A 57,671-nucleotide genomic window follows, 5' to 3' on the forward strand; every position below is an offset into this window, starting at 1 on the left:
GTCAGCGCGGTGGAGCAGTATCCGAAGGATGCGTTTCCCACCGACAAGGTCTACGGAGACATCGACCACCCAGGCTTGCGCTTGATCACCTGTGGCGGCCAATTCGACTCGGATATCTCCAGTTACGACGACAACATCGTCGTGTACGCCGATCGCGTCTGAGCGAGCTCTCTCGCTCACAGCAAGTTCGCAGGCTGCTCCCAGCCCGGCCGACGGTCCATCGCACATTCTCGTAGTCGACAACTTCGACGAACAGGATCTGCGATGACTGCCCAACTCGACCGACCGGCCGCGATGCCTCCGTCGCACGCCCGCCAGCCGTCCTGGCAGGACAGGTGGTGGTATCGCCGCCGGCACCTGCTCGGGCTGCTGGTTCTGCTCGCGGCCACGGCAACGCTGTACCTGTGGAACCTGACGGCAAGTGGCTACGCGAACACCTTCTACGCCGCTGCGGTGCAGGCAGGAACCAAGGACTGGACGGCGTGGTTCTTCGGATCGCTCGATTCCGAGAACTTCATCACCGTGGACAAGCCGCCGGCCGCACTGTGGGTGATGGGACTGTCGGCTCGGGTCTTCGGATTCTCGAGCTTCAGCCTGCTTCTTCCCCAGGCGCTGATGGGTGTTGCCTCGGTGGCGACGGTGTATGCCGCGGTCAAACGCGTCGCGAACCCCACGGCTGGTTTGCTCGCCGGCTTCGCCTTGGCGTCTGTTCCTGCGGCGGCGTTGATGTTCGACTTCGACAATCCCGACGCGCTGCTCGTCCTTCTCATGACACTCGGCGGCTACTTCGTCGTGCGGTCTCTGCAGACTTCGGCCGGGCGTCGGGCTGCGATGTGGCTCGCGTTGGCCGGTGTGGCGCTCGGGTTCGCGTTCCTCACCAAGATGTTGCAGGGATTGTTGGTGCTGCCCGCGTTCGGGTTCACGTATCTCGTTGCGGGACAGGCGCAGTTGCGGGCCCGGTTGCTGCATCTCGTCGGCGCGTTCGCAGCGCTGATCGTCGCTGCGGGGTGGTGGGTGTTGACGGTTCAGTTGTGGCCGGAGAGTGCCCGACCGTACATCGGCGGATCCACCGACAACACCGTGATGGATCTGGTGCTCGGGTACAACGGGCTTGGCCGAATCTTCGGTAACACCGGCGGTGGCGGGATGGAGGCTCCGGCCGGAATGAGTGCCGGGGCAGCCGGGTCCAGCTTCGGCGGCTCGACCGGTCTGGACCGACTGTTCGGCAGCGAGATGGGAATCCAGATCTCCTGGCTCATCCCGGCGGCCCTGGTGGCGCTGGTCTTCGGGTTGATCGCTCGTGGCCGAGCGCAACGTACCGACCTTCTCCGTGCCTCGCTGATTCTGTGGGGCGGCTGGTTCCTGGTGACAGCGCTGATCTTCAGCTTCATGTCCGGAACGATCCACCCGTACTACACCGTCGCGCTCGCCCCTGCACTCGCGGGCATGATCGGAACCGGCGGCTACGCGCTGTGGCTTCGACGCGAATCGATGTGGGGCAGAGCCGGTATGGCCACCATGATGGTTGCGGCCGGCGCCTGGAGCTGGGTGTTGTTGCACAGCAACGCGGACTGGCTGCCGGCACTGAAATGGATGCTGTTGGTGGGAACAATCGTCGCTGCTGTGATGATTCTGTTCGCTGGGCGGTACCGAAAGCTCACCGCCGCTGCGTTGATCATCGGAGCCGTGGCCGGTCTCGGCGGCGGCGCGTCGTATGCCATCGCTACGACGACGAACGCGCACAGTGGTTCCATCCCCACTGCAGGTCCGACCGGTGCAGTCAGCGACGGAGGCCTGGGTGGAATGCCGGGCGGCGGTATGCCTGGTGGTGGGATTCCGGGCGGTGCCATGCCGAGTGGTGGAATGCCGACGGGAGCGATGCCGGGTGATGCTGCTCCGAATGACGCTGTGCCCAATGACGCTGTGCCGAATGATGCTGTGCTGGGCGGTGATGCGGCCATGCCTGCCGATGCGGCCGATCTTCCGGCCGGCTTCGCCACCGGTGACGGCGGCACAGGCGGCATGCCCAGCATGGGCGGTGAGACCGACGAGGAGTTGACGGCTCTGCTCGAATCCACGACCACGAGGTGGTCCGCTGCGGTGAACGGTTCGATGTCCGCAGCCGGATACGAGTTGTCGTCCGATACGGCCGTCATGGCCATCGGCGGATGGAGCGGTGATCCTGCGCCGTCGCTCGACGAGTTCATCGAGTACGTCTCCAACCACGAGGTGACGTACTACGTGTCCGGAGGCATGGGTGGCGGTATGGCTCGTGGAGGAATGGGCGGCGGCTCGGAGAGTACGTCCTCACAGATCCAGGAGTGGGTCGAGGCGAACTTCACGGCGACCACGGTCGGCAGCGCGACGGTGTACGACCTGAGTACCTACGCAGGCTGACACCCACGAACGACCACGCACAGTTGTTCCGCCGCAGACATATTCGACTGCGGCGGACCACCTGTGTGCACTCCCGGGCCCGGTCAGAAGGGCGGTGGCTCGTCGTCGGGTGCCGAGGCGGGCATCGGGGTCGGTTGTGGATTCGTCGGCCTCCGAGCCGACGAATCGCGCTGAGGTGCCGACCCTCGCGGCTTCGAGTGGATCTTCGGTAGGTGGCTGAAGTCCGCCAGTTGTGTCGTGCCGGGAACCGTGATCGCGTTGGTGCCGGCGTTCGAGAGCCAGAACTCGACACCGTCGGCGAGCATGACGGGAGTCCACACACCCATTGTCTTGAGGCTGTGGTGATAGCGGCACAGGCAGTGCAGGTTGGTATCGATGGTCCATCCTCCCGTCGAGGGGTCGCGATGGAGATACGGCACGACGTGGTCGATCTCGCATTGCTGGGCCGGGACATCGCAGCCCGGGTGTCGACAGGTGCGGTCGCGGTACCGAATACGTTCTGCGAGTGCAATAGTGGGCCGATAGTCGAGCGCTCCGGGTGGTGGCAGCACCAGGCCGCCGTGCCCGTCCGGGTGCAGCGCGACCCCGAGGGTGGGTTCTGCTGCGATTGCCGCTTCGAGTTCGGCAACGAACGTGTAGGTGCCGCGATACGGGGTTGCGACACAGCTGTTTCGCGGTGATTGTGCGGACTTCGGGGCTTGCGGGGGCCGAGGAACAGAACCGCCGACCCGACGACGACCGCGCCCCAGCGGATGGAACACCACATGCGACCTGCTGCCCTCGGACCGGCTGTTCTTTGTCCTACGTGCCGTCGATCCTCGGGGCTTCTTTCGGCCACCTCCCGATCCGCAGTGGTTCTTCCCACCGCTGCCGCTGTCGACCCTGTTGTCGACAGCCTTGTCTTCCTTACCTGCGTCATTCTCGGTGTCGGTGTCGGTGTCGGTGTCGGTGTCGGTGTCGGTCTCGAGATCGATGAGTGATTCCAGGTCGTCGCCGTAGCCGAGTTTCTCGGCGAGGTTGCGTGCCTCGGTGAGGAGGATCTGCCAGTGCGCGTTGTCGGCGAGTTCTCGGGCGTATTCGGCATCGATGGTGCCGTGCCCGGACAGGTGCGCTGGATTGGACAGCAGACCGGCGAGCGTGGCGAGGTCGACCGTGATCACGGTCAGCGGCGCACGCCGATCCGGGCGTGAGGTGTCGGCCGTGCACGGATTGTCCTCGTCGGGCTCGCACAAGCATGCTATCGACGACTCCTGATGCAGCAGAGCAACATACGCGGCTGCGCGCTTCTGCCCTCTGTTTCGCGGATCGCGTCGGCAGACGGTAGCGGCCATCTCGTTGATGAGTTGCCAGGCCGCGGCGGCGTCCGCCGCGGTGAGGTCGGCCTTCAGCGTCGACAGCACATCTTTGTCGGTGTATGTGACGTTGGTGTGCCGTTCCAAGTCCTTGCGTAGAGCGGCAGCCTGTTCGGGTGCGATTCGAAACATGATCGACCAGATTTCCGTCGCCAGAGGACCGGGTGACAGGCGTCGGGCGGCGTACAGGACCTCGCTTTGGACGGCCGTCGCCGCATCCTGAGTCAGGTTGTGGGTGCAGCGGTATATCGCGCGGACGCGGGGTAGGTCGAGTTCGCCGGCCTCGAATGCTGCGGCGACGGCGGGAAGCCGGAGTCGAAGGTCCATTCCGACCTCGGCGTATGTGTTCGCAACGGTCTTCGAGCAACCCAGGACGTGCGCAATTTCGGAAGCCGCGTAGTTGCCCGCGTCCTGAATGACATCACCGACGAGGACGTTCTGATGAATGCATGTGTCCCAGATGGCTGCGGCCAGAGCGACCTTGCGAGCGCACGCCTGATTTTCCAGAATCGCGACATCTCGAATCTCGGCCAACGAAGCAGGCTCGATGTACGGCTTCGATTGCGGCCCGAGATAGGCCGCGAACCGACTGCGCGTCGATGTGGTCACTGTGTCATCGCCCCCCGGCAAGTGTTCTCAAACAGTGTAGAACGTGTGTTCGACTGTAATGGAACGTGGCTCGTCCGTCAACGCCAATATCGTTGCAGCGAAACGGAATCGACGTATGAGTGCCCATACACCAACCCACCGACATGTTGCACGTCCAAGTGCGGCGCTCGGAGAGTCAGGGCGAGTCGTGCATCAGCGCGGCGACGTAGAGCAGCACCGAATCGCTTCCGGGCAAGGTCGTGAATCCGGTGAGCTTGTCGATCTTGACTAGCCGGTAGGTGAGAGTGTTTCGGTGCAGGTGAAGTCTTTCCGCCGTCTTGCTTGCGTTGAATCCGCATTCGCCCCACGTCATCAGGGTTCGCTTCAGTACTTCCCAGTCCGGGGCGTGAACGATGTCGCCCAGCACCGTGTCGACCAATCGGCGACGGGTGCTGTCGGGAACGGCCCGAACGGCGTGCAACAGACGCATCCGGTCGATGTCGTGGATGTGTCGTTCGGGAAAGACCTGCCGCCCGAGCTCGAGTGCGTCACGTGCGTCCTGGGCCGACGCGTTCAATCGAGCGACGCCGGACGCGCTCGGCCCCACCCCGACCGAAATCGACCATGCGTTGGCCTTGCCCCGCTCGACGAGAGTCTGCCAGCGACGGCCGTCGTCGGTGTCGGTTCCCACCGGAGGCATCACGGCGACGATGTTTCGGGAAAGTCTGCCGGCAATTTCCTGCGGAGTTTCGGCTGTGTGTCGAATCCATTCCAGCACAACGGTAGTGGGGTCGACGTCTGCGCGCTTGCCGACCTCTGTTGCCGGTGAGGTGTTGTCGGTCTCGACCAGAAACACACGGCGCGGAATGCCGATGTCGAAGGACAGTGCAGCAGCTCGATTCTCGACACTCTGCATGGACACGTCACTGCGGTGCCAGTCGAAGACGTCACGCAGAAAGTCTTCGACGGCGCGCTGGCGGGAGACCCTGGTTCCGATACGGCTGGCCTCGCTCATGAGGATTTCCGTCTGACGCTTGACTATCTGCCCGAATTGCTCGACCAGCTCGGGAGCTCCGGACAGACCTACGGTGCCGACCACTCGACCATCGAGGGTCAACGGAAGTGTGGTGCCGGGGAGGCTGCCCTGCAGGCTTCGTACGTCGGCGCTCGAGTGACTGCGTGTGCTGTTGGTTTCTATGACCACGATCGACGCCTCGTGGAATTGGCCGACGCGCCCCCGCTCGCCGCTGCCGAGGACGATCCCGGTGGCGTCGGTGATCAGCACGTTGTGCCCGATGATCTCGGTGATGTCCACTGCGATCTGCTGCGCCAGCTCGGTACTGAGCACGACGAACTCCCGTCCGATTGACTTCGACGTGACGCCGAAGCTGGGGCATGTGTGCAACTTGCCCAAGAATATAGACGTACGGGAGCTGATGCTGGGCTTTTTGATGAAGACCCGAATGCGGTCTCCGTCATACGATTTTTCCATCGCCGACAGAGGAGAAGTCATGCAAGTATTGGATTGGATTGCGGTAGCCGGGTATTTCCTAGTGCTGATCGTGGTCGGTGTGCAGACCATGAAAAAGGTCTCGAATGCCGATGATTTCGCGGTTGCCGGCAATCGTATTGTCTGGCCGGTCTTCTTCGGCAGCCTCGCTGCTGCCTTTCTCGGCGGCGGCGCATCGTTGGGTGTCGCCGGGGCGACGATGCGCGACGGGTACGTCTACATGTTCGCCTTCTGCGCCTTCGGAATACAGACCGTACTGGTGGGACTCTTCGTCGCACCCAAGCTCAAACGCTACCGGGGTGCACACACGCTCGGTGACGTGATGCATTCGCACTACGGCAAGCCTGCACGCGTCATCACGGGTGGATTGTCGATCGTGTTGTGCACCGGAATTCTGGGCGCACAGGCATTGGCGATCGGTACCGTTGTCAACGCAACGCTCGATGTGCCGCCGACACTGGCGATCGTTCTGGGTATGGGCGTGACCGTCCTCTATTCCGCGTTCGGCGGAGCCTGGGCCGTCATTCAGACCGACCTTCTCCAGTTCGTGTTCCTCGGCGTCCTCATCCCCGTGACGTTGCTCATCGGATTGCATGCAGTGGGAGGGCCTTCGGCTCTCGTCGACGCCCTTCCATCCGATCACCTGACACTGATGGGTGACTACAGCGTCATGAAGTTCGTCGGTTTGTTCGCGGCCCTGCTGCTCGGTGAGACGTTGGTTCCTCCCTATGCGCAACGCACCTTCTCGACGCCCGACTCCTCGCACGCCCGTAAGGGATTCGTCACGGCCGGTATCTTCTCGTTCTTCTTCTTCTTCATCTCGGCGTCGATCGGAGCCGTTGCATTCGTCCTCTACCCCGACATCGAGCCGGATTCGGCACTCCCGACGGTCGTGACGAACCTGATGCCGATCGGCCTGCTCGGCTTGTTGGTTGCGGCGCTCCTCGCAGTCGTGATGTCGACGGCGTCGAGCTACATCAACTCCAGCGCAGTGGTGTTCACCGACGACCTCTACCGGCCACTGGCCAAGCGTGAGGCCTCGCAGCGTAAGAGGCTGAACATCGAACGAACCCTCAGCGTGGTCGTCGGCGCCGGTGCCACCATCTTCGCGCTCACCGTTCCGTCCATCGTGGACGCCCTGCTCTACAGCTACACACTCTGGGCACCGACGATGATCGTGCCACTGTTCGGAGCAGTGCTGTTCGGTGTTCGTTCCGCGCCGGCCGCGCTGTGGGGTATCTCTGCGGGTGCTGCGGTCACGGTCGTGTGGCAATGGGTACTGATGAGCCCGTTCGGTCTGGACGGTCTTCTCCCCGGGGTCGCTGCGAACTCGATTGCCTACACCGTGGCGGCGGTAGCGACGAGCAAGAAGTATCCACGACGAACTCAAACCTCGAACGAACCGATCCTCGACAACACCGGAGCGCACTGATGTTGGAAATACTTTTCTACGGAGCGCCGATTGTCGCAATTTCTGTCACTGCCTGGTGCGGCTTTCTCGGGTGGCGATTCTATTTCCAAGAAGTTCTGAAGAAAGAGGAATGACATGACCCTCGTATCCGCAAATCTCGCAGGCATCGCCGACGAGACCACGAATTACCCCGCGTATGTGCAAGATGGACGAAACATCCATGTTTCGGGTCAGGTGTCGTTCGACGACGGCGGCTCGATCGTGGGCGAGGGTGATCCGGCGAAGCAGACCGAGATCGCGATCGATCGTCTCGAACGAGTACTGCACGCCGCCGGGTCGGATCTGAACCACGTCGTCTCGACGACCGTCTACCTGACGTCGGCGGCGTACGCCGCCGAGATGAACCGGGTATGGCGCGAGCGGTTCGGGCGGCACCGTCCGGCCAGGGCCACGGTCGTCGCCGGCCTACTCGACGAGAGATTGTTGGTCGAGATCACCGCCGTGGCTGTGCATTCCGGCGCGGGTGCCGAATGAGAATCGCAATTCTCGGTGGCGGCATCATCGGTGTCACGAGCGCGTTCTATCTGGCGCGCGATGGCCACGAGGTGGTGGTCTACGACGAGCGCGATCGCGTCGCAGACGACACCACCGCCTCGACGGCAGGGTTGATAGCGCCCGGACATTCGTATGCGTGGGCGTCTCCGCAAGCACCGAAAATGTTGCTTCGATCGCTGGTCGGAGGACAAACCTCCATTCGGGTGAAGCCGCGCCTGGATCCAGCGTTGATTCGTTGGGGCCTGGCGTTCGTGCGGGAATGCACGCCCGCACGCAGCCTGAAGAACACCCTCGCCAAGTACGAGCTCGCCTCCTACAGTCAGACCTTGCTCGAGAAGCTCACGGTGGAGGAGTCGCTCGAGTATCACCGGACCGACGGAGGGATCCTGTACCTCTACCGGGACGCAGCCGCCCTCAACGAGGCCAGCAGCAAAGCCGAGCTGATGCGCCGGCAGGGGAGATCGCAACGTCTGCTCACCCGGGAGCAGGCGTTCGAGGTCGACCCTGCTCTCGCCAACAGCACCGTCGACTTCGCTGGAGCTGTTCACGACGAGGACGACGGCACCGGTGACCCGGCGCTGTTCACCGTGGGATTGGCGGCGGCAGCCGAACGCCTCGGTGTCCGGTTCGAGCTGAACACGAGAATCGAGTCACTCGAGTCCGACGGCACCTCGATCGTCAGGGCTCGTACCGCTCGGGGCAGCGATATCGATGCCGACTGCTACGTGTTGGCCCTCGGGAGTGCGTCGAGCGACCTCGCTCGCACCGCAGGGTTGCGCGTTCCGGTATATCCGGCGAAGGGATACAGCCTTTCGGTAGCGATACGAGACCGGTCGCGGGCGCCGCACACAGGCGGTATCGACGAACGATCTCTGGTTGCATGGTCACCGTTCGGGTCGACGCTCCGGATGTCGGCCGTCGCCGAGTTCGCCGGTTACGACAAAACCCACGCGCCCTCGAATTTCGCCGAGATACGCGCTGCCGGCGACGAGCTCTTTCCCGGGGCACTGGACTGGAGTTCGGTCGAGTATCGCTCGGGATTGCGCCCGATGACTCCGGACGGGCCTCCCATCATCGGAGCGACGCCACGCGACAACCTGTTCGTCAACACCGGACACGGTCATGTGGGTTGGACGATGGCCTGTGGTTCGGCCGCACTGCTTACGGCAGAGCTCGGTCGACGTCCAGCCGAGATCGATGCCACACCGTATCGGTTCGACAGGTTCTCACGCCGCACTCGGAAGTCGGCGACTCGGTCGGTCCGAACCAGGTGAACGGCGACCGGTGGACGTTGCGCTCGACAAGCGTCCACCGGTGGTCGTCGGAAAGGGAAAGCCGCTCATGCGCTACCACCGACAGATATCCGGAACGAGCTGTACGTTCTCCTCGCTGGTCGAAGTCATGGCGAAGGCATCGCCTGTGCGATCCGGTGACGAGCTGGCGGGATGCGCGGCTCACTCGGATGCCGAACGTGCTGCTGCTCGAACAATTTCACCAGCGAACTCGCTGGTTCGGAGAACTACACGATCGAGCGCGAGACGTCCTCGCGTCCCGCGACAGTCGAGTGATGTCGCCTGATCTGCCTCCGCCGCATGTCGGTCATTGGGAGTGGCAATTGGCTGCCCGGTGTCGCTCGATGCCATCCACCGTCTTCTTCCCTCCGGAAGGATTACGTGGTCCGACACTGCGGTTAAGCGAACAGACGGCCAAGGCCGTCTGCGGTCTGTGTCCCGCGTTGACCGAGTGTCGGCAATACGCCATCGACGTGCAGGAGCCACATGGCATCTGGGGCGGACTGACACCTGCCGAGCGCTCCGCACTGGCGTGAACCCGCAGGCACGAAGCAGTTCCTCGATCCCGAGGCCGCCACCCGGCCTCATTCCGATACGAGTGCGAACCGCTCCAGTACCACCTGGGTGTCGTCGTTCACGGTGAAGTGTGGATCGCCCAGTTCCTCGCGGACCTCCGCCGACTGCCAGAACTTCTCGTGCCCGGCTCGCCACTGCGCGACGTCGATATATCCTTCGCCCTCGTCGAGCGCGTGTTGCAGCGAAACATCGCTCAGCGCAACGATATCGACGCGCGTCGTCTCGATGACTCCGACCACGACGCCGGCCGAATCCACCACCGCGCCGCGTTCGCCGACTCTCGGCAGCTCCTCGTCGGCGTACTGCACCAACAGGCTTGCTGTACTGGTCTTCTCGCCGGAGAGAACGGCCGCGACCAGGGCATCCCGCAGGGGGCCGGGATAGGCGAATTCGACAATCGGTAGATCGATCACGCACCCATCATATTTCGAGGTCGGCCCACACCAGCCGATGGTCCGAGGGATGCTCGGCCTGATTCGGCCAGTACACCTGCGAATCGATGACCGTCAGGTCGTCCGAGGGCAACACGTAGTCCACCCGCAGGTCACCCGGCGTCGGATCGGCGAAATCTGCTGTGTCCGTGCCATGGTCGGCCGACGTGGGTGCCGGATCCTGAACCCGCGGAAGGTCGAGAACCTGCGCGATGGCACCGGCAACCGAATCACCGTCGACCGGATCGCTGTTCTGATCACCCAGCATGACGAACGACGCTCCGTCCTCGAGCCCGCCGCGCACACCGTTGTCGTCGTAGAGGTAGTCCGCACCCGAGATGTAGTCGGCACTGAGCCTGATCTCGTCGTGGTTGCGCTTGCCGTTGCGGTCCTCGGGTCCGTCGAAGGACGGGGGAGTGGGGTGCGACGCCAGCACGTGCAGCGTCTTCCCGTCCACGTCGATCGGCACGTCCCAGTGCGATTTGCTGGACAGTCGAAGCCGGTCGGACACGTCGCCGTAGTAGTCGCGCGGCAACAGCGAATCCGGCATGTCCTTCCACAAGAAATTCTGGAACGTGCGTACCGAATCGGTCGCGATCGGATATTTCGAGTACACGACCATCCCGTACTGGCCCGGGAACTGACCGAACCCCCAGGCGTCACCCGGTCCGCCGAGTTCGCCATCCCGGTCCAGGTCGAGCCCCGAATCGACGCCGGTGTTCACGGGCGCGGTGAAGGAGTGCGGGTACTGCCCGTCGAGATAGTTGTCGTTGAACAGGGCCACTGCGTCGTCGCCCGAATAGTCGAACTCGTTGACCAGCAACACATCCGGTGATTTCGCGGCGATCACATCGGCTGCCGCGCGAGCCTGAGCGTTCTCGCCCTGCAGGTCGGTCATCAGCTGCCCGGCTGCGGATCGATTGAGGCTGGCGTTGAACGTCGCCACCCGGATGCTCGACGGTTCGTCGGTGGCGGTGTCCGCAGAGGAGCAACCGGCAGCCATGAAGGTCAGGGTAACGGCGACGGCCGCGAGTCTCGACATTTTCACGTTCCGCACCGTAAAGACGGCAAGCGAACGTAAGGTTACGAATTAACAAGCAAGCGTGCTTGCTTTTTTCAGGACCTCCTGTGAAGCTGGGCTCATGGCAGACCTCGACCCTCTCGTCGACGACCTACGCGCCGAGGGCAACGACCTCGACGCACTCGTGGCCGAACTGACTCCGGAGCAATGGGCGGCATCGACACCGGCCGCGGGCTGGACCGTCGCGCATCAGATCGCACATCTTTCCTGGACCGATCACGTCGCGGAGCGAACTACGTCCGCAGCGTCCGGCGATATCGAGGCCAAGGAGGAGTTCGCTCTCACCCTGAAGAAGGCATGGGAGAACCCCACCGGCTTCGTCGACGAGGCCGCCGAGGGAGAATCTCGTAACCCGAACCTCCTGAACGAATGGCGAACCCGACGCATCGCCATGGCGGACGCACTGATGCAGGTGCCGTCGGGGACCAAGATCGACTGGTTCGGCCCCCCGATGAGCGCCGCGTCGATGGCCACAGCACGGTTGATGGAGACCTGGGCGCACGGTCAGGATGTCGCCGACGCACTGGGCGTCACCCGCGTCGCCACCGACAGAATTCGCGGCGTCGCGCACATTGGCGTCCGCACAAGGGATTTCGCCTACGCCGTCAACGATCAGGCTCCGCCCACCGAACCGTTTCGCATCGAGCTCACCGCACCGTCGGGTGAGCTCTGGACGTGGGGGCCCGAGAACGCTGCCCAACGCGTGAGCGGACCGGCCCTCGACTTCTGCCTCCTCGTCACCCAGCGCGCCCACCGCGACGACCTCGACATCCGCGCCGAGGGAACCGACGCCGCGCACTGGATCACCATCGCCCAAGCCTTCGCAGGCCCTCCCGGGGCCGGACGGCCACAGTCAGGACGAGAGACAGCATGACCGTACGAATCGGCAACTGTTCGGGCTTCTACGGAGACCGGCTGTCCGCGATGCGCGAGATGCTCGAGGGCGGCGAACTCGATTACCTCACGGGCGACTACCTCGCCGAGCTGACGATGCTCATTCTCGGCCGCGATCGGATGAAGGACGCGACCCGGGGCTACGCCAAAACCTTTCTGCGCCAGGCAGAGGACTGCCTCGGATTGGCACTGGACAAGGGTGTCAAGATCGTTGCCAACGCAGGCGGACTCAACCCCCGCGGCCTGGCCGAGGCATTGGAGAAGCTGGACTCCGGCGCGAAGATCGCCTACGTCGACGGCGACGACCTCCTCGGCAGAGCGGCCGAACTCGGCCTCGGCAGCCCGCTGACCGCAAATGCCTACCTCGGCGCGTGGGGCATCGTGGAATGCCTCAACTCCGGGGCGGACGTCGTCGTCACCGGGCGCGTCACCGACGCCAGTGTCATCGTCGGGCCTGCGGCGGCTCACTTCGGCTGGACTGCAACCGATTACGACGCATTGGCCGGGGCCGTCGTCGCCGGGCACGTCATCGAATGCGGAACACAGGCGACGGGCGGCAACTACTCCTTCTTCACCGAGATCGCCGACATGTCCCGTCCCGGCTTCCCCATCGCCGAGATCGAGTCCGACGGATCGTCCGTCATCACCAAGCACGAGGGCACGGGCGGTGCTGTCAGCGTCGGCACCGTGACTGCCCAGTTGCTGTACGAAATCACCGGCGGCCGTTACGCGAACCCTGACGTCACCGCACGGATCGACTCAGCGATCCTGACGCAGGAATCCAGCGATCGGGTGTCCATCACCGGTGTGACCGGCGAAGCGCCGCCGCCCACCTACAAGGTCTCGCTCAATGCGCTCGGCGGCTTCCGCAACGAATTCACCATGGTGCTCACCGGACTGGACATCGAAGCCAAAGCCGCACTGGCACAGCATCAGTTCGAGTCCTGGCTCACGGCGCGGCCGACCGAGCTGGACTGGACGCTCGTACGCACCGACAAGCCCGATGCCGAGACGGAGGAGACGGCCAGTGCTCTGCTGCGCTGCGTCGCCCGTGACAGCAACCCCGACGCCGTCGGACGTCAGTTCTCCGCGGTGGCAGTCGAACTCGCACTGGCGAGCTATCCGGGGTTCTCGGTCACCGCGCCACCCGGGAACGGAGCCCCGTACGGAGTCTTCACCGCAGGCTTCGTCGACGCAGCCGAGGTACCGCACGTCGCGCACCTGGCCGACGGCACCGAGCGCGCCGTCGCACCGTCGACCGAGACGCGGGCACTCGAGCCCCTCGCAGAACCGGCGCTACCGGCACCGCGAGCGGACGAGGCGACCATCCGGCTCCCACTCGGCACCGTCGCCGCGGCCCGAAGCGGAGACAAGGGCGGCAACGCCAACGTCGGAGTCTGGGTGCGCACCGACGACGAATTCGTCTGGCTCGTCCATGCATTGACGGTCGAAACCCTGAAGCAGATGCTTCTCGAGGCAGAACCGCTCACCGTCACCCGGCACGTACTGCCGAATCTGCGGGCCGTCAACTTCGTCATCGAGGGCATCCTCGGACAGGGCGTGGCATCGCAGGCCCGATTCGATCCACAGGCCAAGGGACTGGGCGAGTGGCTGCGGTCGCGGTACATCGACATCCCCGAAACCCTGGCATTCAAAGGAGACTTCACATGAGTATCTGGACGACGCCGGAGCGTCAGCAGCTTCGAAAGACCGTCCGCAGTTTCGTCGAGCAGGACATCGCTCCGCACATGAACCAGTGGGAGGCCGACGGCGAGATACCGCGTGAGCTGCACAAGAAGGCGGCCGCTCTGGGGTTGATCGGCGCAGGTTTCCCCGAGGAGGTCGGCGGCGACGGTGGAGATCTGGCCGACGCGGTCGTGATCTGCGAGGAGATGCATCAGGCCGGAGCGTCGGGTGGCCTGTTCGCGTCGTTGTTCACCAGCGGAATCGCGTTGCCGCACTTGGTTGCAGCGGGTGACGCCGACCAGATCGAGAAGTGGGTGCGGCCCACGCTGGCGGGGGAGAAGATCGGCTCGCTCGCGATCACCGAGCCGGGTGGCGGCTCCGACGTCGGCCACCTCAGGACGAGGGCGGTCAAGGACGGCGAGCACTACGTCGTCAACGGATCCAAGACCTACATCACCTCGGGATGCCGAGCAGACTTCGTCGTCACCGCGGTCCGCACCGGAGGGGACGGTGCAGCCGGTGTCTCGTTGCTCGTCATCGAGAAGGGCACACCCGGGTTCGAGGTCACCGGCAAGCTCGACAAGATGGGGTGGCGCGCATCGGACACCGCTGAGCTGTCGTTCGTCGACGCCCGTGTTCCCGTCGCCAACCTCGTCGGTGCCGAGAACAGTGGTTTCGCGCAGATCGCGCAGGCGTTTCTCACCGAGCGCATTGCGCTCGCGGCCCAGGCCTACGCCAGCGCCCAGCGGTGTCTCGATCTGACGCTGCAGTGGGTTCGTGATCGCGAGACCTTCGGAAAGCCGCTCATCGCACGGCAATCGGTGCAGAACACCGTCACCGAGATGGCGCGCAAGATCGACATCGCACGTGTCTACACCCGATCCCTCGTCGAGCGGTCCCTGCAGGAGAACCAGGACTTCATCGCCGAGGTGTGCTTCGCGAAGAACACCGCCGTCGAGTCGGGAGAGTGGGTCGCCAATCAGGCAGTGCAGCTTTTCGGAGGGTTGGGCTACATGCGCGAGAGCGAGGTCGAGCGGCAGTACCGCGACATGCGCATCCTCGGCATCGGCGGCGGCACCACCGAGATTCTCACCGGACTGGCAGCAAAACGATTGGGGTATCAGGCATGAGCGTGCTGAAGTCCACGCTGGACACGGCCTCGGAGCAGTTCTCCGGGAATGTCGACGCGATGAACACCAAGCTCGACGAGATCGACGCCGAGCACTCGAAGGCTCTGCTCGGCGGCGGTGAGAAGTACATCGAGCGCCACAAGAAGCGTGGCAAGCTCCTCGCCCGCGAACGCATCGAGCTGCTGATCGACGAGGACTCGGCATTTCTCGAACTGTGCCCACTCGCGGCCTGGGGCAGCGACTTTCCCGTCGGAGCCAGCACCGTCATGGGCATCGGCGTCGTCTGCGGGGTCGAGTGCCTCATCGTCGCCAACGATCCGACGGTCCGCGGCGGAGCCAGCAACCCGTGGACGCTGAAAAAGGGTTTCCGCGGCAACGACATCGCCACGCAGAACCGGCTCCCGGTGATCTCGTTGGTCGAATCCGGTGGAGCCGATCTACCGACGCAGAAGGAGGTGTTCATCCCCGGCGGTCGCATGTTCCGTGATCTGACGCAGCTCTCGGCGGCGGGCATCCCCACGATCGCGTTGGTGTTCGGTAACTCCACCGCAGGCGGGGCGTACATCCCCGGCATGTCCGATCACGTCGTCATGGTCAAGGAACGTTCCAAGGTCTTCCTCGCCGGACCGCCGCTGGTGAAGATGGCCACCGGCGAGGACTCGGACGACGAGTCGCTCGGCGGGGCCGAGATGCACGCCCGAAAGTCCGGTCTCGCAGACTACTTCGCCGTCGACGAGCAGGACGCCATCCGCATCGGACGCAGCATCGTCTCCCGATTGAACTGGAAGAAGAAGGGCCCCGAACCGCGCGCCGAGGTCATCGAGCCGCTGGCCGACCCAGAAGATCTGCTCGGCATCGTTCCCACGGATCTGAAGATCCCGTTCGACCCGCGCGAGGTCATCGCCCGCATCGTCGACGGTTCCGATTTCGACGAGTTCAAGCCCATGTACGGCGGATCGCTGGTCACCGGATGGGCCGAGCTGCACGGATATCCGATCGGCATTCTGGCCAACGCCCGCGGTGTGCTCTTCAGTGAAGAATCGCAGAAGGCGACGCAGTTCATCCAGCTGGCCAATCGGTCGAACACCCCACTGCTGTTCCTGCACAACACCACCGGCTACATGGTCGGCAAGGAGTACGAGGAGGGCGGGATGATCAAGCACGGAGCGATGATGATCAACGCCGTGTCCAACTCCACGGTGCCGCACATCTCCGTTCTGCTCGGTGCGTCGTACGGTGCCGGTCACTACGGCATGTGCGGACGGGCCTTCGATCCGCGGTTCCTTTTCGCGTGGCCGTCGAGCAAGTCGGCCGTCATGGGCGGCGCGCAACTCGCAGGTGTCATCTCGATCGTCGGACGCGCTGCCGCCGAGGCCCGAGGCCAAGCCTTCGATGCCGAGGCCGATGCCGGAATGCGCGCGATGATCGAAGGCCAGATCGAGGCCGAGTCGATGCCGATGTTCCTCTCCGGACGCCTCTACGACGACGGCGTCATCGACCCCCGTGATACCCGCACGGTGGTGGGAATGTGCCTGTCGGCCATCGCCACCGCCCCGATCGAAGGCACCGCCAACTTCGGTGTCTTCCGGATGTGAAGCCATGACCATAACGTCCGTTCTAGTAGCGAACCGCGGCGAAATCGCCCGACGCGTCTTCACCACCTGCCGCGCCGAGGGCATCGACACGGTCGCGGTCTTCTCCGACGCCGACGCGAATGCCCCGCACGTGCGGGAGGCCGATGTGGCCGTCCGTCTGCCCGGCAACAGTTCGGCGGAGACCTACCTGCGCGGCGAGCTCGTCATCGCCGCCGCGGTACACGCCGGAGCCGACGCCGTGCACCCGGGATACGGATTCCTCTCCGAGAACGCCGATTTCGCACAGCAGGTGCAGAACGCCGGCCTGACGTGGATCGGGCCGCCGGTCAAGGCGATCGAATTGATGGGTTCGAAGGTCGAGTCCAAGAAGATGATGGCCGACGCCGGAGTGCCGGTGCTGACCCAGCTCGATCCCGAGTCGGTCACCGAGAACGAACTGCCTGTGCTGATCAAGGCCTCCGCAGGCGGAGGCGGGCGCGGCATGCGCATCGTGCGCGACCTCGAGAACCTGGACTCGGAGCTCGAAGCGGCCGGGCGCGAGGCACTCTCGGCATTCGGCGACGGAACGGTGTTCGTGGAGCGGTACATCGAGACCGGCCGACACATCGAAGTGCAGGTCATGGCGGACCGATTCGGCACGGTGTGGACGGTGGGCGAGCGTGAGTGCTCGATCCAGCGCAGGCATCAGAAGGTCGTCGAGGAGGCACCGTCGCCGCTCGTCGAACGTATCGACGGCATGCGCGAGAAGCTGTTCCATGCGGCGACCTTGGCCACCGAGGCCATCGGCTACGAGGGTGCAGGCACCGTCGAATTCCTCGCCGACGAGAAGGGCAACTTCTTCTTCCTGGAGATGAACACGCGTCTGCAGGTGGAGCATCCGGTCACCGAGTGCACGACCGGACTCGACCTGGTGGCCTTGCAGATCGGGGTCGCCGCGGGGGAGCGGTTGCCCGCCGAGCAGCCGGAGACCCGCGGACATTCCATCGAAGTTCGCCTCTACGCGGAGGATCCGGCTCATGACTGGCAGCCGCAGAGCGGTGCCGTGCACCGATTCGAGATCCCCGGTGCGCAGTTCGAGGTGCTGGACAAGTCTGGCATCAGAGTGGACTCCGGCGTCGAAACCGGCAGTGTGGTGGGAACTCATTACGACCCGATGCTCGCGAAGGTCATTTCGTTCGCGCCGACGCGGGATCAGGCTGCGAACTTGTTGGCGAAAGCGTTGCAGAAGGCCACCGTTCACGGTCTGAAGACCAATCGCGATCTACTGGTCAACATCCTGCGACACCCGGCGTTCCTGGCCGGGGACACCGACACCGCGTTCTTCGACACGCACGGGCTCGATGTCCTGGCTCGGCCGATCGCACAGGGCCGCGCCCAGGAGTTGTCCGCACTCGCAGCGGCATTGGCCGATGCCGCGAGCAACGTCCGGAACGCCCGCGTGAATCGCGGATTGCCAGGCGGCTGGCGCAATCTCCGGTCCCAACCGCAGCGCAAGACGTACAACGACATCACCGTCGAATATTCGATCGGACGCAGCGGACTCACCTCCTCGGTGGGAGGCGTCGAACTCGATGGCGTCGAACTGGTCGAGTACACGCCGACCTCGGTGACACTCGACGACAACGGAATCCGTCGCATCTTTCAGGTGAGCAGCTACCGATCGGACGTGTTCGTCGATTCCGCACTGGGCCCGGTCGGGTTGATCAAGGCCCCGCGGTTCACCGATCCGACCGACGAGGTCGCGGCCGGTTCCTTGCTCGCACCGATGCCGGGCAGTGTCATCAGAATCGCTGCTGCGCAGGGCGATACAGTCACGGCCGGGCAGCCGATCCTGTGGCTCGAGGCGATGAAGATGGAACACACGGTGACCGCACCCGCGGACGGTGTGCTCACCGAACTGAACGTCACAGAAGGTCAACAGGTCGAAGTCGGCGCAGTGCTGGCCGTGGTAACCGAAGGAGCAGAACAATCATGAGTTTCATCGAGACCGAAGAGCAGAAGGGACTGCGTAACGCAGTCTCGTCACTGGGCAAGCGCTACAACTACATCGACTACGTTCTGCCCAAGGCGCGCAAGGGTGAGCCGCTGACCGAACTGTGGAACGAGGCGGGCAAGCTCGGTTTCCTCGGCGTCAATCTGCCCGAGGAGTACGGCGGCGGTGGCGCAGGCATCTACGAGCTCGCGCTCGTGCAGGAAGAACTGGCCGCGCACGGTGCCGGTCTGCTGCTGGTCGTGGTCAGCCCGGCAATCTGCGGCACCATCATCGGCAAGTACGGCACGCCCGATCAGAAGCAGGAGTGGCTCACCGCCCTCGCCGACGGGTCCAAGATCATGGTCTTCGGCATCACCGAACCCGACGCTGGATCCAACTCGCACCAGATCACCACCACGGCGCGTCGCGACGGCGACGAGTGGTTGTTGAGGGGCAACAAGATCTACATCTCCGGTGTCGATCAGGCCGACGCGGTCCTCATCGTCGCGCGGACCGAAGATTCCAAGACCGGCAAGCTCAAGCCGGCCCTGTTCATCGTGCCCACCGACGCTCCGGGGCTGCAGAAGACGCAGATGGAGATGGACATCGTCGAGCCCGATCATCAGTTCGTGCTGTTCCTCGACGACGTTCGGCTTCCCGCCGAGGCACTCGTCGGTGAGCCCGACGCCGCCCTGATGCAGTTGTTCGCTGGACTGAACCCCGAGCGCATTCTCGGTGCCGCGATGGCTGTCGGTATGGGTCGGTACGCAATCGACGCGGCAGTCAAGTACGCAAACGAGCGCACCGTCTGGAAGACGCCGATCGGAGCGCATCAGGGTCTCGCTCATCCGTTGGCGCAGTGCAAGATCGAACTCGAACTCGCCAAGCTGATGATGCAGAAGGCCGCGGTGCTCTACGACTCCGGCGACGACTTCGGCGCTGCCGAGGCGGCGAACATGGCGAAATACGCTGCGGCCGAGGCCAGTATCAAGGCGCTGGATCAGGCGATCCAGACCCACGGTGGCGCGGGCCTGAGCAGTGAGTACGGGTTGGCTGCGATGCTCGGGGCCGCCCGCATCGCCCGTGTCGCGCCGGTGAGTCGGGAGATGATCCTCAACTTCGTGAGCCAGCACTCGCTCGGACTGCCGAGAAGCTACTGATGGCCGTTCTCGTCGAATCGAGCAAGGACACGGCGTATTTGACGTTGGATTCGCCGCAGAATCGGAATGCGCTGTCGTCGGTGTTGGTAGAGGAGCTGAGGGCGGGACTCATCGCTGCGGCGCACGACGACGACGTCAGAACGATCGTGCTCGGCCACACCGGTGCCACGTTCTGCGCCGGAGCCGACCTCCGAGAGGCCGGCTCGTCGCCGGAACTGCGCACCAGGCAGATGCTGGACCTGATGCGGTTGATCATCGACACCCCGAAACCCGTCGTCGTGCAGATCGACGGACATGTGCGGGCCGGCGGGATGGGGCTGGTCGCGGCGTGCGATATCGCGGTGGCCGGACCCCAGAGTTCGTTCGCGCTGACGGAGGTTCGCCTCGGCCTGGCCGCATCGGTGATCTCGGTGGCCGTGCTGCCGCGACTGAGCTCCCGGGCAGCGAGTCGCTACTTTCTCACCGGGGAGACGTTCGACGGTGCCACTGCCGAGGCGATCGGTCTGGTCACCGTGGCCGACGCCGTTCCCGCGGCAGCGGTGGCCGACTACATGATCATGTTTCGGAAGTGTTCGCCGCAGGGCCTGGCCGAGTCGAAGCTCCTCACCACGGCCGCGATCCGGCGCGAGATCGACGAACGCGGGTCGGCCGTCGCCGAGCAATCGGCCAGGTTGTTTGCGTCCGACGAGGCCCGAGAGGGGATGATGTCCTTTCTGGAGAAGAGGCCACCGTCCTGGGCGGCCGAAAAGTAGAGCGGCCGAGAAGTAGGTCGGCCGAGCGTCGGTAGGAGGGAGTACGGCGATGGTGATGGCGCGCGAACCCAAGCAGGACCGCAGCAGGGTCACGCGTCAGCGACTGCTCGAGGCGACGATCGATTCGCTCGCGGAGCAGGGCTGGGGTGCAACGACGGTCGGCGTGGTCGCCGAACGTGCCGGCGTGTCCCGCGGCGCGACCCAACACCACTTCCCGACGCGTGAGGACCTGATCACCGGAGCACTCGAGTACATGTTCGACACTCGGATGGACAGTGCTCGCCGCGAGGCGCAGGAGATTCCGGCTGGCCCCGGCAGGACGAAACTGGTGGTGGAGCGGCTCGTGGAGTACTACACCGGACCGATGTTCAAAGCGGCACTTCAGGTCTGGACGGCGGCATCGGCCGACCCCGAGTTGCGCGATCGGATCGTCCCTCTCGAAGAGCGGTTCGGTCGCCGTGCCCACCAGATGGCCGTCGAGAACCTCGGTGTCGACGACAACGATCCCGTCTCGCACCGTCTCGTCCAGGCGACCCTCGACCTCGCGCGTGGATTGGGTCTGGCCGATGTCCTGACCGACGACGCGCGACGACGAGCCGAAGTGGTGCGCTCGTGGGCAGAGGTACTGGATGCGTCGTTGAACGCTCGGCTGTCCGCAGCTCCGGCGGGAGCGCTCTAGACCCACACGGTCTGCAGCACTGCGCAACCTGTGCTTGAGTCTGGCGGGTGACTTCCGAAATCGCACGCGTGTACCGCGGCCATATTTTTCACGTCGCAGGCTCGCCCACGGTGACGGACGCGGCAGCCGCGTTGGTGTCGATTCCCGACGGTGCGCTCGTGGTGTCGGGTGAGGGGACGATCGAGTTCTGCGGCGAGTTCGATTCTCTCCCAACCGGATTCGCGCAGGTCCCGGTGGTCGATCGCCGACCGGGGTTCCTGCTGCCCGGTTTCGTCGACACTCACATTCACTTTCCGCAGACCTACGCCGGAGATTCCTACGGCGGCGGGCAACTGCTCGAATGGTTGAACACCTGCATCTTCCCGTCGGAGTCCCGCTTCGCCGATCCGGAGTTCGCTGCCGCTGCGGCCCGAGACTTCTGCGCCGCGCGCATCCGAGCCGGAACGACGCAGGCGATGGTGTTCGGATCGGCGTTCCCGCACGCGCAGGATTCGCTGTTCGCCGAGACGCTCGAGCACGGACTGCGGATCGTCAGTGGACGCGGGGTCCAGACCACCGGACCGGCGTCGGCGCAGGCCTTGATCACCGGCGAGGACGAGGCCATCCGGCTGGTGTCCGAGGAGATCGAGAAATGGCACGCAGCCGACACCGGCGACGTCGACACGGCGATGCTGCACGTGGCCGTCGTACCGCGGTTCTCGCTGTCGGTGACGACGGAGACGCTGAAGAACCTCGGTGAGCTCTACGATTCCGTCCGCGCGCGCGGTGTCTACTTCCACACACATCTGAACGAGAACAACCGGCCGGGAACCGGAGAGATCGACGCCACCAAGAACGCCTACGGTGTGGCCACGTACCTCGATACCTACGACGGCAAGTTTCTGCCGGGCTCGCAGGTCGGCGGAAAGAGCTTCCTGGGTCGGCGCACCATCCTGGCCCACGCGGTGCACTGTCAGGACGTCGAACTCGCGCGAATGGCGGAGACAGGCACCTCCGTCGCGCACTGTCCTACCTCGCAACAGTTTCTGGGCTCGGGCACGATGCCGTGGCAGCGAACCGTCGCCGCCGGGGTGAACATCGCCATCGGTTCGGACTTCGGCGGTGGTGACGAGTGGCTGCTGCCGCAGGTTCTCGCCGATGCGTTCAAGGTGCACATCTCCGAGCCGGGCGACGCGGGTCTGTCGCTGCATCCGGCCGAACTGCTGTTCACCGGAACACTCGCCGGAGCCCGAGCGCTGGACATGGAGAACCGGATCGGCAATTTCGACGCGGGCAAGGAGGCCGACTTCGTCGTGGTCGATCCGTCCGCATGGCCGCAGCTCGCGGTGGCCGTCGACCACGGTGTCCGCGCCGACGATCCCGAGCTCGCCCGCGATCAGACCCTGTTCGCGTTGCTGATGGCGATGCGCGAACCCGCCATCGTCGGCGTCTACGTCCGGGGCCGGAAGCTCGCCGCTTCGCGGTAACGTATGGCGACTCGCGTCCACAGGATCAGGAGACACACAGGTATGGCTCGTCTGACTCGATTCGGTCTACTCGCAGCTGCATTCGCGGCTGTGAGCACCATGGCCCTCGCGCCGGTCGCACAGGCCCAACCGCCTGCCGATGCGCCGTCCGCACCCATCGAGAACGCGCCCCCGCCCGGACCGGTTTCGGTCCCCGTCCTGCAGATCCCCAACCTCGGCGTCACCGTCGGCGGACTCGTCGTTCCGGATCAGTGGATCGGCACGATCGAGGTCGCGAGCACCGACACGCCGGGACAGACCCACATCTGGGGCCGCGCCGCCGAGCCGCGGATCTGCGCGTCCTACCAGAACTTCGCCAGCCTGCAGGTGGACTTCGTCAACATCGCCAACGGACGCACCGGGTCGGTGAACGCACCGATCTGCCAGCAGGGAAACGGCGTGTTCGTGCGTTCGGGCCCGGTCGTCGCAGACACCGGTAGCGGACCGATTCTGTTCACCGCTCATGTTCTGGCCTCCGGCATTCTGTTCGACATTCCGGGCGTCGGCGGATTCTCGGCCCCGTAGATGTGAGCTACTGGATGACGAGACGGTTCGCGATGGTCGTGGCGGCAACAGCGGTGCTGATCGCCGGGTGCGGCGGGGCGGAAGACGACGCTGCGCCGCCGGAGGACACTGCCCCGACCACCGCGGCATACGAGCCCGGTCCCTTCTTCGGCGAATGCGGATCGATCACCGACGCCGAGGTGCAGTCCGCGTTCGGCGCGGGCCCGTTCGCTCAGATCACCCGTAATTCCGTCGGTTGCCAGTGGGAGACGGTCGGGTTCGGCGGACCGGGTGTCAGCTTCTCCTGGTATCGAGGCAGCCCCATCGGACGCGAACGCGCCGGTTCCGAGCTGATCGGCCGTCCGGCGAAGGACATCGAGATCGACGGCAACCCCGGCTTCGAGGCCGAGCAGGGTGCGTTGTGCGAGATCGGCGTGCAGTTCGGCGACGACTTCTTCCATTGGTCCATCACGTACTCCGACCAACCTGCGGCGCGCCCGCCGTGCGAGGTCGGAAACGAGCTGGCGACACTGACAGTGGAGCGCAAGCAATGAGAATCCGACGCGTCCTCGCCGCCGCAGCGACCCTGCTGCTCGTCGCAGGCTGTTCCCAGACCGTGCAGGGCACGCCGCGGCCGGCGAGTTTCGGTGGGTCCGGTGGCCGAGAATTCACCGACTTGTTGACCGAGTGCGACGCCGTCTCCGACGACCAGATCCGCGATACCACCGGTGCCGACGCCATCGCTCGCGGCTTCTTCGGGGCCATCTGCCGGTGGGATCTCGTCGGTTCCGCAGGCACGGTGAAGGTCACCTTCAACTGGTTCGAGTCCGGAACTCTGGCGGCCGAACGAGCCGCCGACGAGAAGATGATGTACACCGTCACCGACACAACAGTGCAGGGCCGCAAGGCAATCCAGGCCCAGCGTCCCGACGACTCCGCGTCGTGTGGCGTCTCGGCCGGGGCGGATCGGGACGGCATCTTCGGATGGTGGGTGCAGTACCGGCCGGACGCCGCCCATCCCGATCCGTGCCAGGCCGCCGCGAAGCTCGCCGATCTCACGCTGAACCTCAGTCGTTGATCGCGTACCCACGCGAGGGGTGTTTTGACCCGAGGTCACGCCGCCGGGTATCGTTATGGGTCGTGTCCGGCCTGCCCGGACCGTTTGTGTGCCTATGCGAGGTACAGCCGTGCGCACGTTCGCTCCAAGAGCGCGCAACCGGCTGGACGTGTGGGGGTATGCGACACACCCGACCGCGGGGTGCAAGAGACCCGCGGTAGCAGTACTGGAGCAGCAGCAGTACCGGGTGAGGAGCAGTGTTCTCTTGCTCCAACTGCTAGATCCCTGTTTATCGACACGAAGAAAGCCGGTTCATGCCAACGATCAACCAGCTGGTCCGTAAGGGACGCACCGACAAGGTTGCGAAACTGAAGACCGCTGCCCTCAAGGGCAGTCCCCAGCGCCGTGGTGTGTGCACTCGCGTGTACACCACCACCCCCAAGAAGCCGAACTCCGCTCTCCGTAAGGTCGCGCGTGTTCGCCTGACCTCCTCGGTCGAGGTCACCGCATACATCCCCGGTGAGGGTCACAACCTGCAGGAGCACTCGATGGTGCTCGTTCGCGGTGGTCGTGTGAAGGACCTCCCGGGTGTGCGTTACAAGATCATCCGCGGTTCGCTCGACACCCAGGGTGTCAAGAACCGCAAGCAGGCTCGCAGCCGCTACGGAGCCAAGAAGGAGAAGAGCTGATATGCCACGCAAGGGCCCAGCACCCAAGCGGCCGCTGATCAACGACCCGGTCTACGGATCGCCGTTGGTCACGCAGCTCGTCAACAAGATCCTCCTCGACGGCAAGAAGTCGACCGCAGAGCGCATCGTCTACCAGGCGCTCGAGCAGGCTCGCGAGAAGACCGGCACCGACCCCGTCGTCACGCTCAAGCGTGCACTCGACAACGTCAAGCCGGCCCTCGAGGTTCGCAGCCGTCGCGTCGGTGGTGCCACCTACCAGGTGCCCGTCGAGGTTCGTCCCGGCCGCTCCACCACGCTGGCACTGCGCTGGCTGGTCACCTTCTCGCGCGCTCGTCGCGAGAAGACCATGGTCGAGCGTCTGGCGAACGAGTTGCTCGACGCCAGCAACGGCCTCGGTGCCGCTGTGAAGCGCCGCGAAGACACTCACAAGATGGCCGAAGCCAACAAGGCGTTCGCCCACTACCGCTGGTGATCTCCTCGCTCGGGCGGCATCCGGAACTATCCGATGCCGCCGGAGCGTTGATCAGCTCAGGCAATACCTCTACCAACACCAAGGCGGGTTAACTCGTGGCACAGGACGTGCTGACCGACCTCAACAAGGTCCGCAACATCGGCATCATGGCCCACATCGATGCCGGCAAGACCACCACTACCGAACGCATCCTCTTCTACACCGGTATCTCGTACAAGATCGGTGAAGTTCACGATGGCGCAGCCACCATGGACTGGATGGAGCAGGAGCAGGAGCGTGGCATCACGATCACCTCTGCTGCCACGACGTGCTTCTGGAACGACAACCAGATCAACATCATCGACACCCCCGGTCACGTCGACTTCACCGTCGAGGTGGAGCGCTCGCTCCGCGTCCTCGACGGCGCAGTCGCAGTGTTCGACGGCAAAGAGGGCGTCGAGCCGCAGTCCGAGCAGGTCTGGCGTCAGGCCGACAAGTACGACGTACCGCGCATCTGCTTCGTCAACAAGATGGACAAGCTCGGCGCGGACTTCTACTACACCGTGCAGACCATCATCGATCGTCTCGGTGCCAAGCCGCTGGTCATCCAGCTGCCCATCGGCGCAGAGAACGACTTCGAGGGCGTCATCGACCTCGTGCAGATGAAGGCTCTCGTGTGGAGTGGCGAGACCAAGCTCGGCGAGAAGTACGAGATCCAGGAGATCCCGGAACACCTCAAGGAGCGCGCGGACGAGTACCGCACCCAGCTGCTCGAGACCGTCGCCGAGTCCGACGAAGCGCTTCTGGAGAAGCACTTCGGTGGCGAAGAGCTCACGGTCGACGAGATCAAGGCTGCCATCCGCAAGATGACGGTCAACAGCGAGCTGTACCCGATCCTGTGTGGATCCGCGTTCAAGAACAAGGGCGTTCAGCCCATGCTCGACGCGGTCATCGACTACCTCCCGTCTCCCCTCGACGTTGCCGAGACCATCGGACACGCCGTCGGCGACGAGGAGAAGGAGATCACTCGCAAGCCGTCCGCAGACGAGCCGTTCGCAGCTCTCGCGTTCAAGATCGCGACCCACCCCTTCTTCGGCAAGCTGACCTACGTCCGGGTGTACTCGGGCAAGGTCGACTCCGGCGCTCAGGTCATCAACTCGACCAAGGGCAAGAAGGAGCGTCTGGGCAAGCTCTTCCAGATGCACTCCAACAAGGAGAACGCGATCGCGACCGCATCTGCCGGTCACATCTACGCCGTCATCGGCCTCAAGGACACCACGACGGGTGACACGCTCTGCGATCCGCAGAACCAGATCATCCTCGAGTCCATGAGCTTCCCGGACCCGGTCATCCAGGTCTCGATCGAGCCGAAGACCAAGTCCGACCAGGAGAAGCTGGGAACAGCGATCCAGAAGCTCGCCGAAGAGGATCCCACCTTCTCGGTGAAGCTGGACGAGGACACCGGCCAGACCGTCATCGGCGGAATGGGCGAGCTGCACCTCGACATCCTCGTCGACCGTATGCGTCGCGAGTTCAAGGTCGAGGCCAACGTCGGCAAGCCGCAGGTCGCGTACCGCGAGACCATCCGCAAGACGGTCGACAAGCACGACTACACCCACAAGAAGCAGACCGGTGGCTCCGGCCAGTTCGCGAAGGTCATCATCAAGCTCGAGCCTTTCGAGGGCGAAGACGGTGCGACCTACGAGTTCGAGAACAAGGTCTCCGGTGGTCGTGTGCCCAGGGAGTACATCCCCTCGGTCGACGCAGGTGCTCAGGACGCCATGCAGTACGGTGTTCTCGCCGGATACCCCCTGGTCAACGTCAAGGTCACACTGCTCGACGGTGCGTACCACGACGTCGACTCGTCGGAAATGGCCTTCAAGGTCGCCGGCTCACAAGCGTTCAAGGAAGCTGCTCGCAAGGCCAGCCCCGTCATCCTCGAACCCGTCATGGCCGTCGAGGTCATCACTCCCGAGGATTACATGGGTGAGGTCATCGGCGACCTGAACTCCCGCCGTGGTCAGATCCAGGCCATGGAGGAACGCAGCGGTGCCCGTATCGTCAAGGCATTGGTTCCGCTGTCGGAGATGTTCGGCTACATCGGAGACCTTCGGTCGAAGACGCAGGGCCGCGCTAACTACTCCATGGTCTTCGATTCCTACGCAGAAGTTCCTGCGAACGTCTCGAAGGAAATCATCGCGAAGGCGACCGGAGAGTAACTCTCTTCAGCTGCTGGACCACGCTCGACCTGTAATAAGTAACAACACATACGCGTGCTTGCCCCGTCGGGGCCGGCACAGATCAGTCCAGGAGGACACACAGTGGCGAAGGCGAAGTTCGATCGGACGAAGCCGCACGTCAACATCGGCACCATCGGTCACGTTGACCACGGTAAGACGACGCTGACGGCTGCAATCACCAAGGTTCTGCACGACAAGTTCCCGGACCTGAACGAGGCCTCGGCTTTCGATCAGATCGACAAGGCTCCGGAGGAGAAGGCTCGTGGTATCACGATCAACATCTCCCACGTCGAGTACCAGACCGAGAAGCGCCACTACGCGCACGTCGATGCACCGGGTCACGCCGACTACATCAAGAACATGATCACCGGCGCGGCACAGATGGACGGCGCAATCCTGGTCGTTGCAGCAACCGACGGCCCGATGCCGCAGACCCGCGAGCACGTGCTGCTCGCCCGCCAGGTCGGTGTCCCGTACATCCTGGTCGCACTGAACAAGGCCGACATGGTCGACGACGACGAGATCATCGAGCTCGTCGAGATGGAGGTCCGCGAGCTCCTCGCTTCGCAGGAGTTCGACGAGGACGCACCGGTCATCAAGGTCTCCGCACTCAAGGCACTCGAGGGTGACGAGAAGTGGGGCGAGTCGGTTCTGGAGCTCATGCAGGCCGTCGACGATTCCGTGCCGGACCCCGTCCGTGAGACCGACAAGCCGTTCCTCATGCCCGTCGAGGACGTCTTCACCATCACCGGTCGTGGCACCGTGGTCACCGGACGTATCGAGCGCGGCTCGGTCAACGTCAACGAAGAGGTCGAGATCGTCGGCATCCGCCCCGGCTCGACCAAGACCACCGTCACCGGAATCGAAATGTTCCGCAAGCTGCTCGACTCGGGTCAGGCAGGCGACAACGTCGGCCTCCTCGTTCGTGGCATCAAGCGCGAAGACGTCGAGCGTGGACAGGTCATCATCAAGCCGGGCACCACGACTCCCCACACGGAGTTCGAGGGCAACGCCTACATCCTCTCGAAGGACGAGGGCGGCCGCCACACGCCGTTCTTCAACAACTACCGCCCGCAGTTCTACTTCCGCACCACGGACGTTACGGGCGTCGTGACCCTTCCCGAGGGCACCGAGATGGTCATGCCCGGTGACAACACCGAGATGTCCGTCACGCTGATCCAGCCGGTCGCCATGGATGTCGGCCTGCGTTTCGCAATCCGTGAGGGCGGTCGTACCGTCGGAGCCGGTCGCGTCACGAAGATCATCAAGTGATCTAGTTCCACCAGCTGTACCGAAGCGGCACTCACCCGAAAGGGTGGGTGCCGCTTTTGCGTGCGCCCGCCCGTTGGCGTCAATGGACCATTGTCGCGGTCAGACGTATGCAGTGGTTCATTCACGTGGTCCGAGGTGTGCCACCCACGGTGGGTGAATGGACCCTCGCACCGCTCAGACGTATGCAGTGGTCCATTGACGCGGCCCGAGGTGGCACCCGAAAAATGGGACGCATCGGGCTCGGCTGTCCCGTAACGTCGCTGCGGTGCTACTGACCGTGACTGCAAATGCCACAACCGATTTCCCGGACGCCTCCGACATCGGGTATTTGTTGCACAAGCACCCCGATCGCGTGCAGACGCGAAACCTGCCGATGGGCAACACGACCGTGCTGTACCCGGAAGTCTCGGCCACGCACACCACAGTCGCAGTTCTCGCCGATACCGACGCCGCCTCGGGACTGGCGGTGGCTCTGTCTAGGCTGTTCAAGCAGACGCTGGCCGGCGTGTGCGGCCACAGACCCGAACTGGTCTCTGCTGCAATCGATCTGACTATTGCGCTACCTGCCGCGCCGTCGCGTGGTGCCGGTGATCTCGCGTCGCGGATGTTCGGTCCGCTCGGGTGGGGCGTTCAGGCGACGCCCATTCCGCTCGATTCGACGCAACCGCAGTGGGGCGACTCCGAATACATCGACCTCGTTCTCACCGGCACGTTCACACTGTCGGCTGCGCTGCGGCAACTGTACGTTCTTCTTCCGGTCCTCGACGACGCCAAGCACTACTGGGTGGGCGAGGACGAGGCCGACAAGCTCGTTCAAGCAGCAGGGGATTGGCTGGGAGATCACCCTGAGTCGGCATTGATCGCCTCCCGCTACCTGGCGCACCGTCGCGAACTGGTGGCGTCGGCGTTGGACCGGCTCGTCCCGGATGTGCCCGACGACGTTGCCACGCCGAGAGATCCGTCGTTGGCCGAGCAGCGGGTGCGTGCCGTACTGGCGGCTCTGGCAGGCGTCGGCGCGAAGTCGGTGATCGATCTCGGTTGCGGTGAGGGCCGCCTGCTGCGAGAGCTGTTCGCAACCAACGATTTCGAGCGTATTGTCGGTGCCGACGTGAGTGATCGCGCACTTGCCAAGGCTCAGCGCAGGCTGCGTCTGGACGACATGTCCGATCGGCAGCGCGCTCGGATCGAGCTGGTCCAGTCCTCGGCCACGTACCGCGACGTTCGGTTGCACGGATTCGACGCAATGGTGCTCATGGAGGTCATCGAACACGTCGACCTCGACCGGATCCCGGCGCTGGTGCGTTCGGTGTTTCTTCAGGCGCGTCCGCGTACGGTTCTCGTCACCACACCCAACTCCGAGTACAACGTGCTCTATCCCGGCCTCGAACCGGGAGCCTTCCGTCACGTCGATCACCGATTCGAGTTCACCCGCGCGCAGTTCGAGCAATGGTGCTCGTCGGTGGCACGTGAACACGCCTATGCGGTGCGCGTCGAGGGAATCGGCCCCGTCGACGACATGCACGGCACCCCGACCCAGATGGCCGTATTCACCCGAGAGGAGCAGTCCCGATGAGTACCTTCGACATTCCGGATCGGTCCCTCGTCGTACTCGTGGGTATCAGCGGCTCCGGTAAGTCGTCGTTCGCCGCGCAGCACTTCGGTCCGTACGAGACGGTGTCCAGTGATGCCTGCCGAGGCATGGTGAGCAACGACCCCAATCTGCAGAGCGCAACCAAGGACGCGTTCGCGCTGCTGGAATTCCTGGTCGCAACCAGGCTTCGGGCCGGTCTGCTCACCGTCGTCGACGCGACGAACGTCCAACCGGCTGCGCGTAGAGCACTGATCGCGTTGGCTCGTGAACACGATGTACTCCCGGTGGCCGTCGTACTCGATGTGCCGGAATCTGTGTGTGCACAGCGGAATGCCGAACGAACCGACAGGACGTTCGGCCGAGAAGTGCTGCGTCGCCAGCAGTCCCAGTTGCAGCGCTCGATGCGAGGGCTGTCCAAGGAAGGTTTCCGCTCGGTCCACGTACTCGACGGTGTCGAGGCGGTTGCGTCGGCGACGTTCGTTCGCACCCTGCTGCGCAGTGATCGTCGCAACCTGACCGGGCCCTTCGACGTGATCGGCGACATCCACGGCTGCCTCGCCGAACTCGAAAGCCTGCTCGTAACAATGGGTTACGCGATCGACCGGGACGATGACGGCCGCCCGGTCGGTGCGACGCCGCCGCCTGGTCGTACCGCGGTGTTCGTCGGCGATTATGTCGATCGCGGACCGGACTCGGTGGGAGTCCTGCGGCTCGTTATGGGAATGGTCGGTTCCGGAACGGCATTGGCAGTTCCGGGTAACCATGAGAACAAGCTCGTCAAAGCACTGCGTGGGCGGAAGGTGATCACCTCGCACGGTCTGGCCGAGACCCTCGAACAGCTCGAATCGGAATCCGACGAGTTCCGCCGGGAGGTTCTCGAGTTCTGCGACGGCCTCGTCGCGCACCTCGTGCTCGACGGCGGCAAGCTCGTCGTGGCGCACGCCGGACTGATCGAGAAGTACCACAACAGGGCGTCGGGCAGGGTTCGAAGCTTTGCTCTCTACGGAGATACCACCGGCGAGACCGACGAATTCGGCTTGCCGGTGCGGTATCCGTGGGCGCAGGACTATCGGGGCTCGGCGACCGTGCTGTACGGGCACACGCCGGTGCCGGAAGTGGAGTGGGAGAACAACACTGCGTGCCTCGATACAGGATGCGTCTTCGGTGGGAAGCTCACGGCGCTGCGCTATCCGGAGCGTGAGGTGGTGTCGGTTCCGGCCGAGAAGGTCTGGTACGAGCCTGCCCGCCCGATGGGCACGTTCACGCGGGATGCGGCATCGCTCGATCTGTCCGACGTCATCGGCCCGACTGGCGTCGAGACGTCGCTGCGCGGACGGGTATCGGTTCGGCCGGAGAACGCCGCGGGCGCACTGGAAGTGATGAGTCGGTTCGCGCTGGCTCCGCAGTGGCTGCACTATCTGCCGCCGACGATGGCTCCGAGTGCAACATCGGAGCGCGAGGATTATCTCGAGTATCCGACCGAGGCATTCGACGCGTATCGCGCGCTCGGTGCGTCGACGGTGATCTGCGAGGAGAAGCACATGGGCTCGCGGGTGGTTGTTGTGGTGTGTCGAGATTCAGCCACCGCTCGAAAGAAGTTCGATGCGCCGGAGGGAGTGCTCGGCACCGCGTACACGCGGACGGGTCGTCCGGTGTTCGACGAGTCGCTCACCGGCGAGATGATCTCCGGGGTGTCCGACGCGATCGAGAAGGCCGGTGTGTGGGACGAATTGGTCTCGAGCTGGCTGATTCTCGATTGTGAACTGATGCCGTGGTCCGCCGAAGCGGAGGGCCTGATCAAGACCGAGTACGCCGCGGTCGCCGCGGTGTCCAGGGCGAATCTCGGGGCCGAAGCTGCGGTGCTGGCGGCGGCCGGAGCGCGGGGTCTGGCTGTGCAGGAGTTGCAGGAACGCAACACCGTTCGGCAGGGCAACCTGGGCGAGTTCACCGACGCGTATCGCCGGTACATCTGGCCGACGGACGGACTCGACGGAGTTCGGATCGCGCCGTTTCAGGTGCTGGCGTCGAACGTCGAGACGTATGCGGATCGTCCGCACACGTGGCACCTCGACGTTGCCGACCGATTGGTAGCGGCAGCCCCTGAGGTGTTCGCCACCACCCGGAGAATCGAGGTCGATCTGTTCAACCCGGGTTCGGTTGCGGCAGCGGAGAAATGGTGGGAGGAGTTGACGGCGAAGGGCGGCGAGGGCATGGTCGTCAAACCGGCAGCGAACGCTCCGCGCGGAAAGATGCAGCCCGGCACGAAGGTTCGCGGCCGGGAGTACCTTCGGCTGATCTACGGTGCCGACTACACCGACCCGGATCGACTGACTGCACTGCGCAACCGAAACGTGGGACACAAGCAGTCGATGGCGCTACGCGAGTATGCGCTGGGAATGGAAGCACTGGATCGGTCGGTGCGCGGTGAGCCGCTGTATCGCATCCACCAGGCCGTGTTTGCGGTCCTGGCACTGGAATCCGAGCCGGTCGACCCGCGGTTGTAGGTGCCGTGGGCAGTGGTGTGGTCGAGTGCCACCTGGGGCCCTCGACCACACCACTGCCGCAGGCACTAACCCCTCGGCGACGAGAACGGACTGATGCCTGCGCTGATCGGTGCCGCAATTGCTGCAACGACGGCTATGGACGCCCAGAACGTCGGTGAGTCCAGCATCAGACCGCCTGCGAGACCACACACTGCGACGACGACGCCGCATCCCACCAGCAGTCCCGACCCGACCGTGACGTGAGCGAGGTGGTCTCGCGTCGGATCACGTCGGGCTGCGAGCCACACCATCGTTCCCGAGGTGACGAAGGCCAGAGGGGCGAAGAAGAAGAGGGAGCTACCACCGAGCTTCGACGAGACACTGACGATCAACAGCACGGCTCCGAATGCCACAGGGGCGGCGAGGGGCATCCCGCCGGACCATCGCTCGAACTTGTTTCGGGTGGGAGCTGTCATGGCAATCGTTCCTTTCCTGGGGAGAAGGGCATGTCAGAGTAGGTACTCCGCGAATATTCCGCCGCCGCAGGACAATGCCGCGATCAGGCCGACTCGCCTCAGGACGAACTTGGCCGCCTTGTCCCACGAGTTCACTTGGCTTTCGATCGCCTCCCAAGCACCGACTGCGCCGAAGAAGTCGATTCCGAGGCACGCACCGACTACTCGCTTGATTTCATCGGTGACTCCACGCGCCTGAGGTCCCGTGGGAGTCGGCTGCCTGTCGAGGACCTTGCCGGTCTCGTCGACGATCGTCACAGTCGCATCATCGCTGATCTGAAAGCCGGCTGTGCCGGCGGGGAGTGGATTGCGTCCCTGTTCTGCCAGCGAAGCATTGAGCGAGGCAACTTCTTCTGCGCTCACGGGGACGAATTCCTCGACGGTGGAGGACACAGCGGGTGGCGCGGGTTGAGCAAGAGCAACAGCGGCCCCGCTCATCGACGTCACGGCGATCATCGAGCCGGCGATCAGGGCGATGGAGGCGGTGCGAGTCCGAGCAGAAATGCGGTTCATGATGTCTCCCGTTCGTGAGTATGGGGCGATTCGGCGACGTGATGCCGGCTGTCGTTCGGACCGAGCCGGGTGCAGTGCCACAACGGATCTGGGCCGGTTGCGTACTCGATGGGATCGGCCTGGAACGAGAGCGCACGCTCGTCCGGCGATCTGCAGTTGTGCGGACCATCCCGAGAGAGACAAGGTAGGTCGCGGGTTACGCCTCGTTGACCGAGTCTTTGCGTAATACACCGAACTTTAAACCCGTTGGTGCCGAAGCGCCAGCGCTGCGCGCGATCAGATGCAGGCCTCGGTCACCGTCACCAGCGCGAGCCGAGGTTCTGTATCGTCAGGGAGAATCGGCAGAGCACAAGCGGTCACCGTGTGCGTGGTGTAACCGCCGTCTCGGTCTCTGAATCGGACGGTAATGCTCGGTTCGTCTCCTGCTCCGCCTGCCCGGGACACTGATTTCGCGAGTGTTTCGACTGCTCCGTCGTCGTCCGGGTGCACTCGCGGTCGGGGGTCGGTCGGGTCGAGATTCCAGGCGATGGACGGCGGCGGCGGCCCGTGCCAGTACAAGGTTTCCAACGTGCACAGATCGACTATTGCGGTGTGGCGTCGTGCGGTGGCAGAGGCACCGGCTACGAGCCCGCTCATCGTTTCCTGGACTCCGGTAGGGGATGGATAGTTCATGACGAACGGACCGCGGTCGATTGCAATGCCGCGCAGATAGCGACCTTCGCCTTCGACGGTAGTGTGCGCCAGCACCCGAATTCGATGTAACTCGTCCGTGGTCCAACGCTGGGTGGCGTCGAGATCCACTGCGTCGCCGACTGCGCTGGATACCAGCATCGCGAGGACGTCGGTGGCTCGCAATCCGAAATCCAACGTCGCCATCGCTTCTGCTACCGACAAGTGCGCCACATCGGCATTCAGCGCCGGGGAGTCCTTGGAGTGGGCAGTGCCGCGAGTCAGATTCCAGCGAAAGGCCCAAGCATTCGACGGCGGGGAGTCGCACGTGCCTGGATGCAGTCTGGCCCATACCGCCTGGACCGTACCGTCGTCCCCACGAATCGGACGGGCCGAGACGTACCTGCCCGACCCGCATTCGATGTCCACATCCCTGCCCGATTCTGCACACCGAGAAACCGCATCACGTGCGTGGATCGAGTCGGACGACCTCCTCAGGAACACCGCCATGGGAACCTTGCTCTTCTGCGTTGTCCCTACAGCCACCACGCACGCCGCCGAATCCGGTTCGAGAAGAATCAACAGCCAATCGCCGTTTCTACGCCCCATCGAGGCGGACTCCCTTCCACTCGAGTCGAGCTCCACGGATCTTCCCTGCTTCGGGTCGTGTACCGACACCGTACCGGTGAATCCGACAGAAGGGACAGGTGGCCGGGCCCGTCGCAGTGCCGCGCTACCCTCGCTTGTCGACGTGCAGTTGAATGCGGGTGGCGACGTGTGTATCGGCGAGTGATTCGGCCACGAAGGCGGCACGTGATTCGGCTCGGGCGGTGAATGCGATGACATCGAAATCTGCTGCAGCATAGACGGATACAGCAACAGTGGGCATCCCGCGATCGTCGATCGCCGTACCGCGGGCGCGTCGAACACCGGGGAACTCGGCCAACTCGGCGGCGACGCCCGTGGCGATGGCGCTCAGATCCACGTGCGCCGAGAAATGGGGCTCCTCGATGACGCTTGCTGTTCCGGTCGTGCGCGGAGAGAAGTTGCCGATCAACAGGAGCAGCGCGGCGACCACTGCGATGCAGACAACCACAGCCAGCGTCGGCACCCACCAGCCCTGTTCCGGTAGTTCCGAAATCCGTGCGCGGTCGAAGCGAGACAGCGTTTCTCGCGCCCACGGAACGTCGTAGTGCCAGGCAAGCGCGAATCCGCCACCCGCGATCAGCCCCACACCCGCCACGATCGCGAGCAGTCGATCGACACCGGCGACGAACGTCTTCATCACGACACCCTCGTCGGAGCTGCCACCGATTGCTTCACCGTCAGGCGTCGCCCGCCCGCAGCAACCGACAGTGTCGGAGCAAGTGCCTCGCGCACGTCGACGTCGACCCGGTCGGCACCGTAAGCAGCATCCCGCTCGACTCGCACCTCGATCTTCTTACGCGTGACGACGGTGTGTGCGTCCACCACTCCGCGCGTGGACTGCGCTGCAGCACTGCACAATCGGGCGATATCCGTGGCTGTGGCCCAGACCGTGGACGCGCCCAGGCCGGAATGCGTCTTCGTCCGCGGCTTGACCCCGATGAACACGAGGATCAGCCCGGCGACGACGGCGGCGATCGAGGCGGCGATCATCCAACTCTGCCAGTGCAATCCGGCTGCCCAGGACACAGCGTCGGCGATCCATCGACGTCCGCCGAGGTGGCCGTGCGCGATCAGGAACTCCCTACCGGCGACGAAGGCGAGACCGAGAAGCGCGAATCCCAACAACAGTGCCACCGGCATCGCGGCGGGCCCGGCCGTGGGTGGACGAGGTGGAATCGCTTGCGATTCTTCGGTATCCGAGATCGACGAGGAACCGGTGTCCAGTGTGGCGTCCGATACCAGGACGTTCACTCGATGCACGTGCAGCCCCGTCATCGTCGCCAACGCGGCCTCGACGGCGGCGTGCACGGACGCGGTCACCTCGGTGATCTGCGACGGCCAGGTCACACCGATGTAGAGGTTGACTGCGATCGTGTCCTCGCCGAGGGTGACGTCGGCGCGGGGGAGTTCTCGACCCGTCAGTCGCGAGAAGCCGCCGGTGGTGCGCGTGACCCGAGGATCCTTCAGTGCCGCCGCGATGGCGGTCCGAGAAATGGCCCGATCCTTGATCTCGACGCTGCCACGCATCTCGAGGCCGTCGTCGACCTCGTCGGATCCAGCCTGCGTCATCACCGAGAATCCTTTGCGCCGGTCGCGGGTCGCTGTGGTGCGGCACGCGCTCCACAACTGTAGTGACGACCGTCTGCGGATGATGTCACGAGAGTAATTGTTCCTGGCATACTGCCACCGTGTCGGAAATTGTGCGGGTGACCGCGTCGGATATTGCGTCGGCAGAGGAGCTGCTGGAGCCGGTCATGCGCCGGACCCCTGTGGTGGCCTCGCGAATTCTGTCGGATCTGACCGGCCACGAGGTGCGCCTGAAGTGCGAGAACCTGCAGCGCACCGGATCGTTCAAGCCGCGCGGGGCGTACAACCGCATCGCCCGGCTCGACGCCGAGCAGCGCGCCCGCGGGGTCGTCGCAGCCAGTGCCGGCAATCATGCGCAGGGCGTCGCCTGGGCGGCGTCGCAGGTGGGGATCGACTCGACCGTGTTCATGCCGGTCGGAGTGTCGCTACCCAAGCTCGTCGCCACCAAGGCCTACGGCGCAACGGTTCATCTGGTGGGCAACACGGTGGACGAGGCACTGAAGTCGGCGCGGGAGTTCGCCGAACGCACCGGTGCCACTCTCATTCATCCGTTCGACCATCTCGACATCGTCGCGGGGCAGGCGACGCTCGGTACCGAACTGCTCCAACAGATGCCGGACGTCGGCACCATCGTGATTCCCACCGGCGGTGGGGGACTGCTGGCCGGCGTCGCCGCGGCGGTCAAGCTGACCAAACCCGATATCAGGATCGTCGGGGTACAGGCCGAGGGTGCTGCCGCATGGCCGGCGTCGCTGAAGGCGGGCCATCCCATCGCGTTGACATCGATGTCGACGATGGCCGACGGCATCGCGATCGGCCTGCCCGGATCGGTGCCGTTCGATCACGTGCAGGGCTGGGTCGACGACGTGGTGACCGTGAGCGAGGATGCGCTCTCTCGCGCGTTGGTGCTGTGCATCGAGCGAGCGAAACTCATCGTGGAGCCGGCGGGTGCCGCGGCGGTGGCAGCGCTGATGACGCATTCCGCGGACGAACTCGGATTGACCGGCTCCGTGTGTGCCGTCCTCTCCGGCGGGAACATCGACCCGCTGCTGCTCACCCACGTGATCACCCACGGTCTCCGGGCGGGTGGACGTTATCTCGCTGTACGCGTGACCATTTCGGACAAGCCGGGCGGACTCACCGGCGTACTCGGAGTGGTGCGTGATGCCGGGGCCAGCGTCGTCGACGTCGTCCACTCCCGTACCGGCGGACGCCTGGGGCTCGAGGAGGTCGACGTGATGCTGACCGTCGAGACCCGCGGACCCGACCATCGAGGTTCGGTGCTCGATGCCTTGGGTGCGGCGGGCTACGCGGTGCATGTCGAGAACTGACCCAGTTATCGAGACGACCGATTCAACGACGCAGGCTTCGACGGATCACCTGGCCGACACGCGAACCTGCACTACGCATGAAGAACAGTGCCGGTGTCCAGTAGCTTCGTCGAATCGCCTGGTTCACTGCCTGCGTCAGTTCTGCATCGGAAATACCCGACGCCTGCATCGCGGCGAGTGCGGTTCTCAGGTAGCCGTCATCGCGGCTTCTCAGATCCATTCGACGAACAGCGCGTACATCGATGATCTCGGGGAACGTCGTGCACTGTGCACCTGCGGCCGCCAACCCGATCCGGGTGCGAACGCACTTGGCGCACCTGCCGCAGTTGAAGGCCCCGTCGAGGTTCTCCCAGCAGACCCGCAGATGGTTCATCGCGGTCCGGTTCTCGCCGATCCGACGAATCTTGCCCAGACGGTGCAGTTCGAGTTCGTGGTGCTCGAACTCGACTGTGCCACTGGACCACAAGGGGTCGAGGTCGGGATGAGAGCCCCACGGCGTGAGTTCCTCGCGGCAGTTCGACGACGGGATGATGACAGTGCTCAGGTGTTGCGACAACGCCAGACCGACGTGCGCCAATGCAGCACCGTGAAAGTCGTATCCCCAGTCGAGCGGTAGTCGGTCGCCGAAGGCCGACCTCATCGTGGTCTTGACCTCGATCAACGGTTTGCCCAACTCCGCCGCCGACTTCCTGGCTGCGGCCGAGGCTCTGGCCGCCAGGTTCTCGTCGTCGACATCGATGTCGAAACCGTGCACGAAGATCAGGTGAGTGATGCGATCCGATTCCGTGATCGCCGAGTAGAAGCTGTCGACGCCGCCGCTGAAGAAGCACCCCACTCCTGTCGCGCCGGTGGCGACTCGGCCGGGTTCGGCGGAGATCGACACTTCTCGAAAACGCTTGGGATACCAGTCGAGGAAGACCTTCTGAGCCCCGGATGCACCTCGAAGCGCGGTCGAATCCACGGGGCCGTCGAACGTGATGTCCCAACCCTTGCGCATTCCGGCCGTCAGTAGCGGCGGAAGCCAGGGGGTGGCGGAATGGTCGAGCGAATAATTGGACTCCGTCGTCACTCGAGTCTCGACACCCGACGGAGTCGTTATTCGCGCGGTGATGCGCTCGGCGTCGGTGCCTTCGACATGCACCGCCATCGGGCTGATCACGGTGGAGAGTGTGCCACAGGGAAAGTTGTCCAGACCGGATTCGTCTCGACGGGCCCCTTCACGACCGGCTGGTAGCTTGAGCAGCGACTTGAACCAGGACATCGGTGGGAGATATTTGCATGGCTCGGCTCGTCGCGATCGTCTCCGCTGTCCTGGGAATCCTGTTGACGATCGCGATACCGCTGCTGCCGATCGAGCAACAGCAGTCCTCGCTGACCTGGCCGCAGGGCGAGACGATCGGCAGCGTCGAAGCTCCGCTCGTCGGCTACACCCCCATCGGCGTCGACGCGACGATTCCGTGTGCTGCCGTCGAACAGTTGCCCGGCGGCGGTCTGTTGTTGTCGACCTCGCCCGAGGGATCGCCCGACGCCTATCGCTACGGTCTCGTTGCCGAGGTGACGGGCGGTGAGGCATCGCAACTGAAGGTGACGTTGCGTGATTCGGTCCTCCTCGAGAAGCCGGTCTCCGAACTGACCGACTGCGCGTTGACGATCACCTCGAACGGTACGGCGACCACGGTCGGGCTGACCGACGCCGAGACCACCACTCGCGAGGGCGATGTTCGGCCGCAGTTGGTCGGAGTCTTCAGCGATCTTCGAGGCACCGTCGAAGGCCTCACGCTGACAGCGCAGCTCGACAGTCGATTCTCGTCGACCCCGAGCGCGCTGAAGTGGTTCGCGATGATCGTCGGTGTGCTCGCCACGGGCATCTCGCTGGTGGCGCTGCACCGCCTCGACCTGTCCGACGGCAGGCGCGCCCGACGCTTCCTCCCTCGTCGATGGTGGACGTTCGGCGTGGCCGACGGCGTGGTGATCGGGACCCTGCTGGTGTGGCACCTCATCGGTGCGAACACCTCCGACGACGGTTACCAGCTGGGCATGGCGCGCACGGCCGATCACGCCGGATACATGGCCAACTACTTCCGCTACTTCGGCGTTCCCGAGACACCTTTCGGCACACCGCTGTACGACATGTTCACCCTCCTCTCGCACGTCTCCACGGCCAGCGTGTGGATGCGGTTGCCGACGCTGATCTGCGCTGTCGTGGCGTGGCTCGTCATCAGCCGCGAGGTGATCCCGCGGTTCGGTGCGGCCGCTCGCGCGTCGAAGACGCCGCTGTGGACCGGCGGTCTGGTGATGCTCGCGTTCTGGCTGCCGTACAACAACGGCTTGCGCCCTGAGCCGTTCGTGGCGCTCGGAGTGTTGCTGACGTGGTGCTCGGTGGAGCGCTCGATCGCCACCCGCAGGTTGCTGCCCGCAGCCGCGGCGATTCTGATCGCGGCGTTGACGGTCACGTGCGGACCCTCCGGATTCATCTGCTTCGCGCCGTTGATCGCCGGGGCTCGACCGGTGTTGCAGATCGTCGTCGCCCGCGCGCGTGACTTGGGTTATCGAACACCGGGCAGCACGACACTGGGAGCGGTGGCGCTGCTCGCCCCGTTGGTCGCGTCGGGCACGGTTGTATTGGTGTTCGCGTTCGGCAACCAGACCGTGGCGGGCATGCTCGAGATGCAGCGTGTGCACAACGCGGCCGGTCCGAGCCAGGCCTGGTTCGACGAGTACCTGCGCTACCAGTGGCTGATGAACCTGGACATCGACGGCTCGCTCGCGCGTCGCTTCGGGGTGTTCGTCATGATCGTCTCGCTGATCGCAGTGGTCGTGGCGATGCTGCGCAAGGGCGGCAAGATCCCCGGTACCGCAACGGGTCCGGCACGGCGGATCGTCGGCATCACCGTCGGCGCGATGGCCCTGATGATGATCACCCCCACCAAGTGGACCCACCACTTCGGTGTCTTCGCCGGACTCGCCGCATCGGTTGCAGTACTGGCAGCGGTGGCGACCGGTGCCGCGGTGCTGCGCTCGCGACGCAACCGACTCCTGTTCGCTGCTGCGGTCTCGTTTCTGCTGGCCGTCGCGTTCACCGGAACCAACGGCTACTGGTACGTGTCGGCGTGGGGAGTTCCGTTCTGGGACAAGCCGATCCTCGTTGCCGGCCTGGGCATCTCGACCATGTTCCTCGGCCTGACCCTGCTGCTGTTGCTCGCAGCCGTCTGGTTCCATCTTCGTGCGCCCTATGTGCGCACCGACATTCCGATGGCACGTTGGTGGTCGGTGCCGCCGATCGCGGTGGCGGCCGCTCTGATGGTGCTGCTGGCCGTGGCATCGATGGCCAAAGGCGCGGTGGCGCAATGGCCGTCGTACTCGATCGCGAAGTCGAACCTCTCCGCGCTGGCCGGGAACACGTGCGGTCTCGCCAACGACGTACTGCTCGAAACCGACCCCAATGCCGATGTGCTGCAACCGGTGAGCGGCGACGCATTCGCCGCGCTGGGTGCCATGAACGACGGATTCACCCCGAACGGCGTTGCGGGTGACCTGACTGCCGACAAGGAGGCGTCGGCATCGGGTACCTCGAACACCGTCGACACCGAGGAGCAACAGCAGCCGGCGTCGACCACCGGTGCCGGAACCGGTGGCAGCGCACTGCCGTACGGCCTCGATCCGGAGTCCGTGCCGGTGCTCGGCTCGTTCGGGTCCGACACCCCCGCCACCCTGACGACCGGCTGGTACGCGTTGCCCGCCGATCCGGGCGACCTGATCTCCATCGCCGCTGCCGGCCGCATCCGCTCGGTGGACTCCGACGGCATCGTCACCTACGGGCAGAGCCTCGAACTCGAGTACGGAGTGGACGGGCAGGCGCAGGGGCGGGTGACGCCCATCGACATCGGTCCGACGCCGTCCTGGCGCAACCTGCGTGTACCCATGGATCGGATTCCGGCCGGCACCAACATGATTCGCCTGGTGCTCTCCGATACCGATCGCGATCCCGACCAGTGGTTGGCGATCACGCCGTCCCGAGTTCCGCGTACTCAGACGCTGAACGAGGTCGTCGGCCGTGACGCTCCGGTGATGCTCGACTGGGAGGTCGGGTTCAACTTCCCGTGCCAGCATCCGTTCGACCATCGCCTCGGGGTTGCCGAAATTCCGCAGTACCGGGTACTGCCGGACCGCAGCGGTGCCGTCATCACCAACGCGTGGCAGGACCACTTCGGCGGCGGGCCGCTCGGGTGGATCGACATCGTTGCCTCCGCCCGCACCATCCCGTCGTACCTGTCCGGCGACTGGGACCGCGACTGGGGGTCGATCGAGCAGTACACCCCGTACGACGAGTCGGCGCAGGCGGCGCAGATCACAGCAGAAGAGGTGCAGCGTTCGGGTCTGTGGACGCCCGGTCCGATCAAGACCGGTTAATCTCTAGGCGTTCGGAAGTCCTTACACCGACCAGGAGAGAAACGGGGATAGGGCAATGGCGAACGCTATAGAAGTAGAGGACCTCGTACTTCGGTACGGCAAGAACGTCGCGCTCGACGGGATCGATTTCACCGTTCCGGAGGGCACGGTGCTCGGTGTGCTCGGCCCCAACGGTGCCGGAAAGACCACGGCGGTCCGTATTCTCGCCACCCTGCTGCAGGCGACATCGGGCTCGGCCAGAATCTTCGGACTCGACGTGCATTCGCAGGCGAACGAGGTGCGGAGCACGATCGGACTGACCGGCCAGTTCGCGGCCGTGGACGAGTACCTGACCGGGTACGAGAACCTCGAGATGGTCGGCCGACTGTTCGGCCTGCGCAAGGCCGAAGCCAGGAAGCGCGCCGACGAGTTGCTCGTGCGTTTCGACCTCGAGTACGCCCGTGACCGCACCGCCAAGCAGTACTCGGGAGGTATGCGTCGGCGACTCGACATCGCGGCCAGCCTGATCGGGCGACCACGAGTGGTGTTCCTCGACGAACCCACCACCGGACTCGATCCGCGCAGCCGGATCACCATGTGGGAGTTCATCGCAGATCTCGTCCGTGACGGAACCACCATTCTGTTGACCACCCAGTACCTCGAAGAGGCCGACCGGCTGGCCGATTCGATCATCGTGTTGAACAAGGGCAAGATCATCGCCCGCGGCACGGCGGACGAGCTCAAGGCGCAAACGGGTGGGGAGCGAGTCGAATTCGTGCTCACCGATCGATCTCAGGCCGATCGCGCGATGCAGATCCTGGCCCCGATCGGCGTCGAGCCGCCCACCCTCGACGATCAGGTCGGCCGGATCGTCATGCCCGTCAACGGGGGATCGAAGGACCTGTCGACCGCACTGGTCGAGCTCGAAACGAACGGAATCGAGGTCGTCGACGTCGGTCTGCGGCGGCCGAATCTCGACGATGTGTTCCTGAGTCTGACCGGTCAGACCACCGGCGAGCCCGAGACGGCGGAGGAAGAGAAATGAGCAACGTCCTTCTGGATTCCGCGATCATCACCAAGCGAAATCTGATCAAGCTCAAGCGAGTTCCCGATCTGCTGTTCTTCGCCACGCTCTCCCCGATCATGTTCGTCCTGCTGTTCGCCTATGTCTTCGGCAGCGCGATCGAGGTTCCCGGCATCGACTACAAGAGTTTCCTGATGGGCGGCATCTTCGTGCAGACGATGATCTTCGGTGCCTCCATCACCGGGTCTTCGCTGGCCGAGGATCTGCAGAAGGGCGTGATGGATCGGTTCCGGTCGTTGCCGATGGCACGTTCGGCCGTCGTCATCGGGCGCACCGCCGCCGATGTCGGAAACAACATCGTCACCATCACGATCATGTCGATCACCGGCCTGATCGTGGGTTGGCGAATCACGTCGTCGTTCTTCGACGCGCTGCTCGGGTACGTGCTGCTGCTGCTGTTCGCATACTCGATCTCGTGGGTGATGGCGCTGGTGGGCTTGATCGTGCGCTCGCCGGAGATCTTCAACAACGCGTCGTTCATCGTGATCTTTCCGCTGACGTTCATCGCCAACACCTTCGTCCCGATCGACAACTTCCCCAGCGTGCTCAAGACGATCGCCGAGTGGAATCCGATCTCGTCGGTGACGCTGGCGGTGCGAGAGCAGTTCGGCAACACCAACCCGATGGCGCCGCCGCCGGAGGTCTGGCCACTGCAGAACCCCGTGCTCTACACCCTCATCTGGGTGGTGTTGATGCTCGTGGTGTTCGTGCCGCTGTCGGTACGCAAGTACCAGAAGACGATGACCGCCTGACATCGACGCAGAAAAGCACCCCCGGTCGCTCGGCGACCGGGGGTGCTTCGATGTCTTCCGGGGAAAGGCTTACGTGTGGTATGGCTCCGCGCTGACGAGCGTGACCTTCATGGTCTTGCCGTTGGGCAGTGTGTACTCGCGGGTGTCGCCGACCTTGGCGTCGATGAGCGATCCGCCCAGCGGTGACGCGGGGGAGTACACCTCGAGCTTGTTGTCGCGGGCACCCTCTTCGCGAGTGGCGATCAGGAACGTCTCCGTGTCGGACTCATCGCCGTCGTAGTAGACCTTGACGACGGACCCGGGCAGTGCGACACCGGACTGAGTGGGTGCCTCGCCGACCTTCGCGTTGTTGAGCAGCTCCTGCAGCTGGCGGATACGTGCTTCCTGCTGGCCCTGCTCCTCACGCGCAGCGTGGTAGCCGCCGTTCTCCTTCAGATCGCCCTCTTCGCGACGCTCGTTGATCTCGGCGGCGATGACGGGGCGATTGGAAATGAGCTGGTCGAGTTCGCTCTTGAGCCTGTCGTGTGATTCCTGGGTAAGCCAGGTCACCTGGGTCTCGGTCATCTCGATCACTCCCTCGTAGTCGGAATCTCGAGTTCGGATTCCGGTTTCTGAGCAGGTAGGGCACGCAACGAACAGGGGACTCCAATGGTTGGATCCCCTTGGTCGGCCCACATCCTGGAGCCGTCGTCGTCGTTCGCAGGTGAACCCTGCCCGCAATGCAGCAATACACGGCACCTACTGCGGTGGCCGTGTATGGGCCGAGCTTACCACGAACAGGCAGTTCGCCTATCGGGCTCGTAAATATTCGGGAACATCGAGGCTGCAGCCGTAGACGTCGCCGACGGCGGGTGCGGCCGACGTCGTCACCTCGGTGGTCATCTCCACGGTGGTCGACGCCGACTCCGGCGGGACGTACACCTCACGTCTACCGGTCTCGGAGCCGTCGCGCGATCGGGCGCGGACGATGCACACGGCCGGTTGCTCGGGATCCTGCCGGGTGACGCTGAACCTGATCGACATCGTCTGCTCGTCGACGATGTCGAACGAGAGCTGACTGCCCTCGATGGGTTTGACCGAGAACTTGCTGTACGCGTAGTAGGCCACACCCGTTCCGACCAGCAGGACCAACGCCACGAGTGCGATCTTCGTCGCACGTTTCGGGGCCTGCCGAACGCCGCTCGGACCGGAACCCGACGGGTATCTACCTGCGGGAAGTGCGTTGGTCATGTCAGCTCTCGGGGTCGATTCGGGGGTGCCGCTGGGTGCCTGTCGGCATCAGGTGGAACTATAGGTCAGGCAAGAACCAGGCGAATCCGAGGTGAGGAAGAACGTGTCCGGACTGCGGCTCATGGCAGTGCATGCCCATCCCGACGACGAGTCCAGCAAAGGTGCTGCGACAACGGCTCGCTACGCGGCCGAAGGGCACGAGGTTCTGGTCGTCACGCTCACCGGCGGCGAGCGGGGCGACATCCTCAATCCGGCGATGGACATTCCGGGTGTGCACGAGCGCATCCGGGACGTTCGACGCGAGGAGATGGCGGAGGCCGCCCGCATCCTGGGCGTCCGCCAGACGTGGCTCGGCTTCGAGGATTCCGGGTTGCCCGAGGGCGATCCTCTACCGCCTCTCCCCGAGGGCTGTTTCGCGCTGGTCCCGTTGGAGGTCTCCACCGAGGCGTTGGTGAAGGTGGTGCGCGAGTTCAAGCCGCACGTCATCACCACCTACGACGAGCGCGGCGGTTACCCGCATCCCGACCACATCCGCTGCCACGAGGTCTCGATGGCCGCATGGGAGGCCTCGGGCGATCCCGAACGCTTCCCCGACGCCGGTGAGCCCTGGACTCCGCTCAAGCTCTACTACTCGCACGGGTTCATCCGTAAGCGCATGCAGCTCTTCCACGATTGGTTCATCGATCGCGGCGAGGAGAGCCCGTTCGTCGACTGGCTCAAGCGTTGGGACGGACAGCGCGACGAGATCATGGGTCGCATCACCACGCAGGTCACCGTCGGTGACTGGTTCGAGCAACGCGACGACGCACTGCGCGCACACGCGACGCAGATCGACCCCAACGGGTCGTTCTTCGCCGTGCCGCTGGACGTGCAGCGCAAGCTGTGGCCCACCGAGGAGTTCGAGTTGGCTCGCACTCGGGTCACGACGTCGCTGCCCGAGACGGACCTGTTCGCCGGAATAGAAGAGACCACCGAATGATCGTGTCGATCCTCGCCCAGCAGCCCACCGGTCCCGAGTTCGGTAAGTCATCGCCGATCGGCCTGGTGATCCTGGTTGCGCTGCTGGTCGGAACGGCACTGTTGATCTGGTCCATGAACAAGAAGATCAAGCGTCTGCCCGCCACGTTCGAGAAGGAGGATCCGACGTTGGATCAAGCCCTCGACGAAGGCACCGACCGCGGCGGGATCGCAGATCCGTCCCCGCCGGAACGGACTCGAACCGAACCCGCCGCCACCGACGAGCCCTGATGCTCGACGCCAATGCCCTCGGTGAGTCCACCAGCCCGTATCTGAGGCAGCACGCGGACAACCCGGTGCACTGGCAGCAATGGGGACCGCAGGCTCTGCAGTCCGCCCGTGATCGCGATGTTCCCATCCTGCTGTCGATCGGATACTCGGCGTGCCACTGGTGCCACGTCATGGCTCACGAGTCGTTCGAGGACGAGGCGACCGCGGCATCGATGAACGAGCATTTCGTGTGCATCAAGGTCGATCGCGAAGAACGACCCGACCTCGACTCGGTGTACATGAACGCCACCGTCGCGATGACCGGCCAAGGGGGGTGGCCGATGACGTGTTTCCTGACCCCCGACACCGAGCCGTTCTACTGCGGAACGTACTTCCCGCCTGCCCCGCGTCAGGGAATGCCGTCTTTCCAGCAGTTGCTCACCGCGATCGCCGACACCTGGTCGACGCGGCGACAGGAAGTGTTCGACGCCTCCGCCGACATCGTCACCGAACTGCGCAAACACAGCGCAGGAGTGCCCGCGGGCGGACGCCCGATCGACGCCGATGCTCTGGCGGCCTCGGTCTCGGCGATCTGCGCGGACGAGGACACCACCTACGGTGGCTTCGGCCGGGCACCGAAGTTCCCACCCGGCGCGCTGCTCGAGGGTCTGCTCCGGCACTACGAGCGCACCGGCGATACAAAGGTCCTCGGCGTCGTTCGCCGTACCGCGTCGGCCATGGCACGCGGTGGCATCTACGACCAGCTGGGCGGGGGATTCGCGCGCTACTCCGTCGATGCCGAGTGGGTCGTCCCGCACTTCGAGAAGATGCTCTACGACAACGCGCTGCTGTTGCGGTTCTACGCGCACGCGGCCAGGGTCGACGACGATGCGCTCGCCCGGCGGGTGGCGTCGGACACTGCGGAGTTCATGCTCCGTGAACTACGCACGGACAACGGTTGTTTCGCGTCGGCCCTCGATGCCGACACCGAAGGCATAGAGGGTCTGACCTACGCGTGGACCCCGGAGCAACTGATCGAGACTCTCGGTTTCGAGGACGGCGTCTGGGCAGCGGGGTTGTTCGCGGTGAATTCGGCAGGCACGTTCGAGGCAGGTATGTCGGTACTGCAACTGCCCGCCGAACCCGAGGACTACGACCGGTTCGCCCGGGTGCGCGGAGCACTGTCGGCCGCTCGCGCGACTCGGCCCCAACCCGGCCGCGACGACAAGGTCGTCACCGCATGGAACGGGTTGGCGATCACCGCGCTGGTCGAGGCCGGAACCGGGCTGGGGCAGCCGCGTTGGGTCGACGCGGCAGTCGAGTGCGGCGAGCAGCTGTTCGCCGGCCACGTCGAGTCCGGGCGGGTCCGCCGTGCCTCTCTCGGCGGAGCGGTGGGTGAGGCCATCGGTGTGCTCGAGGACTACGCGTGTCTCGCGGTCGCCGCGGCGGCGCTGTTCCAGGCCACCGGAGATTCGGTCTGGTCCGAGCGCATGACGTCGATCATCGACGCCGCGGTCGAGCACTTCGCCGACCCCGACGACGTCGGCGGCTGGTTCGACACCGCCGACGACGCCGAGACTCTCGTGACCCGCCCTCGTGACCCGATCGACGGGGCCACCCCGTCGGGAGCATCCACGATGGCCGAGGCACTGCTCACCGCAGCTGCATTGGTCGATCACAGCTCCTCTGCGCGTTACGCCGAACTGGCGGCTGCGTCGCTGGCACGATCGGCGTCGATTCTCGAACGAGCGCCCAGGTCCGGCGGGCACTGGTTGGCGGTCGCAGAAGCGTCCGTTCGTGGCCCGATTCAGATCGCGGTGTCGACGGCACCCGGCGGTGATCTGCTCTCGGCCGTGCGGGCGCTGGCTCCTGGCGGTTCCGTCGTGGTGGCAGGCGTGACGGATTCGTCGGCGCTGCTGACCGACCGTCCACCCGTCGACGGCCTCGAAACGGCGTACGTGTGTCGTGGCTTCGTGTGCGACCGTCCTGTGACGTCTGCCGAAGATTTGCCGTTCGTACTGCAGAGGTGACGACGCTCGTCGATGCTTCGACGGGAGAACAGTACTGTTGCCGGGAGTTTCCTCGGCCTGGGGTGGTCGAACGTCTGTCAAGGGATCGACGGTGTCATGAGTGAAGGTGTCATGAATGAGGGTGTGATGCGTGCGGGCACCGTGTACGAGGCAGTGACCGACGAACAACGCGCTGCTGTCGCCGAGTTCGTGGCCGCGGTTCCGATGGCGGCCATGGTGCATTCGATGCAGTACGAGGTCGTCGGTGCCAACATCCTGTGCGAGGGTGTGCTCGGGTGCGCGGTGGACGACATGGTCGGTCGACCCGTTGCGGATTTCGTGCCGCTCGGCGATCGCGCGTCCGCGACGCGCATCGCGGTCGAACTCGAGCACCGGTATCCCGATGCGGGCTCCGCCGATCAGGGTCGACCGATCGGAGCGCTGCGTCGAGTGCGCCGCGGCGACGGGGAGGTCGTCTCCTGCTGGATGCATGTCGGAATCGCGAAGATCGCCGGGCGTCGGTTCATCGTCGCGCTCCTGGATCTGGTCAATCCGGTCGCGGACGACACCGTTCGTTGGCGCGATCGCGCCGAGCGCGACGAGTTGACCGGATTGCTGCGACGTGGGCCCTTGCTCGCCCACGTCGACGAATGGATCGCCGAGGATCTGCCGGTCGCTCTGGCATTCGTCGACGTCGACAGGCTGAAATCGATCAACGACGTGCACGGTCACGCTGCGGGCGACGCCATTCTGGAGGCAGCAGGACGTCGCCTGCACCAGTGGTCGCCACGCGGGAGCGTCGTCGGTCGGTACGCGGGAGACGAGTTCGTGTTCGCCGTGTCGTTCGACGGGGCGAAGGGGACCGACAGCGCCCATATCGCGGATTCGGTGCGGTCGGCGATCTGCGGAGAGCCGGTGCCGTTCGGATCGAATCTGCTCGGGGTGTCGGTGAGTGTCGGCGTTGCCGTGCGTGAGCCGGGGGAGGCAAGAGATCGACTGATTCAGCGCGCCGATGCACTGATGTATCGAGACAAGGCAGCTCGAAGCAGCTGAGGGCGGATCAGAACAGTACGAGCCACACGGCGACCAGGTGGCAGGTTGCCGCCAGGACCGTCGCGGCGTGGAAGAACTCGTGATGGCCGAAGGTGGTGGGCCAAGGATTCGGCCACTTGGTGGCGTACAGCACGGCCCCGACGCTGTAGAACACCCCGCCCACGAGCAGCAACAGAAACGGTGCAAAGCCGACGTGCTCGATCAGCGCGGGTGCGACCGGGACGATCGCCCAGCCGAGGAGTAGGTACAGCGGTACCCCGACCCATCGGGGAGCTGTGGGCCACAACATCTTCAGTGCCACCCCGGCGAGGGCCCCGACCCACACGACGACGAGCAGCACGCGTCCGGTCGAGGCGGGTAGACCCAGCACGGCGAACGGGGTGTAGCTACCTGCGATGAACAGGAAGATCATCGAATGATCGGCGCGCTTCATCCAGATCTGCGACGCCGCGGTTTTCCAGTGCACGCGATGGTAGGTGGCACTGACCCCGAACACGCCGCAGACGGTGACGGAATACACGCTCACGGCCACACCCGCACTGACCGAGACCATGCTGAACGCGAGGGTGACGAGGGTGATCGCGCACACCACCGCCACGCCGAACGCATACAGGTGAATCCAGCCGCGCATACGTGGTTTGACGGGAATCTCGTCCAGTCCGAACATCGTCATGAAAGATGACCTCTCCGTACCGCCGGCGAAACCTACGCCACCGTAGGTTCTGACGCTACTGTACCGGCGACCGGCTCGCAGACGTCGGCGTAAGGTGATCCTTCGTGGTGATGAGAGCAGCGGTGACGAAGCAGTGGTGATCATTCCGCAGAAGGTCCGCGGCGTTCTCTACAACGTGTACGAGCGGCGTCTGCTGAGCCAGCTCGAAGGGGTTCAGCACCCTCGGCACGTGGCGGTGATGTGCGACGGCAATCGCCGCTGGGCGCGCGAGAACGGATTCACCGACGTCGCGCACGGGCACCGGATGGGAGCCCTGAAGATCGCCGAGATGCTCGGCTGGTGTGATGCGGCCGGAATCGAGATGGCCACCATCTACCTGCTATCCACCGAGAACCTGCGCCGAGACGCGGACGAATTGGATTCACTGCTCGACATCATCACCGACGTCGTCGAGGAGATCTGCGGACCCGAGATGAACTGGGGCGTCAAACTCGTCGGCACCCTCGATCTGCTCCCCGCGTCGACCGCGCGTCGGCTCAAGGAAGCAGCAGCGCTGACCGAGGGACGATCCGGAACGCACGTCAATGTCGCCGTCGGATACGGCGGGCGGCAGGAAATCGCCGACGCCGTGCAGTCCCTGGTCAGCGAGAAGATCGCCGAGGGCGTCAGCGGCGACGACCTGGTGGCGTCGATCAACGTCGACGAGATCGGCAGTCACCTCTACACCTCCGGCCAACCCGACCCGGATCTCGTCATCCGCACCTCGGGCGAACAGCGACTGTCCGGCTTCCTTCTGTGGCAGAGCGCGTACTCGGAAATCTGGTTCACCGAGGCCTACTGGCCGGAATTCCGTCGCGTCGACTTCCTGCGTGCGCTGCGCGACTTCGCGGCCAGACACCGACGTTTCGGTATCTGATCGAGTTCGGCTCTACAGCTTACGAAGCCGCAGCCGGTTGATCGCGTGGTCGTTGTCCTTGCGCAGCACCATTGTCGCTCGCGGTCGCGTCGGCAGGATGTTCTCCACCAGATTGGGGAGGTTGATCGAATGCCACAGATCCTCGGCCGCGATCTGCGCGTGGTCGTCGGACAGGCCTGCGTAGTGGTGGAAGTGCGAGGACGGATCGGTGAAGGACGTCTTGCGCAATGCGAGAAAGCGTTTGACGTACCAACTCTCGATGTCCTCGATCCGCGCGTCGACGTAGATCGAGAAGTCGAACAGATCCGAGACCATCAACCGTGGTCCGGTCTGTAAAACGTTGAGCCCCTCCACGATCAGGATGTCGGGCTGCCGGACCATGTGGTACTGGCCCTTGACGATGTCGTACGAGACGTGCGAATAAACCGGTGCGCCGACCTCTTCGGTACCGGACTTGACCTCGGTGACGAATCTGAGCAGTTTGCGCCTGTCGTAACTCTCGGGAAATCCCTTGCGGTGCAGTATGCCTCGACGCATGAGCTCGGCCGTCGGATACAGGAATCCGTCGGTGGTGACCAGATCGACCCGCGGATGGTGGTCCCATCGAGCCAGGAGTGCCTGCAGCACACGGGCCGTCGTCGACTTGCCGACGGCGACACTGCCCGCGACACCGATGACGAACGGGACCTGACGGTCGGGGTGCTTCTCGCCGAGGAACGTCGCAGTCGCGGCGAAGAGTCGTTGCCGAGCCGCGACCTGGAGGTGAATCAGTCGTGCCAGCGGCAGATAGACCTCCGCCACCTCGTCGAGATCGATCTGTTCACCCAGACCACGCAGACCGACGAGCTCTTCCTCGGTCAGCACCAACGGCGTGGATTGGCGCAGCGTGCGCCACTGCACACGGTCGAACTCGACGTACGGACTGGACTCGCTCACGCACAGCTCCAACAGGTCGGAGCTGCGGAGGGTTCGGCTGAGCTCCTGTCGAGCGCGAGTCGCATGGTTCCAGATTGTGCTCGGTGCCGGTCGATCGCGCACGGGCGGGGTCGTTCGCCGTACTAGGGTTCGGTTATGGATGCTGCTTCCCTCGTTCGTGAATACCTGCTGCTGGGCCTGAGTTTCGACCGGCTCGAAGACGGATTCGTCGACGCGTACACCGGCGATCCCGAGTTGCGTCGTATCACCGAGAACGCCCCCGCGCCCGAGCCGCGTGAGCTGATCCGTCGAGCACAGACACTGCGCGCCGAGCTCGGCAACGTCGATATGACGCCCGAGCGCACGACGTTCCTGGACGTCCACCTGCGCGCACTCGAATGCTCGGCACGCAAGTTCGCAGGCGAGGACATCGGCTTCGTCGACGAGGTCTACGCCTACTTCGACGTCCGAATCTCCGCGGGCGATCAGGACCAGTACCTGCAGGCACACCGCATGATGGACGAGGTCCTCGCCGGTCCCGGGTCACTCGGCGAACGGTTGATCGCGCATCGCCGAGCCGACGTGATTCCGGCCGACCGACTGCAGGACTGTGTCGAGGCGTTCTCGTCCGCACTGCGCGACCGCGTCCGCGCCGAGTACACACTGCCCGACACCGAGAAAGTGACCTACGAGGTCGTCGGCGACAAGCCGTGGTCGGGGTTCAACTACTACCTCGGTGACTTCCGGTCGACCGTCGCGATCAACTCCGACATCGAGCAGCAGATGGCCAACCTGCCGCACCTGATCGCGCACGAGTCCTATCCCGGCCACCACACCGAGCACTGCCGCAAGGAGAGCGGCCTGGTCGGTGCAGGCCAGCTGGAGCAGACGCTGTTCCTGGTCAACACCCCGCAGTGCCTGATGGCCGAGGGCCTGGCCGATCACGCCCTCGGGGCCATCGTGGGCGAGGGCTGGGGCCTGTGGGCGCAGGAGATCTACGCCGATCTGGGTCTGCGGTTCGACGGCGACAAGGCCGAGCGTCTCGCGGCCGCGTCGAGCCGGCTGTTGGGGGTGCGCCAGGACGCCGCGCTGCTGCTGCACGACCAGCACAAGAGCGAGGACGACGTAGCCGCCTACCTGGAGCGATGGTCGTTGGCATCGCCGCAGCGCGCCCGGCACAGCCTGCGGTTTCTGTCCTCCCCGCTGTGGCGGGCATACATCAGCACCTACGTCGAGGGCTACAAGCTGCTGGCCGGCTGGCTCGACCGCGGCGAGACGGCGAGTGAGCGCGCGCAGCTGTTCGGCAGGCTGCTCGACGAGCCACTGACACCCGGTGCAGTGCGCGTCTCGTAAACTGGCCGAGCCCCCTTCATTCTGCTGTCCCTTTGGAGACTCCTGTTATGACTGACGTCAACAACCTGTCACTGGCCGAACTCGATCCCGAGGTCGCCGAGGCGATGGCCGGTGAGCTGGGGCGTCAGCGCGACACTCTCGAGATGATCGCCTCGGAGAACTTTGTCCCCCGCGCGGTGTTGCAGGCCCAGGGCAGCGTCCTGACCAACAAGTACGCCGAGGGCTACCCCGGCCGCCGCTACTACGGCGGTTGCGAGCACGTCGACATCGTCGAGGATCTCGCGCGCAACCGCGCGAAGGAACTCTTCGGTGCCGAGTTCGCCAACGTGCAGCCGCATGCAGGCGCACAGGCCAATGCAGCCGTGCTGATGGCCCTGATCAACCCGGGCGACAAGATCATGGGCCTCGACCTGGCGCACGGCGGCCACCTCACGCACGGCATGAAGCTCAACTTCTCGGGCAAGCTCTACGAGGTCGAGTCGTACGGGGTGTCGAAGGAAGACCACCGGATCGACATGGACGAGGTGCGCAAGCAGGCCATCGCCGCCAAGCCGCAGGTGCTCATCGCCGGCTGGTCTGCCTACCCGCGCCACCAGGACTTCGCTGCGTTCCGCTCCATCGCCGACGAAGTGGGCGCACTGCTCTGGGTGGACATGGCGCACTTCGCCGGACTCGTCGCCGCAGGCGTGCACCCCTCGCCCGTGCCGTACGCGGACGTCGTCTCCTCGACCGTGCACAAGACCCTCGGTGGACCCCGCTCCGGCATCATCCTGGCCAAGAAGGAATGGGCCAAGAAGCTCAACTCCGCAGTGTTCCCCGGCCAGCAGGGCGGTCCGCTGATGCACGCCATCGCCGCCAAGGCCGTCGCCTTCAAGATCGCTGCGACGCCCGAATTCAAGGAACGCCAGGAACGCACCCTCCTCGGTGCATCGCTGCTCGCCGATCGCCTCACCGGTGCCGACGTCGCCGACAAGGGCATCTCCGTCCTCACCGGCGGCACCGACGTGCACCTCGCGCTCGTCGACCTGCGCAACTCCGAGCTCGACGGCCAACAGGCCGAGGACCTCCTGCACGAGGTCGGCATCACCGTCAACCGCAACGCAGTGCCCTTCGACCCGCGTCCGCCGATGGTCACCTCCGGCCTGCGCATCGGCACCGGCGCACTGGCAACCCGCGGATTCGGCGAGGCCGAGTTCACCGAGGTGGCCGACATCATCGGCACCGCCCTGGCCACCGGCGAGGCCAGCGATTCCCTCAAGGACCGCGTCGTGAAGTTGGCACAGAGCAAGCCACTGTACGAGGGCCTCGAAGACTGGGGACTGCTGGGCTGACCCAGCACTCGCGCCCACCCGGTCCGCGTCAATGGACCATTGCAGCGCCCAGACGTATGCAGTGGTCCATTCACGCAGAACCCTGGTCTGGGTCAATGGACCATTGCAGCGCCCAGACGTGTGCAGTGGTCCATTGACGCATCCGGGGAGGGCACTCTCGGCACCGCTCGATTGCCGACCTGGGTCGATTCGGCCGTAACGCGTTGTTCACCGACACGCCAGACTTCCAACGAGCCGAACCTCGATTTCGGCGGTACCGTCGGCAGTAACAGGCAGCGGGGAAGCTACCTGTGCGGGAGGTTCTGATACGTGACTGAGCTAGTGAGCGCGAGAGGGCCGGTACCCGGTCCTCGTGTCACCTGACACATCGGACCCGACCGGCCGAGCGACAGAGTTTGCGCGGTACCGCGCAGACGTAGGAGCCCCACGTGACCACTTCACGCTCCGTTTCCGCCCCTCTTCGGACATTCGTGCTCGATACCTCGGTTCTGCTCTCGGATCCGTGGGCAGTCATCCGGTTCGCCGAGCACAATGTGGTACTTCCGCTGATCGTCATCAGCGAGTTGGAGGGCAAACGCCACCATCACGAATTGGGATGGTTCGCGCGGGAATCCTTGCGCATGCTCGACGACCTGCGCGTCGAGTTCGGTCGACTCGATCAGCCGGTTCCCATCGGAACTTCCGGTGGCACACTGCAAGTCGAGCTCAATCACACCGATCCTTCGGTTCTTCCCGTCGGCTTCCGTACCGACTCCAACGATTCTCGAATCCTCGCCTGCGCGCTGAACCTGAAGGCCGAGGGCAAGGACGTCGTGCTCGTCAGCAAGGACATTCCGTTGCGCGTCAAGGCCGGTGCCGTCGGTCTCCCCGCCGACGAATACCACGCACACGACGTGGTGCCGTCCGGTTGGACCGGAATGACCGAACTCGAAGTACCGTCCGACGCAGTCGACACGCTGTTCAACGACGGCGTCATCGACCTCGTGGAAGCGCGAGACCTGCCGTGTCACACGGGAGTTCGACTGCTTGCCGGACGGCAGAGCGCGCTGGGTCGCGTCACGCCGGACAAGCAGATCCAACTCGTGCGCGGCGAACGTGAGGCGTTCGGCCTGCACGGCCGTTCGGCGGAACAGCGAGTGGCGCTGGATCTTCTGCTCGACGAGAGCATCGGCATCGTCTCGCTCGGCGGAAAAGCAGGCACCGGTAAGTCCGCTCTGGCGCTGACCGCCGGACTGGAGGCCGTTCTCGAACGTCGCTCGCACCGCAAAGTCGTTGTCTTCCGGCCTCTCTACGCCGTCGGTGGCCAGGAGCTCGGCTACCTCCCCGGTAGCGAGAGCGAAAAGATGGGCCCCTGGGGTCAGGCGGTCTTCGACACCCTCGAAGGGCTCGCGAGCCCGGAGGTGATGGAGGAGGTCATCGCCCGCGGAATGCTGGAAGTATTGCCACTGACACACATTCGCGGCCGATCGCTGCACGACTCCTTCGTGATCGTCGACGAGGCGCAGTCACTCGAACGCAACGTGCTGCTGACGGTTCTGTCCCGGCTCGGTTCGGGCTCACGCGTCGTACTCACCCACGACGTCGCTCAGCGAGACAACCTGCGCGTCGGACGACACGACGGCGTCGCTGCAGTGATCGAAAAGCTCAAGGGTCACCCACTTTTCGCGCACATCACCCTCACCCGCAGCGAGCGTTCACCCATCGCGGCACTGGTGACGGAAATGCTCGAAGAATTCGGGCCTTCGGGAGCCTGACCCCCCTGGGAGCGTGGAGCCTGCGGGTCGTTCCGCAGGCTCCACTCCTGCCTTCAGGGTCGTTCCGCAGGCTCCACTCCTGCCTCGTACCCCACTACGAAGTTTCGCTCACAGGGGTCACCGGCCGAGCACGGCCCGGAATGCCCCTCGCACAAACCCTTTCAGGAAGTCGACGTTGTCGAAGTAGTCCCGCCACACGGCTACTTTGCCGTCGCGCAGCTCGAAGGTTCCGCACACCCAGAACTCGATTCGGAGTCGTCGCCAGATCAGCACATCGGTGCGCTCGGTGAGCACGACGTCTCCGTCTGCAGCGATGTTGTGCACGATCACGTCGAAGCCGAACGCAGGCTTGGCGAGCGTCGCCATGAACCTGCCCACGTTCGAGTGGCCGCGAACCTTCGGTAAGCCGACGTTGTGCCACACGACGCGTTCGTCGAGGAGCGACATGGCGCGCTCGGTGTCTCGACTTCTCAACGCGTCGAACAGATTCACTACGGTCTCGGTTGCCTGCTGTGTGTCGGTCACTTGGTGAATCGTCCCAATCCATCGCCGTCGAAGAACTCCAGGGTCAGCGTGTTCCCGTCGAACGTCGCCTCGGAAACGGTTCCGTCGGGTGCATTCTCACCGGTCGGCTCGAACGTGAACGTATCACCGTCCCAGGGTGACAACTCGTAGGAGGTTCCGTTCGGCCCGATGGCCAACACCAGTTTCCCGTTGACCTCCGTTATCGTCGCAGGCCCCCAATAGCTGTTCTGGTACACCCCTGTGTACGACGTGAGAGGTTGTGGCGCAGCAGCATTCGTGGGCGGGGTCTTGCCTGCGAGCTCGCCCTCCGGTTCGCTCATGCCGGCAAAGGCGTTCTTGTACAG

General features: G+C 64.6%; 52 protein-coding genes and 1 pseudogene (2 of these 53 running past the window's edge). 37 read left to right on the top strand and 16 right to left on the bottom strand.

Annotated features, from left to right (window positions below; genetic code table 11):
• Both CH276_RS21425 and CH276_RS21430 read left to right on the top strand, forming a co-directional pair.
• Positions 1-162 carry the 3' portion of a class F sortase gene (locus tag CH276_RS21425; RefSeq protein ID WP_217901366.1) on the top strand. The gene continues 516 nt to the left of window position 1, outside the view, so 162 of the gene's 678 nt are visible here — the last part of the coding sequence; its start codon lies off the left edge, out of view; it ends in the stop codon at positions 160-162.
• A 102-nt stretch (positions 163-264) separates the two neighbouring features.
• Positions 265-2,397 (top strand): glycosyltransferase family 39 protein, encoded by a 2,133-nt coding sequence (locus CH276_RS21430; protein WP_176459370.1) that lies wholly within the window; start codon positions 265-267, stop codon positions 2,395-2,397.
• An 83-nt stretch (positions 2,398-2,480) separates the two neighbouring features.
• Here CH276_RS21430 and CH276_RS21435 read toward each other — a convergent pair whose 3' ends face one another.
• Positions 2,481-4,358: an HNH endonuclease signature motif containing protein gene (locus CH276_RS21435; protein WP_094629685.1), complete on the bottom strand. Its 1,878-nt coding sequence runs from the start codon at positions 4,356-4,358 to the stop codon at positions 2,481-2,483.
• A 175-nt stretch (positions 4,359-4,533) separates the two neighbouring features.
• Positions 4,534-5,685: a CdaR family transcriptional regulator gene (locus CH276_RS21440; RefSeq protein ID WP_176459371.1), complete on the bottom strand. Its 1,152-nt coding sequence runs from the start codon at positions 5,683-5,685 to the stop codon at positions 4,534-4,536.
• Positions 5,686-5,848: 163 nt separating this feature from the next.
• Here CH276_RS21440 and CH276_RS21445 point away from each other — a divergent pair, with 163 nt between their 5' ends.
• The 5 genes and pseudogenes from CH276_RS21445 to CH276_RS21465 all read left to right on the top strand — a co-directional run bounded on the left by CH276_RS21445 (position 5,849) and on the right by CH276_RS21465 (position 9,641).
• Positions 5,849-7,279 carry a sodium:solute symporter family protein gene (locus CH276_RS21445; RefSeq protein WP_094629529.1) on the top strand — a complete coding sequence of 477 codons (1,431 nt, stop codon included), beginning with the start codon at positions 5,849-5,851 and terminating at the stop codon, positions 7,277-7,279.
• A gap of 114 nt (positions 7,280-7,393) precedes the next feature.
• Positions 7,394-7,792, top strand: coding sequence for a RidA family protein (locus CH276_RS21450; RefSeq protein ID WP_032393997.1), 399 nt, complete (start codon positions 7,394-7,396; stop codon positions 7,790-7,792).
• Entirely contained in the window at positions 7,789-9,087 is a 1,299-nt protein-coding gene (locus CH276_RS21455; RefSeq protein ID WP_094629530.1) for a D-amino acid dehydrogenase, read from the top strand. Before CH276_RS21450 ends, CH276_RS21455 begins: the two co-directional genes overlap by 4 nt.
• A gap of 67 nt (positions 9,088-9,154) precedes the next feature.
• Positions 9,155-9,295 (top strand): annotated as a pseudogene (eutB, locus tag CH276_RS21460) (ethanolamine ammonia-lyase subunit EutB); the annotation flags it as partial.
• Positions 9,296-9,380: 85 nt separating this feature from the next.
• Positions 9,381-9,641, top strand: coding sequence for a WhiB family transcriptional regulator (locus CH276_RS21465; RefSeq protein ID WP_094629686.1), 261 nt, complete (start codon positions 9,381-9,383; stop codon positions 9,639-9,641).
• 48 nt (positions 9,642-9,689) lie between these two features.
• Here CH276_RS21465 and CH276_RS21470 read toward each other — a convergent pair whose 3' ends face one another.
• Entirely contained in the window at positions 9,690-10,094 is a 405-nt protein-coding gene (locus CH276_RS21470) for an ASCH domain-containing protein (protein ID WP_094629531.1), read from the bottom strand.
• Positions 10,095-10,101: 7 nt separating this feature from the next.
• A complete protein-coding gene (locus CH276_RS21475; RefSeq protein ID WP_176459392.1) occupies positions 10,102-11,154 on the bottom strand; it encodes an endonuclease/exonuclease/phosphatase family protein in 1,053 nt (350 codons plus the stop codon).
• Positions 11,155-11,254: 100 nt separating this feature from the next.
• Between CH276_RS21475 and CH276_RS21480 the strand changes: the two genes are divergently transcribed.
• The 18 genes from CH276_RS21480 to CH276_RS21565 all read left to right on the top strand — a co-directional run bounded on the left by CH276_RS21480 (position 11,255) and on the right by CH276_RS21565 (position 32,874).
• A complete protein-coding gene (locus CH276_RS21480) occupies positions 11,255-12,067 on the top strand; it encodes a TIGR03084 family metal-binding protein (protein WP_094629532.1) in 813 nt (270 codons plus the stop codon).
• On the top strand, positions 12,064-13,758 hold the full coding sequence (locus CH276_RS21485) for an acyclic terpene utilization AtuA family protein (RefSeq protein WP_094629533.1): 1,695 nt from the start codon (positions 12,064-12,066) through the stop codon (positions 13,756-13,758). Before CH276_RS21480 ends, CH276_RS21485 begins: the two co-directional genes overlap by 4 nt.
• Positions 13,755-14,903 carry an acyl-CoA dehydrogenase family protein gene (locus CH276_RS21490; RefSeq protein ID WP_045199084.1) on the top strand — a complete coding sequence of 383 codons (1,149 nt, stop codon included), beginning with the start codon at positions 13,755-13,757 and terminating at the stop codon, positions 14,901-14,903. Before CH276_RS21485 ends, CH276_RS21490 begins: the two co-directional genes overlap by 4 nt.
• Entirely contained in the window at positions 14,900-16,498 is a 1,599-nt protein-coding gene (locus tag CH276_RS21495; protein WP_094629534.1) for an acyl-CoA carboxylase subunit beta, read from the top strand. Before CH276_RS21490 ends, CH276_RS21495 begins: the two co-directional genes overlap by 4 nt.
• A 4-nt stretch (positions 16,499-16,502) precedes the next feature.
• Positions 16,503-18,473, top strand: a complete 1,971-nt coding sequence (locus CH276_RS21500) for an acetyl/propionyl/methylcrotonyl-CoA carboxylase subunit alpha (protein WP_094629535.1) — start codon at positions 16,503-16,505, stop codon at positions 18,471-18,473.
• A complete protein-coding gene (locus tag CH276_RS21505) occupies positions 18,470-19,630 on the top strand; it encodes an acyl-CoA dehydrogenase family protein (RefSeq protein WP_032394005.1) in 1,161 nt (386 codons plus the stop codon). The genes CH276_RS21500 and CH276_RS21505 overlap by 4 nt, the downstream gene beginning before the upstream one ends.
• Entirely contained in the window at positions 19,630-20,382 is a 753-nt protein-coding gene (locus CH276_RS21510; protein ID WP_094629536.1) for an enoyl-CoA hydratase family protein, read from the top strand. Before CH276_RS21505 ends, CH276_RS21510 begins: the two co-directional genes overlap by 1 nt.
• 55 nt (positions 20,383-20,437) lie before the next feature.
• Entirely contained in the window at positions 20,438-21,061 is a 624-nt protein-coding gene (locus tag CH276_RS21515) for a TetR/AcrR family transcriptional regulator (RefSeq protein WP_032394207.1), read from the top strand.
• Between the two features lie 47 nt (positions 21,062-21,108).
• Positions 21,109-22,527: a guanine deaminase gene (locus tag CH276_RS21520; RefSeq protein WP_441344208.1), complete on the top strand. Its 1,419-nt coding sequence runs from the start codon at positions 21,109-21,111 to the stop codon at positions 22,525-22,527.
• A 42-nt stretch (positions 22,528-22,569) separates the two neighbouring features.
• Positions 22,570-23,091 carry a hypothetical protein gene (locus tag CH276_RS21525; protein ID WP_094629537.1) on the top strand — a complete coding sequence of 174 codons (522 nt, stop codon included), beginning with the start codon at positions 22,570-22,572 and terminating at the stop codon, positions 23,089-23,091.
• A gap of 14 nt (positions 23,092-23,105) precedes the next feature.
• Complete coding sequence (locus tag CH276_RS21530) at positions 23,106-23,624, top strand: DUF3558 domain-containing protein (RefSeq protein WP_094629689.1); 519 nt, start codon at positions 23,106-23,108, stop codon at positions 23,622-23,624.
• Positions 23,621-24,148, top strand: coding sequence for a DUF3558 domain-containing protein (locus CH276_RS21535; protein WP_032394009.1), 528 nt, complete (start codon positions 23,621-23,623; stop codon positions 24,146-24,148). The genes CH276_RS21530 and CH276_RS21535 overlap by 4 nt, the downstream gene beginning before the upstream one ends.
• 293 nt (positions 24,149-24,441) lie before the next feature.
• A complete protein-coding gene (gene rpsL, locus CH276_RS21540; RefSeq protein WP_008714048.1) occupies positions 24,442-24,816 on the top strand; it encodes a 30S ribosomal protein S12 in 375 nt (124 codons plus the stop codon).
• Between the two features lies 1 nt (position 24,817).
• Complete coding sequence (gene rpsG, locus CH276_RS21545) at positions 24,818-25,288, top strand: 30S ribosomal protein S7 (RefSeq protein ID WP_003941856.1); 471 nt, start codon at positions 24,818-24,820, stop codon at positions 25,286-25,288.
• 95 nt (positions 25,289-25,383) lie between these two features.
• Entirely contained in the window at positions 25,384-27,486 is a 2,103-nt protein-coding gene (gene fusA, locus CH276_RS21550) for an elongation factor G (protein WP_045199098.1), read from the top strand.
• A 102-nt stretch (positions 27,487-27,588) separates the two neighbouring features.
• A complete protein-coding gene (gene tuf, locus CH276_RS21555; protein ID WP_008714056.1) occupies positions 27,589-28,779 on the top strand; it encodes an elongation factor Tu in 1,191 nt (396 codons plus the stop codon).
• A 277-nt stretch (positions 28,780-29,056) separates the two neighbouring features.
• A complete protein-coding gene (locus tag CH276_RS21560; protein WP_254923999.1) occupies positions 29,057-30,352 on the top strand; it encodes a 3' terminal RNA ribose 2'-O-methyltransferase Hen1 in 1,296 nt (431 codons plus the stop codon).
• A complete protein-coding gene (locus CH276_RS21565) occupies positions 30,349-32,874 on the top strand; it encodes a polynucleotide kinase-phosphatase (protein WP_094629539.1) in 2,526 nt (841 codons plus the stop codon). Before CH276_RS21560 ends, CH276_RS21565 begins: the two co-directional genes overlap by 4 nt.
• Positions 32,875-32,939: 65 nt before the next feature.
• Here the strand turns inward: CH276_RS21565 and CH276_RS21570 are convergent, their stop codons facing one another.
• The 5 genes from CH276_RS21570 to CH276_RS21590 form a co-directional block, all read right to left on the bottom strand.
• Complete coding sequence (locus CH276_RS21570) at positions 32,940-33,329, bottom strand: hypothetical protein (RefSeq protein ID WP_094629540.1); 390 nt, start codon at positions 33,327-33,329, stop codon at positions 32,940-32,942.
• 33 nt (positions 33,330-33,362) lie between these two features.
• Complete coding sequence (locus tag CH276_RS21575; RefSeq protein WP_141214765.1) at positions 33,363-33,881, bottom strand: hypothetical protein; 519 nt, start codon at positions 33,879-33,881, stop codon at positions 33,363-33,365.
• 276 nt (positions 33,882-34,157) lie between these two features.
• On the bottom strand, positions 34,158-35,159 hold the full coding sequence (locus tag CH276_RS21580; RefSeq protein ID WP_094629542.1) for a GAF domain-containing protein: 1,002 nt from the start codon (positions 35,157-35,159) through the stop codon (positions 34,158-34,160).
• Between the two features lie 124 nt (positions 35,160-35,283).
• Entirely contained in the window at positions 35,284-35,835 is a 552-nt protein-coding gene (locus CH276_RS21585) for a hypothetical protein (RefSeq protein ID WP_094629543.1), read from the bottom strand.
• A complete protein-coding gene (locus CH276_RS21590; protein WP_094629544.1) occupies positions 35,835-36,767 on the bottom strand; it encodes an Asp23/Gls24 family envelope stress response protein in 933 nt (310 codons plus the stop codon). Before CH276_RS21590 ends, CH276_RS21585 begins: the two co-directional genes overlap by 1 nt.
• A 185-nt stretch (positions 36,768-36,952) precedes the next feature.
• On the opposite strand from CH276_RS21590, the gene ilvA reads away from it, so the two are divergent.
• Entirely contained in the window at positions 36,953-38,116 is a 1,164-nt protein-coding gene (gene ilvA, locus CH276_RS21595; protein ID WP_217901372.1) for a threonine ammonia-lyase, read from the top strand.
• A 22-nt stretch (positions 38,117-38,138) separates the two neighbouring features.
• Here the strand turns inward: ilvA and CH276_RS21600 are convergent, their stop codons facing one another.
• On the bottom strand, positions 38,139-39,377 hold the full coding sequence (locus CH276_RS21600) for a hypothetical protein (RefSeq protein ID WP_254924000.1): 1,239 nt from the start codon (positions 39,375-39,377) through the stop codon (positions 38,139-38,141).
• Positions 39,378-39,394: 17 nt separating this feature from the next.
• On the opposite strand from CH276_RS21600, the gene CH276_RS21605 reads away from it, so the two are divergent.
• From CH276_RS21605 to CH276_RS21615, 3 genes are read left to right on the top strand one after another with little or no spacing between them, the layout of a single operon-like run.
• Positions 39,395-42,526 (top strand): arabinosyltransferase domain-containing protein, encoded by a 3,132-nt coding sequence (locus CH276_RS21605; RefSeq protein ID WP_094629546.1) that lies wholly within the window; start codon positions 39,395-39,397, stop codon positions 42,524-42,526.
• Between the two features lie 55 nt (positions 42,527-42,581).
• Positions 42,582-43,550 carry a daunorubicin resistance protein DrrA family ABC transporter ATP-binding protein gene (locus CH276_RS21610; protein ID WP_032394016.1) on the top strand — a complete coding sequence of 323 codons (969 nt, stop codon included), beginning with the start codon at positions 42,582-42,584 and terminating at the stop codon, positions 43,548-43,550.
• Positions 43,547-44,341, top strand: a complete 795-nt coding sequence (locus CH276_RS21615; protein WP_032394017.1) for an ABC transporter permease — start codon at positions 43,547-43,549, stop codon at positions 44,339-44,341. The genes CH276_RS21610 and CH276_RS21615 overlap by 4 nt, the downstream gene beginning before the upstream one ends.
• 69 nt (positions 44,342-44,410) lie before the next feature.
• Here CH276_RS21615 and greA read toward each other — a convergent pair whose 3' ends face one another.
• Together greA and CH276_RS21625 are read right to left on the bottom strand one after the other, a co-directional pair.
• Positions 44,411-44,905, bottom strand: coding sequence for a transcription elongation factor GreA (gene greA / locus CH276_RS21620; RefSeq protein ID WP_032394210.1), 495 nt, complete (start codon positions 44,903-44,905; stop codon positions 44,411-44,413).
• Positions 44,906-45,130: 225 nt separating this feature from the next.
• Positions 45,131-45,571, bottom strand: coding sequence for a DUF4307 domain-containing protein (locus CH276_RS21625; protein WP_032394018.1), 441 nt, complete (start codon positions 45,569-45,571; stop codon positions 45,131-45,133).
• 103 nt (positions 45,572-45,674) lie between these two features.
• Here CH276_RS21625 and mca point away from each other — a divergent pair, with 103 nt between their 5' ends.
• From mca to CH276_RS21645, 4 genes are all read left to right on the top strand, one after another.
• Positions 45,675-46,550: a mycothiol conjugate amidase Mca gene (gene mca / locus CH276_RS21630; RefSeq protein WP_176459393.1), complete on the top strand. Its 876-nt coding sequence runs from the start codon at positions 45,675-45,677 to the stop codon at positions 46,548-46,550.
• Complete coding sequence (locus CH276_RS21635; RefSeq protein ID WP_032394020.1) at positions 46,547-46,819, top strand: hypothetical protein; 273 nt, start codon at positions 46,547-46,549, stop codon at positions 46,817-46,819. Before mca ends, CH276_RS21635 begins: the two co-directional genes overlap by 4 nt.
• The gene (locus CH276_RS21640) at positions 46,819-48,828 is read left to right on the top strand and encodes a thioredoxin domain-containing protein (RefSeq protein ID WP_094629547.1); all 2,010 of its coding nucleotides are present in this window, start codon (positions 46,819-46,821) and stop codon (positions 48,826-48,828) included. The genes CH276_RS21635 and CH276_RS21640 overlap by 1 nt, the downstream gene beginning before the upstream one ends.
• A gap of 111 nt (positions 48,829-48,939) precedes the next feature.
• Positions 48,940-49,860 carry a sensor domain-containing diguanylate cyclase gene (locus CH276_RS21645; RefSeq protein WP_176459372.1) on the top strand — a complete coding sequence of 307 codons (921 nt, stop codon included), beginning with the start codon at positions 48,940-48,942 and terminating at the stop codon, positions 49,858-49,860.
• 7 nt (positions 49,861-49,867) lie between these two features.
• Here CH276_RS21645 and trhA read toward each other — a convergent pair whose 3' ends face one another.
• Entirely contained in the window at positions 49,868-50,533 is a 666-nt protein-coding gene (gene trhA, locus CH276_RS21650; protein WP_032394022.1) for a PAQR family membrane homeostasis protein TrhA, read from the bottom strand.
• 133 nt (positions 50,534-50,666) lie between these two features.
• Here trhA and CH276_RS21655 point away from each other — a divergent pair, with 133 nt between their 5' ends.
• Positions 50,667-51,449 carry an isoprenyl transferase gene (locus CH276_RS21655; protein ID WP_032394023.1) on the top strand — a complete coding sequence of 261 codons (783 nt, stop codon included), beginning with the start codon at positions 50,667-50,669 and terminating at the stop codon, positions 51,447-51,449.
• Positions 51,450-51,461: 12 nt separating this feature from the next.
• On the opposite strand, the gene coaA is transcribed toward CH276_RS21655, so the two are convergent.
• On the bottom strand, positions 51,462-52,385 hold the full coding sequence (gene coaA, locus CH276_RS21660) for a type I pantothenate kinase (RefSeq protein ID WP_037191653.1): 924 nt from the start codon (positions 52,383-52,385) through the stop codon (positions 51,462-51,464).
• A 135-nt stretch (positions 52,386-52,520) separates the two neighbouring features.
• On the opposite strand from coaA, the gene CH276_RS21665 reads away from it, so the two are divergent.
• From CH276_RS21665 to CH276_RS21675, 3 genes are all read left to right on the top strand, one after another.
• Positions 52,521-53,717 (top strand): DUF885 domain-containing protein, encoded by a 1,197-nt coding sequence (locus tag CH276_RS21665; protein WP_094629549.1) that lies wholly within the window; start codon positions 52,521-52,523, stop codon positions 53,715-53,717.
• A gap of 47 nt (positions 53,718-53,764) precedes the next feature.
• Positions 53,765-55,048: a serine hydroxymethyltransferase gene (gene glyA / locus CH276_RS21670; protein WP_032394025.1), complete on the top strand. Its 1,284-nt coding sequence runs from the start codon at positions 53,765-53,767 to the stop codon at positions 55,046-55,048.
• A 428-nt stretch (positions 55,049-55,476) separates the two neighbouring features.
• Positions 55,477-56,802, top strand: a complete 1,326-nt coding sequence (locus CH276_RS21675; protein ID WP_176459373.1) for a PhoH family protein — start codon at positions 55,477-55,479, stop codon at positions 56,800-56,802.
• Between the two features lie 117 nt (positions 56,803-56,919).
• Here the strand turns inward: CH276_RS21675 and CH276_RS21680 are convergent, their stop codons facing one another.
• Together CH276_RS21680 and CH276_RS21685 are read right to left on the bottom strand one after the other, a co-directional pair.
• Positions 56,920-57,327: a limonene-1,2-epoxide hydrolase family protein gene (locus tag CH276_RS21680; protein WP_094629550.1), complete on the bottom strand. Its 408-nt coding sequence runs from the start codon at positions 57,325-57,327 to the stop codon at positions 56,920-56,922.
• Positions 57,324-57,671: the final stretch of a serine hydrolase gene (locus CH276_RS21685; RefSeq protein WP_094629551.1), read on the bottom strand. Its footprint extends 1,245 nt past the window's final position; 348 of the gene's 1,593 nt are visible here — the last part of the coding sequence; the start codon falls outside the window, past its right edge; its stop codon occupies positions 57,324-57,326. Before CH276_RS21685 ends, CH276_RS21680 begins: the two co-directional genes overlap by 4 nt.

The organism is Rhodococcus sp. 06-470-2 (assembly GCF_002258235.1).
Taxonomy (GTDB): Bacteria; Actinomycetota; Actinomycetes; order Mycobacteriales; family Mycobacteriaceae; genus Rhodococcoides.

Coding starts and splice junctions, on each gene's coding strand:
- CH276_RS21430 (WP_176459370.1), top strand. CDS start 265: ATGACTGCCCAACTCGACCGACCGGCCGCGATGCCTCCGTCGCACGCC.
- CH276_RS21445 (WP_094629529.1), top strand. CDS start 5,849: ATGCAAGTATTGGATTGGATTGCGGTAGCCGGGTATTTCCTAGTGCTG.
- CH276_RS21450 (WP_032393997.1), top strand. CDS start 7,394: ATGACCCTCGTATCCGCAAATCTCGCAGGCATCGCCGACGAGACCACG.
- CH276_RS21455 (WP_094629530.1), top strand. CDS start 7,789: ATGAGAATCGCAATTCTCGGTGGCGGCATCATCGGTGTCACGAGCGCG.
- CH276_RS21465 (WP_094629686.1), top strand. CDS start 9,381: ATGTCGCCTGATCTGCCTCCGCCGCATGTCGGTCATTGGGAGTGGCAA.
- CH276_RS21475 (WP_176459392.1), bottom strand. CDS start 11,154: ATGTCGAGACTCGCGGCCGTCGCCGTTACCCTGACCTTCATGGCTGCC.
- CH276_RS21480 (WP_094629532.1), top strand. CDS start 11,255: ATGGCAGACCTCGACCCTCTCGTCGACGACCTACGCGCCGAGGGCAAC.
- CH276_RS21485 (WP_094629533.1), top strand. CDS start 12,064: ATGACCGTACGAATCGGCAACTGTTCGGGCTTCTACGGAGACCGGCTG.
- CH276_RS21490 (WP_045199084.1), top strand. CDS start 13,755: ATGAGTATCTGGACGACGCCGGAGCGTCAGCAGCTTCGAAAGACCGTC.
- CH276_RS21495 (WP_094629534.1), top strand. CDS start 14,900: ATGAGCGTGCTGAAGTCCACGCTGGACACGGCCTCGGAGCAGTTCTCC.
- CH276_RS21500 (WP_094629535.1), top strand. CDS start 16,503: ATGACCATAACGTCCGTTCTAGTAGCGAACCGCGGCGAAATCGCCCGA.
- CH276_RS21505 (WP_032394005.1), top strand. CDS start 18,470: ATGAGTTTCATCGAGACCGAAGAGCAGAAGGGACTGCGTAACGCAGTC.
- CH276_RS21510 (WP_094629536.1), top strand. CDS start 19,630: ATGGCCGTTCTCGTCGAATCGAGCAAGGACACGGCGTATTTGACGTTG.
- CH276_RS21515 (WP_032394207.1), top strand. CDS start 20,438: ATGGCGCGCGAACCCAAGCAGGACCGCAGCAGGGTCACGCGTCAGCGA.
- CH276_RS21525 (WP_094629537.1), top strand. CDS start 22,570: ATGGCTCGTCTGACTCGATTCGGTCTACTCGCAGCTGCATTCGCGGCT.
- CH276_RS21530 (WP_094629689.1), top strand. CDS start 23,106: ATGACGAGACGGTTCGCGATGGTCGTGGCGGCAACAGCGGTGCTGATC.
- CH276_RS21535 (WP_032394009.1), top strand. CDS start 23,621: ATGAGAATCCGACGCGTCCTCGCCGCCGCAGCGACCCTGCTGCTCGTC.
- rpsL (WP_008714048.1), top strand. CDS start 24,442: ATGCCAACGATCAACCAGCTGGTCCGTAAGGGACGCACCGACAAGGTT.
- rpsG (WP_003941856.1), top strand. CDS start 24,818: ATGCCACGCAAGGGCCCAGCACCCAAGCGGCCGCTGATCAACGACCCG.
- CH276_RS21565 (WP_094629539.1), top strand. CDS start 30,349: ATGAGTACCTTCGACATTCCGGATCGGTCCCTCGTCGTACTCGTGGGT.
- CH276_RS21570 (WP_094629540.1), bottom strand. CDS start 33,329: ATGACAGCTCCCACCCGAAACAAGTTCGAGCGATGGTCCGGCGGGATG.
- CH276_RS21575 (WP_141214765.1), bottom strand. CDS start 33,881: ATGAACCGCATTTCTGCTCGGACTCGCACCGCCTCCATCGCCCTGATC.
- CH276_RS21580 (WP_094629542.1), bottom strand. CDS start 35,159: ATGGGGCGTAGAAACGGCGATTGGCTGTTGATTCTTCTCGAACCGGAT.
- CH276_RS21585 (WP_094629543.1), bottom strand. CDS start 35,835: ATGAAGACGTTCGTCGCCGGTGTCGATCGACTGCTCGCGATCGTGGCG.
- CH276_RS21590 (WP_094629544.1), bottom strand. CDS start 36,767: ATGACGCAGGCTGGATCCGACGAGGTCGACGACGGCCTCGAGATGCGT.
- ilvA (WP_217901372.1), top strand. CDS start 36,953: ATGCGCCGGACCCCTGTGGTGGCCTCGCGAATTCTGTCGGATCTGACC.
- CH276_RS21600 (WP_254924000.1), bottom strand. CDS start 39,377: ATGTCCTGGTTCAAGTCGCTGCTCAAGCTACCAGCCGGTCGTGAAGGG.
- CH276_RS21605 (WP_094629546.1), top strand. CDS start 39,395: ATGGCTCGGCTCGTCGCGATCGTCTCCGCTGTCCTGGGAATCCTGTTG.
- CH276_RS21610 (WP_032394016.1), top strand. CDS start 42,582: ATGGCGAACGCTATAGAAGTAGAGGACCTCGTACTTCGGTACGGCAAG.
- CH276_RS21615 (WP_032394017.1), top strand. CDS start 43,547: ATGAGCAACGTCCTTCTGGATTCCGCGATCATCACCAAGCGAAATCTG.
- greA (WP_032394210.1), bottom strand. CDS start 44,905: ATGACCGAGACCCAGGTGACCTGGCTTACCCAGGAATCACACGACAGG.
- CH276_RS21625 (WP_032394018.1), bottom strand. CDS start 45,571: ATGACCAACGCACTTCCCGCAGGTAGATACCCGTCGGGTTCCGGTCCG.
- CH276_RS21635 (WP_032394020.1), top strand. CDS start 46,547: ATGATCGTGTCGATCCTCGCCCAGCAGCCCACCGGTCCCGAGTTCGGT.
- CH276_RS21640 (WP_094629547.1), top strand. CDS start 46,819: ATGCTCGACGCCAATGCCCTCGGTGAGTCCACCAGCCCGTATCTGAGG.
- CH276_RS21645 (WP_176459372.1), top strand. CDS start 48,940: ATGAATGAGGGTGTGATGCGTGCGGGCACCGTGTACGAGGCAGTGACC.
- trhA (WP_032394022.1), bottom strand. CDS start 50,533: ATGACGATGTTCGGACTGGACGAGATTCCCGTCAAACCACGTATGCGC.
- CH276_RS21665 (WP_094629549.1), top strand. CDS start 52,521: ATGGATGCTGCTTCCCTCGTTCGTGAATACCTGCTGCTGGGCCTGAGT.
- glyA (WP_032394025.1), top strand. CDS start 53,765: ATGACTGACGTCAACAACCTGTCACTGGCCGAACTCGATCCCGAGGTC.